This window comes from Nitrospira sp. ND1 (assembly GCF_900170025.1).
Taxonomy (GTDB): Bacteria; Nitrospirota; Nitrospiria; order Nitrospirales; family Nitrospiraceae; genus Nitrospira_A.
Window position 1 is genome coordinate 2,509,236 of sequence record NZ_FWEX01000006.1, and the last position, 54,945, is coordinate 2,564,180.

General features: G+C 59.3%; 60 protein-coding genes and 2 pseudogenes (2 of these 62 running past the window's edge). 40 read left to right on the top strand and 22 right to left on the bottom strand.

Annotation, left to right across the window (positions count from 1 at the left end):
- The 3 genes from NSND_RS16765 to NSND_RS16775 all read left to right on the top strand — a co-directional run.
- Window positions 1-247 carry the 3' end of a transporter gene (locus NSND_RS16765; protein WP_080880079.1) on the top strand. 788 nt of this gene lie to the left of the window's left edge, so only the last 247 of its 1,035 coding nucleotides appear in the window; its start codon lies beyond the left edge, outside the window; the stop codon is at window positions 245-247.
- Window positions 248-285: 38 nt separating this feature from the next.
- Window positions 286-504 carry an AbrB/MazE/SpoVT family DNA-binding domain-containing protein gene (locus tag NSND_RS16770; protein ID WP_080880080.1) on the top strand — a complete coding sequence of 73 codons (219 nt, stop codon included), beginning with the start codon at window positions 286-288 and terminating at the stop codon, window positions 502-504.
- Window positions 505-716: 212 nt separating this feature from the next.
- The gene (locus NSND_RS16775; RefSeq protein WP_159450846.1) at window positions 717-1,052 is read left to right on the top strand and encodes a type II toxin-antitoxin system VapC family toxin; all 336 of its coding nucleotides are present in this window, start codon (window positions 717-719) and stop codon (window positions 1,050-1,052) included.
- A gap of 199 nt (window positions 1,053-1,251) precedes the next feature.
- Here the strand turns inward: NSND_RS16775 and NSND_RS16780 are convergent, their stop codons facing one another.
- Complete coding sequence (locus NSND_RS16780) at window positions 1,252-1,962, bottom strand: phosphatase PAP2 family protein (RefSeq protein ID WP_080880082.1); 711 nt, start codon at window positions 1,960-1,962, stop codon at window positions 1,252-1,254.
- A gap of 332 nt (window positions 1,963-2,294) precedes the next feature.
- Here NSND_RS16780 and NSND_RS16785 point away from each other — a divergent pair, with 332 nt between their 5' ends.
- The 5 genes from NSND_RS16785 (at window position 2,295) to NSND_RS16805 (ending at window position 7,681) form a co-directional block, all read left to right on the top strand.
- Entirely contained in the window at window positions 2,295-3,188 is an 894-nt protein-coding gene (locus NSND_RS16785; RefSeq protein ID WP_080880083.1) for a tetratricopeptide repeat protein, read from the top strand.
- 675 nt (window positions 3,189-3,863) lie between these two features.
- A complete protein-coding gene (locus NSND_RS16790; protein ID WP_080880085.1) occupies window positions 3,864-4,721 on the top strand; it encodes a hypothetical protein in 858 nt (285 codons plus the stop codon).
- A gap of 47 nt (window positions 4,722-4,768) precedes the next feature.
- A complete protein-coding gene (locus NSND_RS16795) occupies window positions 4,769-6,205 on the top strand; it encodes an AAA family ATPase (protein ID WP_080880086.1) in 1,437 nt (478 codons plus the stop codon).
- Between the two features lie 35 nt (window positions 6,206-6,240).
- Entirely contained in the window at window positions 6,241-6,720 is a 480-nt protein-coding gene (locus NSND_RS16800) for a hypothetical protein (RefSeq protein WP_080880087.1), read from the top strand.
- Between the two features lie 664 nt (window positions 6,721-7,384).
- Window positions 7,385-7,681: a hypothetical protein gene (locus tag NSND_RS16805; RefSeq protein ID WP_080880088.1), complete on the top strand. Its 297-nt coding sequence runs from the start codon at window positions 7,385-7,387 to the stop codon at window positions 7,679-7,681.
- Between the two features lie 119 nt (window positions 7,682-7,800).
- On the opposite strand, the gene NSND_RS16810 is transcribed toward NSND_RS16805, so the two are convergent.
- From NSND_RS16810 to NSND_RS16825, 4 genes are all read right to left on the bottom strand, one after another.
- Entirely contained in the window at window positions 7,801-8,079 is a 279-nt protein-coding gene (locus tag NSND_RS16810) for a type II toxin-antitoxin system RelE family toxin (RefSeq protein ID WP_080880089.1), read from the bottom strand.
- A 7-nt stretch (window positions 8,080-8,086) separates the two neighbouring features.
- On the bottom strand, window positions 8,087-8,284 hold the full coding sequence (locus tag NSND_RS16815) for a hypothetical protein (protein WP_080880090.1): 198 nt from the start codon (window positions 8,282-8,284) through the stop codon (window positions 8,087-8,089).
- Window positions 8,285-8,356: 72 nt separating this feature from the next.
- Complete coding sequence (locus NSND_RS16820) at window positions 8,357-9,073, bottom strand: hypothetical protein (protein WP_080880091.1); 717 nt, start codon at window positions 9,071-9,073, stop codon at window positions 8,357-8,359.
- Between the two features lie 40 nt (window positions 9,074-9,113).
- Window positions 9,114-9,458 carry a hypothetical protein gene (locus tag NSND_RS16825; RefSeq protein WP_080880092.1) on the bottom strand — a complete coding sequence of 115 codons (345 nt, stop codon included), beginning with the start codon at window positions 9,456-9,458 and terminating at the stop codon, window positions 9,114-9,116.
- 418 nt (window positions 9,459-9,876) lie between these two features.
- Here NSND_RS16825 and NSND_RS16830 point away from each other — a divergent pair, with 418 nt between their 5' ends.
- Both NSND_RS16830 and NSND_RS16835 read left to right on the top strand, forming a co-directional pair.
- A complete protein-coding gene (locus NSND_RS16830) occupies window positions 9,877-10,632 on the top strand; it encodes a zinc metalloprotease (protein WP_080880093.1) in 756 nt (251 codons plus the stop codon).
- A 16-nt stretch (window positions 10,633-10,648) separates the two neighbouring features.
- Window positions 10,649-11,641: a hypothetical protein gene (locus tag NSND_RS16835; protein ID WP_080880094.1), complete on the top strand. Its 993-nt coding sequence runs from the start codon at window positions 10,649-10,651 to the stop codon at window positions 11,639-11,641.
- Between the two features lie 44 nt (window positions 11,642-11,685).
- Here NSND_RS16835 and hpnR read toward each other — a convergent pair whose 3' ends face one another.
- The gene (gene hpnR / locus NSND_RS16840; RefSeq protein ID WP_080880096.1) at window positions 11,686-13,230 is read right to left on the bottom strand and encodes a hopanoid C-3 methylase HpnR; all 1,545 of its coding nucleotides are present in this window, start codon (window positions 13,228-13,230) and stop codon (window positions 11,686-11,688) included.
- 196 nt (window positions 13,231-13,426) lie between these two features.
- On the opposite strand from hpnR, the gene NSND_RS16845 reads away from it, so the two are divergent.
- Together NSND_RS16845 and NSND_RS16850 are read left to right on the top strand one after the other, a co-directional pair.
- On the top strand, window positions 13,427-14,266 hold the full coding sequence (locus NSND_RS16845; protein WP_143833600.1) for a hypothetical protein: 840 nt from the start codon (window positions 13,427-13,429) through the stop codon (window positions 14,264-14,266).
- A complete protein-coding gene (locus NSND_RS16850) occupies window positions 14,263-15,234 on the top strand; it encodes a methyltransferase (RefSeq protein ID WP_080880098.1) in 972 nt (323 codons plus the stop codon). The genes NSND_RS16845 and NSND_RS16850 overlap by 4 nt, the downstream gene beginning before the upstream one ends.
- Here NSND_RS16850 and NSND_RS16855 read toward each other — a convergent pair.
- From NSND_RS16855 to NSND_RS16860, 3 genes are all read right to left on the bottom strand, one after another.
- Window positions 15,224-16,438, bottom strand: a complete 1,215-nt coding sequence (locus NSND_RS16855; RefSeq protein ID WP_080880099.1) for a hypothetical protein — start codon at window positions 16,436-16,438, stop codon at window positions 15,224-15,226. The two genes, NSND_RS16850 and NSND_RS16855, sit on opposite strands and share 11 nt — an antisense overlap.
- 363 nt (window positions 16,439-16,801) lie before the next feature.
- Window positions 16,802-16,930 (bottom strand): hypothetical protein, encoded by a 129-nt coding sequence (locus NSND_RS21860; protein WP_255373889.1) that lies wholly within the window; start codon window positions 16,928-16,930, stop codon window positions 16,802-16,804.
- A gap of 270 nt (window positions 16,931-17,200) precedes the next feature.
- Window positions 17,201-18,115: an AEC family transporter gene (locus tag NSND_RS16860; RefSeq protein ID WP_080880100.1), complete on the bottom strand. Its 915-nt coding sequence runs from the start codon at window positions 18,113-18,115 to the stop codon at window positions 17,201-17,203.
- A 98-nt stretch (window positions 18,116-18,213) separates the two neighbouring features.
- Between NSND_RS16860 and NSND_RS16865 the strand changes: the two genes are divergently transcribed.
- The gene (locus NSND_RS16865; protein ID WP_080880915.1) at window positions 18,214-19,452 is read left to right on the top strand and encodes a TCR/Tet family MFS transporter; all 1,239 of its coding nucleotides are present in this window, start codon (window positions 18,214-18,216) and stop codon (window positions 19,450-19,452) included.
- A 4-nt stretch (window positions 19,453-19,456) separates the two neighbouring features.
- Here NSND_RS16865 and NSND_RS16870 read toward each other — a convergent pair whose 3' ends face one another.
- On the bottom strand, window positions 19,457-20,470 hold the full coding sequence (locus tag NSND_RS16870) for a tetratricopeptide repeat protein (RefSeq protein ID WP_080880101.1): 1,014 nt from the start codon (window positions 20,468-20,470) through the stop codon (window positions 19,457-19,459).
- Window positions 20,471-20,592: 122 nt separating this feature from the next.
- Between NSND_RS16870 and NSND_RS16875 the strand changes: the two genes are divergently transcribed.
- The 4 genes from NSND_RS16875 (at window position 20,593) to NSND_RS16890 (ending at window position 23,255) form a co-directional block, all read left to right on the top strand.
- Window positions 20,593-21,363, top strand: a complete 771-nt coding sequence (locus NSND_RS16875) for a CBS domain-containing protein (RefSeq protein ID WP_080880102.1) — start codon at window positions 20,593-20,595, stop codon at window positions 21,361-21,363.
- 160 nt (window positions 21,364-21,523) lie between these two features.
- Entirely contained in the window at window positions 21,524-21,883 is a 360-nt protein-coding gene (locus NSND_RS16880; RefSeq protein WP_080880103.1) for a hypothetical protein, read from the top strand.
- 323 nt (window positions 21,884-22,206) lie between these two features.
- On the top strand, window positions 22,207-22,782 hold the full coding sequence (locus tag NSND_RS16885; RefSeq protein ID WP_080880104.1) for an AAA family ATPase: 576 nt from the start codon (window positions 22,207-22,209) through the stop codon (window positions 22,780-22,782).
- A gap of 23 nt (window positions 22,783-22,805) precedes the next feature.
- A complete protein-coding gene (locus NSND_RS16890) occupies window positions 22,806-23,255 on the top strand; it encodes a DUF5069 domain-containing protein (RefSeq protein WP_080880105.1) in 450 nt (149 codons plus the stop codon).
- Window positions 23,256-23,292: 37 nt separating this feature from the next.
- On the opposite strand, the gene NSND_RS16895 is transcribed toward NSND_RS16890, so the two are convergent.
- On the bottom strand, window positions 23,293-23,598 hold the full coding sequence (locus tag NSND_RS16895) for a GIY-YIG nuclease family protein (RefSeq protein ID WP_235000287.1): 306 nt from the start codon (window positions 23,596-23,598) through the stop codon (window positions 23,293-23,295).
- Between the two features lie 431 nt (window positions 23,599-24,029).
- Here NSND_RS16895 and NSND_RS16905 point away from each other — a divergent pair, with 431 nt between their 5' ends.
- Together NSND_RS16905 and NSND_RS16910 are read left to right on the top strand one after the other, a co-directional pair.
- Window positions 24,030-24,362: a hypothetical protein gene (locus NSND_RS16905; RefSeq protein ID WP_080880108.1), complete on the top strand. Its 333-nt coding sequence runs from the start codon at window positions 24,030-24,032 to the stop codon at window positions 24,360-24,362.
- A 67-nt stretch (window positions 24,363-24,429) separates the two neighbouring features.
- On the top strand, window positions 24,430-24,933 hold the full coding sequence (locus NSND_RS16910) for a gluconokinase (protein ID WP_080880109.1): 504 nt from the start codon (window positions 24,430-24,432) through the stop codon (window positions 24,931-24,933).
- Window positions 24,934-25,017: 84 nt separating this feature from the next.
- Here NSND_RS16910 and NSND_RS16915 read toward each other — a convergent pair whose 3' ends face one another.
- Window positions 25,018-25,377: a nuclear transport factor 2 family protein gene (locus NSND_RS16915; protein WP_080880110.1), complete on the bottom strand. Its 360-nt coding sequence runs from the start codon at window positions 25,375-25,377 to the stop codon at window positions 25,018-25,020.
- 132 nt (window positions 25,378-25,509) lie between these two features.
- Between NSND_RS16915 and NSND_RS16920 the strand changes: the two genes are divergently transcribed.
- Both NSND_RS16920 and NSND_RS16925 read left to right on the top strand, forming a co-directional pair.
- Window positions 25,510-25,983: a DUF2127 domain-containing protein gene (locus NSND_RS16920; RefSeq protein ID WP_159450848.1), complete on the top strand. Its 474-nt coding sequence runs from the start codon at window positions 25,510-25,512 to the stop codon at window positions 25,981-25,983.
- Between the two features lie 112 nt (window positions 25,984-26,095).
- A complete protein-coding gene (locus NSND_RS16925) occupies window positions 26,096-26,488 on the top strand; it encodes a hypothetical protein (RefSeq protein ID WP_080880112.1) in 393 nt (130 codons plus the stop codon).
- Window positions 26,489-26,716: 228 nt separating this feature from the next.
- Here the strand turns inward: NSND_RS16925 and NSND_RS16930 are convergent, their stop codons facing one another.
- Window positions 26,717-27,532 carry a c-type cytochrome gene (locus NSND_RS16930; RefSeq protein WP_080880113.1) on the bottom strand — a complete coding sequence of 272 codons (816 nt, stop codon included), beginning with the start codon at window positions 27,530-27,532 and terminating at the stop codon, window positions 26,717-26,719.
- A gap of 165 nt (window positions 27,533-27,697) precedes the next feature.
- Here NSND_RS16930 and NSND_RS16935 point away from each other — a divergent pair, with 165 nt between their 5' ends.
- The 3 genes from NSND_RS16935 (at window position 27,698) to NSND_RS16945 (ending at window position 30,184) form a co-directional block, all read left to right on the top strand.
- On the top strand, window positions 27,698-28,429 hold the full coding sequence (locus NSND_RS16935) for a Crp/Fnr family transcriptional regulator (RefSeq protein WP_159450849.1): 732 nt from the start codon (window positions 27,698-27,700) through the stop codon (window positions 28,427-28,429).
- 133 nt (window positions 28,430-28,562) lie between these two features.
- Entirely contained in the window at window positions 28,563-29,216 is a 654-nt protein-coding gene (locus NSND_RS16940; RefSeq protein WP_080880115.1) for a hypothetical protein, read from the top strand.
- Between the two features lie 383 nt (window positions 29,217-29,599).
- Window positions 29,600-30,184, top strand: coding sequence for an outer membrane beta-barrel protein (locus tag NSND_RS16945; RefSeq protein WP_080880116.1), 585 nt, complete (start codon window positions 29,600-29,602; stop codon window positions 30,182-30,184).
- A gap of 311 nt (window positions 30,185-30,495) precedes the next feature.
- Here the strand turns inward: NSND_RS16945 and NSND_RS16950 are convergent, their stop codons facing one another.
- Window positions 30,496-30,897, bottom strand: coding sequence for a CBS domain-containing protein (locus NSND_RS16950; protein ID WP_235000288.1), 402 nt, complete (start codon window positions 30,895-30,897; stop codon window positions 30,496-30,498).
- Between the two features lie 556 nt (window positions 30,898-31,453).
- Between NSND_RS16950 and NSND_RS16960 the strand changes: the two genes are divergently transcribed.
- The 4 genes from NSND_RS16960 (at window position 31,454) to NSND_RS16975 (ending at window position 36,546) form a co-directional block, all read left to right on the top strand.
- The gene (locus NSND_RS16960; protein ID WP_080880119.1) at window positions 31,454-32,137 is read left to right on the top strand and encodes an inorganic pyrophosphatase; all 684 of its coding nucleotides are present in this window, start codon (window positions 31,454-31,456) and stop codon (window positions 32,135-32,137) included.
- A 29-nt stretch (window positions 32,138-32,166) separates the two neighbouring features.
- Complete coding sequence (locus NSND_RS16965; protein ID WP_080880120.1) at window positions 32,167-33,897, top strand: DEAD/DEAH box helicase; 1,731 nt, start codon at window positions 32,167-32,169, stop codon at window positions 33,895-33,897.
- Between the two features lie 449 nt (window positions 33,898-34,346).
- On the top strand, window positions 34,347-35,909 hold the full coding sequence (locus tag NSND_RS16970) for a DEAD/DEAH box helicase (protein WP_080880121.1): 1,563 nt from the start codon (window positions 34,347-34,349) through the stop codon (window positions 35,907-35,909).
- A gap of 82 nt (window positions 35,910-35,991) precedes the next feature.
- Window positions 35,992-36,546, top strand: coding sequence for an AAA family ATPase (locus tag NSND_RS16975; RefSeq protein ID WP_080880122.1), 555 nt, complete (start codon window positions 35,992-35,994; stop codon window positions 36,544-36,546).
- Between the two features lie 174 nt (window positions 36,547-36,720).
- Here the strand turns inward: NSND_RS16975 and NSND_RS21360 are convergent, their stop codons facing one another.
- The 4 genes and pseudogenes from NSND_RS21360 to NSND_RS16990 form a co-directional block, all read right to left on the bottom strand.
- Window positions 36,721-36,891 carry a hypothetical protein gene (locus tag NSND_RS21360; RefSeq protein WP_013250136.1) on the bottom strand — a complete coding sequence of 57 codons (171 nt, stop codon included), beginning with the start codon at window positions 36,889-36,891 and terminating at the stop codon, window positions 36,721-36,723.
- A gap of 482 nt (window positions 36,892-37,373) precedes the next feature.
- Window positions 37,374-39,002 carry a peptide chain release factor 3 gene (locus NSND_RS16980; protein ID WP_080880123.1) on the bottom strand — a complete coding sequence of 543 codons (1,629 nt, stop codon included), beginning with the start codon at window positions 39,000-39,002 and terminating at the stop codon, window positions 37,374-37,376.
- A gap of 380 nt (window positions 39,003-39,382) precedes the next feature.
- Window positions 39,383-40,804, bottom strand: a pseudogene (locus NSND_RS16985) (IS1182 family transposase).
- Window positions 40,805-41,107: 303 nt separating this feature from the next.
- Window positions 41,108-41,413, bottom strand: coding sequence for a hypothetical protein (locus NSND_RS16990; protein WP_080880124.1), 306 nt, complete (start codon window positions 41,411-41,413; stop codon window positions 41,108-41,110).
- Between the two features lie 316 nt (window positions 41,414-41,729).
- Between NSND_RS16990 and NSND_RS16995 the strand changes: the two genes are divergently transcribed.
- From NSND_RS16995 to NSND_RS17015, 6 genes are all read left to right on the top strand, one after another.
- Window positions 41,730-44,855 (top strand): DUF3427 domain-containing protein, encoded by a 3,126-nt coding sequence (locus tag NSND_RS16995; RefSeq protein ID WP_080880125.1) that lies wholly within the window; start codon window positions 41,730-41,732, stop codon window positions 44,853-44,855.
- 75 nt (window positions 44,856-44,930) lie between these two features.
- Window positions 44,931-45,155, top strand: coding sequence for a hypothetical protein (locus NSND_RS21065; protein WP_143833601.1), 225 nt, complete (start codon window positions 44,931-44,933; stop codon window positions 45,153-45,155).
- Window positions 45,156-45,227: 72 nt separating this feature from the next.
- A complete protein-coding gene (locus NSND_RS17000) occupies window positions 45,228-45,446 on the top strand; it encodes a VF530 family protein (RefSeq protein WP_080880126.1) in 219 nt (72 codons plus the stop codon).
- A gap of 80 nt (window positions 45,447-45,526) precedes the next feature.
- Window positions 45,527-46,069 (top strand): YaeQ family protein, encoded by a 543-nt coding sequence (locus tag NSND_RS17005; RefSeq protein ID WP_080880127.1) that lies wholly within the window; start codon window positions 45,527-45,529, stop codon window positions 46,067-46,069.
- 240 nt (window positions 46,070-46,309) lie between these two features.
- The gene (locus NSND_RS17010; RefSeq protein ID WP_080880128.1) at window positions 46,310-46,699 is read left to right on the top strand and encodes a translation initiation factor; all 390 of its coding nucleotides are present in this window, start codon (window positions 46,310-46,312) and stop codon (window positions 46,697-46,699) included.
- 6 nt (window positions 46,700-46,705) lie between these two features.
- Window positions 46,706-47,821, top strand: a complete 1,116-nt coding sequence (locus NSND_RS17015; protein ID WP_080880129.1) for a DNA alkylation repair protein — start codon at window positions 46,706-46,708, stop codon at window positions 47,819-47,821.
- A gap of 15 nt (window positions 47,822-47,836) precedes the next feature.
- Here the strand turns inward: NSND_RS17015 and NSND_RS17020 are convergent, their stop codons facing one another.
- Both NSND_RS17020 and NSND_RS17025 read right to left on the bottom strand, forming a co-directional pair.
- Window positions 47,837-48,445, bottom strand: a complete 609-nt coding sequence (locus tag NSND_RS17020; RefSeq protein WP_080880130.1) for a short chain dehydrogenase — start codon at window positions 48,443-48,445, stop codon at window positions 47,837-47,839.
- A gap of 66 nt (window positions 48,446-48,511) precedes the next feature.
- Complete coding sequence (locus NSND_RS17025; RefSeq protein ID WP_080880131.1) at window positions 48,512-48,826, bottom strand: hypothetical protein; 315 nt, start codon at window positions 48,824-48,826, stop codon at window positions 48,512-48,514.
- A gap of 598 nt (window positions 48,827-49,424) precedes the next feature.
- Between NSND_RS17025 and NSND_RS17030 the strand changes: the two genes are divergently transcribed.
- From NSND_RS17030 to NSND_RS22210, 4 genes and pseudogenes are all read left to right on the top strand, one after another.
- Window positions 49,425-50,369, top strand: a complete 945-nt coding sequence (locus NSND_RS17030; RefSeq protein WP_080880132.1) for an IS110 family RNA-guided transposase — start codon at window positions 49,425-49,427, stop codon at window positions 50,367-50,369.
- A 155-nt stretch (window positions 50,370-50,524) separates the two neighbouring features.
- Window positions 50,525-50,974 carry a hypothetical protein gene (locus tag NSND_RS17035; RefSeq protein ID WP_143833602.1) on the top strand — a complete coding sequence of 150 codons (450 nt, stop codon included), beginning with the start codon at window positions 50,525-50,527 and terminating at the stop codon, window positions 50,972-50,974.
- 56 nt (window positions 50,975-51,030) lie between these two features.
- Complete coding sequence (locus tag NSND_RS17040; RefSeq protein ID WP_080880134.1) at window positions 51,031-51,507, top strand: RHS repeat protein; 477 nt, start codon at window positions 51,031-51,033, stop codon at window positions 51,505-51,507.
- 12 nt (window positions 51,508-51,519) lie between these two features.
- Window positions 51,520-51,654, top strand: a pseudogene (locus NSND_RS22210) (RHS repeat domain-containing protein); the annotation flags it as partial.
- Between the two features lie 27 nt (window positions 51,655-51,681).
- Here NSND_RS22210 and NSND_RS17050 read toward each other — a convergent pair.
- Window positions 51,682-51,882, bottom strand: coding sequence for a hypothetical protein (locus NSND_RS17050; protein WP_080880135.1), 201 nt, complete (start codon window positions 51,880-51,882; stop codon window positions 51,682-51,684).
- A gap of 2 nt (window positions 51,883-51,884) precedes the next feature.
- The gene (locus tag NSND_RS17055) at window positions 51,885-52,166 is read right to left on the bottom strand and encodes a hypothetical protein (RefSeq protein WP_143833603.1); all 282 of its coding nucleotides are present in this window, start codon (window positions 52,164-52,166) and stop codon (window positions 51,885-51,887) included.
- Window positions 52,167-52,506: 340 nt separating this feature from the next.
- Between NSND_RS17055 and NSND_RS17060 the strand changes: the two genes are divergently transcribed.
- Window positions 52,507-53,343 (top strand): aldo/keto reductase family protein, encoded by an 837-nt coding sequence (locus NSND_RS17060; RefSeq protein ID WP_080880137.1) that lies wholly within the window; start codon window positions 52,507-52,509, stop codon window positions 53,341-53,343.
- Window positions 53,344-53,411: 68 nt separating this feature from the next.
- On the top strand, window positions 53,412-54,945 hold the 5' portion of the coding sequence (locus tag NSND_RS17065) for a Na+/H+ antiporter (RefSeq protein ID WP_080880138.1). The gene runs 83 nt beyond the window's last position; the window shows 1,534 of its 1,617 coding nt (coding positions 1-1,534); it begins with the start codon at window positions 53,412-53,414; its stop codon lies beyond the right edge, outside the window.

Below are 54,945 nucleotides of genomic sequence, written 5' to 3' on the forward strand. Positions count from 1 at the left end.
GGGGGGAGGCGGCGTGCCCTTCCTCGCATCGCACACCTGGCGGAACGCGCGCCCTCAGAATGGCGTCGCTCGAGGAGCGCAGGGGAACCAGCATGAGCATAGTTGCTGGTGGTTAGAGTTATACGGCAGGTTTGGAGAAAGTGTTCGGGATGCTGTGCGTGCAACGCGCGAAAGCAAGGTCCTCTGCTACTCGCGACCTATTTGTCGGTGGATGCTTACTCTTGAGCGCTTTACTTCCTTATGCTAACGTAAAGCAGAATGTAGGAAGCAACGGAGGGAGGCACCATGGCGGTCCAAAAACTCAGCAGCAAAAATCAGATCGTCCTCCCGAAGGAGGCGAGGCAGGCGATGGGCGTCCGAGGCGGTGATGAATTGCTGATCGTCGTCAAGGATGATCTGACGTTGGTCATGCCGAAACCCAAACGGTATGCGCAGACTCTGCGAGGGCTTGCTAAGGGCACCTATCCGTCAGGCTATCTCAAGCGAGAGCGACGGTCGTGGTAGCGGGCTCCACACAAGGGTTCCCCCTCGAACGCCAACGCATCGGACTCGATACCAACGTATTCATTTATTTCTTGGAAGACCATCCTAGGGAACCTCTGATTAATTCCCGATTTTGATCAGTCGGTGTCCAAAACACAGGGGATTTAACTCGTCGCTGTCTAAGATTTCGAATTAATCAGACCTTCCCTAGGTATGGGGCATGGTGTGCCTCGTTGTTCGATTTGATCGAGCGTGGGCTCAATCCAGCTGTCACATCAACCGTGACCCTCCTGGAGTTGCTGGTCCAGCCGTACCGTGACCAGAAAGATGAGTTGGCTCAACGCATTTTTGCTCTTGCCGGCACGTATCCAAGGCTGGAATGGGTTTCGGTCACAATGAATGTGGCGGACCGTGCAGCCGAACTCCGTGCCCGGTATCGTCTCAGCACACCGGATGCGATACAGCTGGCCACGGCCATCTTGCACAAGGCCGTGCGCTTCTACGGGAATGATCGCGGTTTGCGAAAGGTGAAAGAGATTGAGTGTGTCCTTATAGATGAGTTGATCTGACTTCGTAGACTCCTACCCCGTTGCCCCGTTCCGCCCAAGCCTTTCCATCTGGCCCTGCGATTTTCAACGTAGTGTGAGGCTGCCCTATCGGCAATCGGAAGCCGCTCCGATATGTGCTTCCGCAAGCCTCTCGCGGTAGGAAAAAGGTCTGAGGCATGCTGTCCAAGGTTGTGGCGCGAAGACCGCCTTTCGACCGGTGCTACCGTGCCAGGCTCAGTTTCGCCATGTGCCAGAGACTCTCCGCCAACCAGCGGCTGTCTTTGAACAGATGGGCCAGTTCGGACGTGAGGATGAAGAAAGCGGGGTAAAACAGGTGCGGGCTGGTTTTACTCCAGGCCAGGGCCGGTTCCACGAGCTTCACAAAGACAGCACGCCATTTCCAGATCACGGCCACGGCCGTCACACCGAGGCACGCGCCGGACAGAATGTCCGTCGGAAAGTGGAGACCGACATAAATTCTTGGGATGGATACAATCACCGCTGCGTGGAGAAAGGCGAAGGCGCCCACCAGCGGGGACACCAACCAGAGGCCGGCGGCAAGGGCAAAGAAGAGTGAGGCATGGTCGCTGGGAAAGGAACTCCACCCGGCCAGGAAATCGGCCGGCATGGTGTAGGGCAGGGTGAAATCCAATCCGGCGGTGTGCACCGGACGTGCGCGGTAGGGGAGGACGAGCTGAAGTGCGCGGGCGACCGCCATCGCCGCGAAGGCCGCGAGGATCGTCAGGAGGACGGCTTGTCGATGGTCCTCACGATGGGGGACGCGAAACCAGGCCCACCAGATGAGCGGCAGCGAGAGATACCCCTTCAGCGCATCGCTGTCGCTGATCGTCATGATCAGGCTGTCGATGGCCCAGGACCGTTGGGCAAACTGGTTGAAGAAACCTAAGACGGTCGTGTCGAATCCGTTCATGTGCGCGTCATCTGCAGGGTGGAGTTCTTGTCGCGTGAGTCAGAGGTCATGAGGCTCGGCTCATGCCGGGGCGCAGGTGCGCGGCAGCGGCAAGATAGCGGAGGTCAGGTCCGTTGTAAATGCTTATAAGCCAGACCGGTGAAAATCGAAAAATGTTTTCGTCATTCGAGCGCTCGACGTGAGACTCGCGTCCGCACAGGCCAGGGCCGATGTACCCTGGTCAAAGGCCCTCCGTGAGGGATTGAATCTGCTCGTCGCAGTGGATCGATCACCGCCTTCTTGACGGCCATTCGGCCCTAGGCAGATAATGCGCCCGTCGCCAGGAGGCAGGCATGGGACGGGCCGGCCGGATCGTACGCGGAATCATGGTGCTTGGCAGTGTGCTGCTGCTCGCTTCCTGCGGCGATTCCTTCAATGACGCCTATTGTGAAGCCAACAACCACCGCAATCAGCAAACCGTCGAACACCTCACCAACGTCCTCGAGCAAAAGCGCAATCAGCCCGGACTCTATCTCGCGCGTGCCCGCTGCCACTACTTTCTCGGCGCCTATGCGCAAGCCCTGCAGGACGCGTCGGAGGTCATTCGCCGTCTGCCCAATAAAGCCGATGCCTATCTCCTTCGCGCCAAGGCAGGGAAGATGCTCGGCCAGATTCCACAGGCGCTGCAAGACTACAGCGCTGCCATTAAATTCCAGCCGACCGCCGAAGCCCATTATGGCCGTGGATTGACCTACGTGCGGGAATATCAGGGGAAGGATCGCGAAGCCCTGGAGGATTTCACCGCCGCCATTCGCCTCGATCCCAAACACGTCGGCGCCCACGCATTCCGCGCTCAAATCTACAGCCGCCACGAACAGTTTCAGCACGCACTTGCGGATTCGGAGCAGGTGCTCAAGCTCGATCCCACCACCCCCAATGCCTACTGCAATGTCGGCTTTGCGCACTATGCGCTGGGGCATGACGCCGAGGGCCGCAAGTTTCTCACCACCTGCTACCAGAAAGATGCCGATCCCCAGACGCGCGGCTATTACGAAACCGAAGTGAACAAGGTGCTGTATGCGCGGAAACCGAAGCGGAATTCCGGCGGGAGCTACGTTGCCGAAGGGCGGGAGGTGACGCCCTACGACCGGGAAATGGAACGGCAGCACAATGTGTACGAGAGTTTGCGGAATTCAGGCTTCAATGATCGGGCCGAGGCTTGCCGGACGGATGGGTCGAAATGCTAGGAGAGGGGCGGCCTGAGTAAGCCCCCTTGCTCGCGCAACGCGCGGCCTGAGAAGGCCCTCGTTGGACGACGCGCAGTGGGGGCTCACTCAGGCCGCCCCTTGAGGGAGTGAGGGGGAAGTGGAAGGAGCATTAGACACGGCCGGCTCACCGTCTCGCCGGCGTGCGCAGACGTGACGCTCCTTATTCGTCGCGTCGTGCACCTCGCAGACCGCGCACAATACACGGAATCCTTACCCACGCGTGGAGGTAAAGCCACCTCACGTTTTTGTTCTCCGCGGTTCGACTTATCCTGACTCAAGGCGATCTTGTTGTCATTTCCCTCCGTACCGATTTTTCTCCGCCAAGCATTCATATCAATCCCTCCGCTACACGGCAATCATGCGTGTTGACCTATTACGAACAGAGTGCTAGATGGAAACTGCGTCTCACGTGGGTCGCCCTAAAAATGCACGTATTTATGGTTAGGAAAGTTTTGACAACATGAGTGAGCACGGGTATTCTCCCTGCCTGAATGTGAGCCATGTACGATTTTGTCAGCCTGATTCGCGCATGCATCAAAGTTTTTGAATGTGAATTCAATCTCGGTATCATTCCAGCTGCACATGGTGGATTGAGGAGTTGCTCGAAGGCGAAATTTATACTACTCGTCTATGTTCAATTGAGGAGGCAGCCCCATGGACTTGAATAGTAATCAAGAGGCCGTTGTAGGTCGGTCGTTCTGCAATCCTGTCCCCATGGACATTGTGCAGTCTTGGCTCAAGGGCGAATACCTTGTGGGGCAATCAGAGGCTGCCGGGTATGACTATATTGGCTGGTCGCTAATGGTGAGAGGTCATTATGGCTATGTTGTTACTAGTGATCCGACAACCAATGAACTGAAGGAAGAAATTGTAAGTCGGTTTGAGCAGGGTTTTATGGTGAAACAGGGCACGAAGAAGCTGGCCATTAGTCATGGAGGAATTGCCTTCATTGATATTCAGGATGGGGAGCTTCATTACCAGGGTGTTCGCCTGTTCAGCAACTGCGTAATGTACAACAAATCATCAGAAGCTGATGCCCCCTTGTTTTGGAAGTCCATGTTTTCAAAGCTAACGAGAATAAATAAGGATGGCGATCCCCATTTGTATTTCGGCCAGGTCTTATACGAGCCACAAGCAGATGAAGCCTATAGGACAGTGATCGAGGCACTCGCGAAAAAATTTGAACCAGGAAACGCGAAAGATTGCTTGGTCCATGGATTCTTAACGCAGCATCGCGCATTTGAACCAGTTTGCTCGTCTGCCGTCTCCGAGGATCAGATGCTTAAGTTTCGCGAGTCCGCTAGCAAATATCTCTCAGAAGAATATGAGGAGAATTTAACGGTCGTCGTAAGTGGCGCAAAAGCCGAAGATGCAGACGATGTCAGCGGACTAGTCCACATCAAGCTGGAGAAGTGGATGTTGCAGAATCTGGAGGGGGAGCTTCAGACGGTCACGCTCAAGGACGACTGGCTTCCTAAAAACAAGGGCGAGATATGGTGGTTCCCCCTGTGAATCCCCGTCGATGAAGAGGGATGCATTAGGCCTGGAGGGACAGTAGCATGACCATGACCTTTGACTATCTGAAGAGCCTACATGAACTACCGCTGCATGACACGAAAACATTACAGTGTGCTCTTCCTCCAAAAATATATAGCCCCGCTCTTGCTGATGTTGCGTCCTGTCATCCTGTTTATAGCAGCCAATTAAAGGGTGCAAAATCCCTGCTTCGAAGCTATTTCGATGACAAAATAAGAGGCCAGTCGCCGCTCAATTGCCTCTTGCTTGGGCCTCCTGGAGCAGGAAAAACATTTATTGCCGAGGCGATAGGAAAGTCTCATGACCGCAACCAAGTTATCGAGGAGATTAATTTGTCCCTTGATAGCGATGCTCAAGTCATTTTGGCAAAGATTGGTGCAGCGAGGAAACGTCCCCGGGTGGTTTTTCTTGATGAGTTTGATGTCACCGTCGATGGATCTTCTGTCGTGCGTTATCTGTTGGATCCGATTACAAGGAAGGAGCATGCGAAGACGGTCTTTATTTTCTCTGGCAGCTATCTGAAGAATCGAAGCATTCTTAATACTCTCTGTCGCAATACAGCTGACTTCGATCTTTTGCGGTTTCTCTTCGATGTGTTCATGTCGGAGAGTAATCGGGATGCCGCAACATTCGTTAGGCAGCTGCATCAAATGTCAGCCCTATACCGTGAATCTAAGCAAGCCCTATCACCGAATAGTGATCTCCTAAACTACCTCAGACAATTACATAAGATTCGTGACTTTCTCTCCCGGATTAATGGGTTTGTGATCCAAATCCCAGATATTGCATCACCGCTGGCCATTACTGATCCCATGCTCGCTCTGCGGCCTCATGAGAAAGGTAAACGATCGGAGGTTTTTCTCTGGAAGGGCAAGGTGCTGCCAGAGGATGTTCGCGAGTTTGCGGTAAAGCTGGGCAACAACGCATGCAAGTATCAGAGCCCAATCGAACCGCTTCTAGATTACAAGAATATGATTCTCACCGAACGTCTGGGCCTCGTGCTCAGCCTTCTCCCCAAGCCAGAGTGGAAGGATAGTGAAAAGGGAAGAGACGAACCAGAGTTGCCCCGCTTCATTAGTCATAGACTGCTGAATTACCTTGTGATGGTGCCGGTTGAACACAATGTTCGGAGTTTAAAGTTTATGATCGAACATTGCTTGGAGTTTAATAGGGTCGAGAAAAACTCCATTGTGAAGGTAGGGCAGGAAGAGGAGCAGTTCCCAAATGGAGAAGAGTTTCTTTTACGCAAAGACCTTCGACTCTTGTTCGAGATGCACGTGAACAAGGAGCCGTTCTTCGACTCTCCCACAGGCCTTTGGAGGCTATTAGGTGCAACCCAGAATCATGACATATTTAAAAGAACCGGAGCGGAGCTTCTCCGAGTTCCGTACGACAAAGAGTGGAAAGACGAAATGAAGAGGCGTACGGCAAGAAATGGGAATAAGTCAAACGTCCCGTAAGTGCCTGAGTAGGCGTTTTGTAAAGGGAATTTTCTATGGCCAACAGGGACCTGATCTGGAAGTCTCTATTGAGCGCGGAGCTGAATGCTGGCTATTACAAGGAGTCGAGTGACAGATATGTTCTTCAGGATAACCTGGCGCGATATTTTGGGATAGTCTTAGGTGTGAGTACTTTTGCGAGCCTCCCGTTTTGGGCTTTGGCCCCATTCGTGTGGCAGGGGCTACTTGTCGTCAACTCGTTATTCTCGCTAGCGACGTATGTGTTTAAAGTAAGCGAGAAGGCAAGAACAGCAGGAGAGCTCTCAACTAAATGGAAGATTCTTTCGCAACACTACGATCTGTTATGGGCTCAGATCGACGAGGAGGGGTGTCCGACCGATTACATGAATAAGTACGAAAACCTGCTGAGAGAAGAGGACGAGTTGATCAAGGTAGGCTATGCGTTGCCAAACGACGATGCACTCAGAGCTAAATATACTGACGCAGTTTGGTCTTTGCGAGGTATTAGAAATTAGATTATTGGAGGTGCTAAGTGGGGAAGGATTTTGTTGATAAGATTGAGCCGACTAGGCCATGGCCTCCGGCACCATTGCCTGGAGAAACTCAAAAAAAACAGGACAAGGGGCAGCGAAATGATCAGGATAAAACGCCGATCGGTGATCGGCAAGCTCAGCGATTGCCAATTAAGTCGTGAAACTGATTTGTGGTTTTTCCCCCGCTGAATCAACGTGCAACGCCAGGTCAGGCAGCGGCGGTTAGTCTCACTGCGCTGCACTATAGCGTGCGACGTCATTGCAATTGGTGCTGTGCCGCATTCTACGGCTCTTCCGAATGCCAAACGTGGCGTACATGAAATGTCTTACCTTTTGGAGCCTCCTGTTTATTATGCCAAATCTCCCCGAGCCCATTGATGCCGGCCACTTTCCAATAGAGTGTTTTCTTGGGCTGGTATCGTTCGGCTTGTGGCTTCGCCCCGAGGCCTGCATGTTTCATGACACTATTTTAAGAAAGGAGCAGAGGCCTCCATCGAGGAGACTCTTCGGCTCAGTACCGCTGTCTATGCTGCTGCACTATTCGAAATAATCCGAATCAGCGTATCCGGCTTCGGCGTCAAAGACAGTCCCAATTGACAGCCCTCAGTGGATATCGGTACTCTCAAAAAAAGTGGGAGGGTTTGTGATGGCACTTCTTCTCGCGTTCTACCTCATCTTTTCCACAGTCATTCCCGCATCAGCGCTAGAGGATTCTCCGGCCACCGCCGCCTTGGTCATCAAGGCCGATGTCTTGTATTGGGAAGAGGGCGAACTGGTCGTGAAGGAATTCTCCGGTCACGAAGAACGCCTGAAAGTGACGCCTGAGACCAAAATCGAGGGCGTGGTGGGCGGTCGCTTGAAGACCGGCGACAAGATCGTGGCACAGATTACCGACGACCGTAAGGCGCTCTCCATCAAGTTGCAGGTTCCGGACGGCCGGTAGGGGCCTCTGGCCAGGCTCACGCTCACTCAGTGCCGACCGTGAGCCGCACCTGCATCTATATTCAGGCAACCATTTCGGCTTTGCACCGTCACAATTCGGAGCTTCATCCGCTCTTACCGTTACTTGAACATGTCGTAGTCGTAAATCGAGTGGTGATGGCCGATGTACCGGAGCTGCACCTGGTTCGGGCCGAGGAATTTAAAGATGATGCGATAGGATCGATCGACACGAAAGCTCCACACTTCGTGATGTTTGGGGCGGAGCTTCTCTGTATGGAGCGATGGGTAAAACGGATTCTCCCGGAAGAGATCCGTTTTGGAAGCGGCCTTTCGTTGAATTGGTTTGGGAAGCTTGGAGAAAAGGGCGTCGAAGGTTGCGGTAGTGGAAAGCTCGAGCATGATCGAACTACGCGATCAACTCTCGTAGCGACTTTCGTTTCGTGATTCGCCCCGCTTTGTGGTCCTTTTCAGAGGTGTCCAGCGCATCGAGGAATTCTCGGCGATAGAGGCCGATCGAATCACAAAAAGACTCAAAATTTTCTTTTGAGATTTTGAACTGAAAACTGTCTTTGGTTCGTTTCACCACTTTTGCTGCAAGCGCCATGATGTCCCTCGTTATGCGCTAATTTTACCGCCTTCAGAGGCGAGAGACAATCTGAAACACCGTGGCTCTCGCTTAATCGAGGATTGAGAAGGCGCCGATGAAATACGGCCCGTTCGCCGCCTGCGCGCCTCTGATCCGCACTTCGGTCACATCGAACACCCATCCGCCGACCAACCAGGGATTGGGGGCCAGGTTCGACCAGTACCACCAGCTGCCGTTTGATTTCCTGAACCAGAATTGAATCGGCTCGGTGCCGGTGACTCTGATGATCGGCATGTCGAACACCCTGGGCTGATGCGTCACCCGATCCTCCATCCAGATCTTGATCCAGTGATCCTTCCCATGCGTGCCGAGGGTTCTCGGTTCATGAATCCAATCGGCGGCGACGCAGTCGTCGCCGACGTTCCGTCCAAAGCCTGCGCCGGGCCCGTCGCCGGGATCGACAAAACAGGGGGTTAGCAGACTCGGACTGTCGAAGACCAGGTGGATGTGGCCATAGGTCATGTCGTCCACGTTGATGTAATTGCCGAAGCAGCGATGGCGGTAGGTCCAGCAGGCCTGATGGGTGGCATTACACGGTTGCAACTCGCCTGAATTGTCGATGCCGGTAGGGTATCCGAAGTTCCCTCTTGCCTGCCCGTAGATATAGGTCAGCGCAAACGTATTATCGAAGTCGACCACGCAGTCACCCAGCCAATCGTGGGCTTCGGCCGGTGTGGATGTCGGTAAGAGTCCGCCCAGGATGACGGTTGTGAAGAGCAGCAGTGTGCAGAGTGGTATCCGCTTCATGGTCCTTTCCTTTCTCGCTCAGGTCGGGCTCCGTTCGCGGTCACTTTCCGGTCGTGTCTCGTAACCGCTGAAACGCCTGATCACGCTCGGCTTCCGGCAGAAGCAGTGCCGCATGGTGATACCGATCCACCAAACGCTGCTTCTGCCGAAAGTTTGTGGCTTGGGTAATCTGTGTGAGCAAGCCGTTCAAATCGACTCGCTCTGGGGGATTCTGCTGGTGCAGCGACGATTCCGCCAACATGGTGCGCACTTCTTCATCGCTCGCTTGCCGTGGTCCTTGCACGGTTTGTCCGGCTTCGCCGAGCGGCCCTCCCGGCACGAACTGGTGAGGAGGAGGCGGGACACATCCATAGAGAAGCAGCATCAGCAGAGTGATCCGGCGCATCGTTCCCTCCTTGTCTTCTGCTGTCGATCCTGGAAGCGTGGCCAGAAAGCTCGCTCCGCAGGAGGTCTGGTCACGACTTCACATCACGCAAACTCTGCGCCATCGAACTCAGACAGAGCCTCTGCGCGTAATAACAATCGCTTGGAAGCGGTGTCTGGAACTGCTGGTATTTGTGGGTGGCAGAGGAGGTATCGCATCGGATACAGATCCGTATCCCATCCGATACCACTACGTAGGGTTGTTCACGATGACGTGAACTAAGAACAGGAAAAGATCCCGTCGATTGAAGGAGCCGGTAGGGGCATTCGGTCCGGAGCGGCCGGCACGGATTGACAGGCAGTCCTGAAATACGTAGCCTAGGAGACCATTCTCCCCTGCCCTCCGAACCACGGCAGTCGCTGTTCGTCAGGAGGTCGTCATGCTCGCTTCGCCGCTTCGTGTCCTGGTCTCGATGGCGATTCCGGTTTTCGCAGGCTTGCTGGTCTCCTGCGTGTCCTTGGAATTCGACCGTATGACAGGAACGGCATTCCCCACTTCCCAGACGGTCAATGGCCAGACCGTGACGTTGAGCTCGATCTTCGACGAGGCAGGCATCAAGTTGACGGTCGAGCAGGATGACACGGGGATTCAGCCGCTCAACATCGCCCAGGACGAGTGCATCAGCGATGCCGAACTCTCGACGTTGGAGAACGGCCATCGTCACCTCTCGCTGTTTCCCACGGCCGCCTGTCCCTTTGATTTCTGCAATACCTATCACCTCTACGGTGCGGTGGTGAATCACTACGGCGAGGTGCTCGATGTCTGTATTCCTGAATTCATCCTGGGCAAAATGTGGCAGGGACATACCAGGTCGGCCTTCGCCATTTTCTATCGCATGAACACCATCCAGACCGACGGGGCTGCCTACTTCCGCACGACGGCCCATGAGATCGGCCATGCCTTCAATCTCCACCACAGTGACGGTGACGGCACCTCGATCATGACGCAATCAGACGACCTGACGGGCGATCCGGTGTACCGCTTTTCCGAGCAAAGCCGGGAGCATCTGGCCAACCATCCGGGGCAGTGCAAATTCCCCGGCGCCATCGGAGCTGCGCCATTCACGTGGGTCGCCAACGACCATGCGGCCTGGGCGCATCCTCTGGAAGAATTAACGATCACCGATTGTCAGTGAGGCTGAAGGGCGGCTTATGCACCTCGATCCTATCGCGCGCCGGTCCAGGAAGGTGTTTCTCGTCTGCGTGGTCGCGCTCCTGTTCCCGGCGGTGCGGGCAAACGACGGCTTGGCCCAGGAACCGCCCGGCTCCACCACGCTCCAGCTCACGCTAGACATTGGACAATCCGCGCTGAGTCTCGGAGAGCCGGTCTATGCCACCGTCCGCCTCGTCAATGTGGGGACGATGCCGGTGGAGGTGTTCAAACTGCTCGACCCGCAAACCGGCGCGATCCAGATTGAAGTGTCGAGCTCGAATAGGCCACGGTTCGTGTTCCTGCCGTTGTTTTACGCGGATGCCGTGCACAACAGGATCGCTCTCGCTCCGGGCGAGGCAGTCGTGGCGATCTTTCCTGTCTTTTATGGCGCGCTGGGATGGACGTTCGATCGACCTGGGACCTATCGCGTGACGGCCGAATACCGTCCTCAGGGCGCGTCTCAACAGGATCGGATACGCTCACACGCGGTCAGCGTGACGGTGACCGACGAGCACGGCGCCGGGGCCTCCTTACTGACCGGCTCGTCCGCGGGCGAGGAAGCGGCAAAATTTCTGTTATGGCAGCGGGGCGACCAATTGCAGGCGGGACAGGCGCTGTTGACCGGGCTGCTGACCCAACATCCCGAGTCGCCGCTGGCCGATTATGCGCTGCTGGCGTTCGGGAGAAATCTGAGCCGGAGTTTCCGCAATTATGCCGTTGGGAAGATCCGTGAAGCGGACTGCGGGTCGGCGTTGACCTATTTTCAGAGAATCCGATCAGACCGGCTGCCGGTCTTCTTGCAGATCCAACAACGCCTGGATGAAGCCCGCTGTTTTATCAAGTTGTCCCAGCCGGCTAAGGCGCTCGATTCGATGGAGCGGGCCGAACAGTTACGCGACGGTCGTCCTGAATACACGCTCCTCTTTCAACAAGCGATACGGTTGGAACCGACGCTGGGCCTTCACTCTGCCATCAACACACCGCACCGCTAAATCTGCTCTGTGAACCTCGATGACGGTCTTTTCCCTGTCGACCATTATGCGCTCGCTCCGGTTCTCGTCGCTTCGACGAATTGTTCGGTGGAATCGTCCAAGGCCCGGCCTTTGCGACCCTGGGCACGATGGATGTACAGCAGGCCGGCGCTGATGTCTTGTTTCTGTGCAGGCGGGAGCGGCATCTGGTACGCGACGGCCCGGGCATGATCGGCCAGTTGAAGCTTCGGATCGTACACGCGATTGAACTTCCACAGCATCTTCACGAAATTTGTCTGGCCGCGCAGCAGATGTCCGGCCGCGATACGCGCCGTCGATTTTAAGGCGTTCCATCCCAGGTGCTTCTGATTCAGGATCTGCTGCGTCTTGACCAATTCCGCATAAAATTCCGGCAGCGGTAAGGTGGTCGGAAGGACGGCATGTTGGATGTCGTAGAGGCGGTAATCCCGAGTCGTCACATGCCGGGCTTCGGTATGCCACGATTCGGTTCCGGGATAGGGCGTGTTCACGCTGATGTTCACGATCTCGGGGATCTCCAGGCACCACTGCCGGACGATCTCGAAGCGCCGTCGATCCCAAGCGGGATCGGCGATCAGGTTGATGGCGACCGTTATACCGAGCGAGCGGGCGAATTCGAGCGCTTCGAGGTTCTTGCTGATCGTGGTGCGTTTGCGATGGTGCGCCAGCCCTTCTTCATCCATCGCCTCGATGCCGATGAACATGTAGGCGAGGCCCAGCCGCTTCCACAGCTGAAACACCTCTTTGTTGCGGAGTAGCACGTCGCCTCTCGTCTCCAGGTAATACTGCTTCTTGATTCCTCGTCGAGACACGGCCTCTCCGATCGCCATGCCCTGTTTGGCTTGAATAAAGGCGACATCATCGACAATGAATACGCCGGGCTCTCGAATGGACGCCAGATCGTCCACGATCTTGTCGGGGCTGGCAGCGCGATAACTCCGTCCGTAAAAGGTCCAGGCGCTGCAGAAGGAGCAGTCCCAGGGACACCCCCTGGTGAATTCGATGGAGGCGCAGGGATCGAGCACGCCGATGAAATATTTGCGCCGGTGCCGCAGCAGGTCGCGCGCCGGATGAACCTCGTTCAGGCTGGTGATCATACGGGCGGGCGGCCCTTCAGCATAGCGCGTGACGGTGCCGGGGACCTCTGCGAGAGCCGACCGGTCTTCTTCGATGGCCGTTAACAGCGGCCCGATGGCGCTCTCGCCTTCGCCCTTGAGGACACAGTCGATCGCGCCGTCCGCATGCTCAAGCATGGCTTGGGCCACGAACGATGCACTGTGCCCGCCGACGAAGACCGCACTGCGCGGGAGTTGTTGTTTCGTGAGCCTCGCGAGATCGACGATTTCGGGCACGTTGGCCAGATAGTTACAGGAAAAGCCGATCGCATCGGGACGACGCTCCTGCAGCAGCGTGACGAACGACGCGTGCGACTCCACTTGCAGATCGATGAGCGTGACGTCGTGCCCGGCCCGGCGCGCGGCGGCTGCGACGAGCTCAAGCCCCAGCGGTTCCAGGCGCAGATAAATTTTCGTATACATCAATGGGCTTGGATGGACGAGCAGCACGTTCATACCTTACCTCCCTCGATGGTGGTGTGGTGGCTGACTATAGGATGTCTGTGACATGTTGAGGACTAGGGAGAGTCCTCGTTCTCCCGTGGTCCGCCCAGGGGGAGGACAGAAGTCCGGGCTAGGAACCGGCCCGGCTTCGGAGTATTCTCACCCGGATATGTCTGCTCAACGCCTCAATAGGATGTCGGTCCGGTCCGTGACCGGCTGGTGGGCGGTTGCCTGTCTCGTCTTCGCTCTGTCGGGCCTGCCCGTTTCCGTTGACGCCGCCGTCACGACGTTCATTGCGGAAGACTATGCCTTCACCGGTCCGGAGCAGCTCGACTCCGGCCGGCAAACGGTGCGATTGATCAATCGCGGCCGGGATGTGCACCAGGTTCAATTTTTGGCGCTGCCACCGGGAAAAACCGTGGCCGATGTCGAACGGGCATTGGCGTCCCGGTCGCCAAGCTTGCCGAATTGGCTGCGGCGTCATGGGGGAGTGAATAGTGTCGCTCCCGGCGATGAGGCGTCCGTCAGCATTCAGCTTGAGCCCGGAGACTATCTGTTACTCTGCGGCATTCCGGACGTCGCGGGTCGTCCCCATGCCATGCGCGGCATGGTGCGTGCGCTGCGAGTGGTGGAGGCCGCGCCTTCCGGCGAACCGGCGCCGCGGGCCGATGCGACGCTGCGTCTGAACGATTTTGCGTTTGCGTTGAGTGGCCCGCTGCAGGCGGGGTCTCGAACCGTGCATCTCGTGAATGATGGCCCGCAGGCTCATGAGGTGGTGCTGATTCGTCTCGCAGAGGGAGCGTCGGCGAAGGAGTTCATCGCGCGGTACAGGCCTGGAGGACTGCCCAATTCCGCTGGGCGGGAAGCCGGCGGCCTCACCGGTCTCGATCCGGGACGAGAGGGTTATGTTCATCTCGAACTGGAGCCGGGGCGATACGGTCTGCTCTGTTTTCTTGCTGACCCGGTGACCGGAGCCCCTCACTTCTCCCGCGGCATGTGGATGGACATTGAGGTGAAGCAGGCGCTACCCGCCGCGGAGGGTCCGTGACGTATCGGGACTTGATGCGGCTGGCGAACGGCTATGCGGAGTCGAAAGTGCTGCTCGTCGCCAATGAACTCGGCCTGTTCACGGCAATCGGCCAGGGCGGCAAGTGCGCCGACTCACTGGCCACCACCTGCGGCGCTTCGCGCGAGGGCATGGACCTCCTGCTGCAGGCGCTCGCAGGGCTTGGACTGGTGCGTCTGAAAGCGGGGCGTTATTGGAATACGACGTTTGGGCTGAACTATCTGGATGGCCGAAGCCCGACGGCGGTGACCAATCTGCTCTGGCTGCTGAACCACCATTGGTCGGATTGGACGGGGATGGCGCGCGCCATCCGCCGGGGTCGTCCCGGCTGGGTACCGGTCACAAAGACCGCGGCGTTCCGGCGACGGTTTGCCCTAGCGATGCACGAGCGTAGTTATGTGCTGGCGCCGCTCACGCTCGACAGGATCCGGCTGCCGCGTGGAGCTAGGCGCCTGTTGGATGTAGGCGGCGGGTCCGGGGCCTACAGCATTGCTCTGGCGCAACGTCATCCCGATGTTCATGTGCTGCTGGTCGATCAGGCCGTGTCGGTCGCGCGACGGCAGATCAAAGAGGCTGGGCTGGCGGACCGTATCGCGGTGCGGCAGGGGAACGTGTTGACTGCCCCGCTCGACTCGGGATTCGATCTGGTATTGATCTCCAATCTGCTGCATGATTTCAGCGAGGCGGAAAATCGAGGTCTGTTGAGACGGGCGCATGGCGCGCTACGACCCGGGGGAAAGATTGTGATCGTGGAGTATTTTCTCAACGCTGCCGGCACCCTCCCTGCCGAGGCGGCGGTATTTTCGTTGCTGATGTACGCGTTCACGCCGACCGGGCGGAGTTATGCTTGGAACGACGTCGAGGCCTGGCTGAGGGGTACCGGATTCGGACGGTTTCGTCGGCAGTTGGTGACCGACAGTATCGGCACGCTGGAGGCCGTCAGGCTGTGACTTCCGTTGGTGCCGGGGCGACGGCACTCAGCCCTGCATGATACCTCTGGAGGTGCCGCCGGACCGGGATGAGCAATCGTGGCGGGATGTGAGGGCAGACTTCGCGATCGAATGACACTGCCCGTTGATATCGCTTCACTCCCAGTGCCGCTTCAGCCATTGCCCAGTAGAGATTCTCAACCCACCCTGACCGGATCACGGTGTCCAGATATTTGTACAGGACTTGAGGCGATCGTACGGCGCCTCGATAGGCATCTTTGATTTCGTTCAACAGCCGCTCTTCCTTCGCCGTCCGCTGATACAGGCCTTCCACCACATGGTTGAGCGAGAGGAAGTCTTGCAGATCGAAGCGGGCATCGACAGGTTGTGTCTGCTCACGGTAGAGGTCCCAATCTGTCGTGAAGTGGAGCCGCTCCAGCAGGGGCAGCAGGTCCTGCAACGTGATTTCCTCTGCCGTTTCGCAGGAGCGGGAGAGGCGGACCTTGATGAAGGTCCGCCGATCGTACGTGTGCTCGGGCAAATAGTGTGTGCCGGAGAGTTCCGCCAATCGACCCGTCTGGTCGCGTTTCGGGAATTGCCATTGCCATTGGTCCGGGAAGTGAACCCCGGCCGCCTGTAATTCCGCCCTATAGCAGGGAAGCAGGTGCTGGAAGAAGGGGCCGCCTGCGTCGTCCAGCGGCGTTCCCGGCAGACTGCCCACTGCCAGAGTGAGTCTGGCGAAGGGCATGCGGGTATAGCCATCGTCGTCCACGACAAAGTTGAATCCGCCCCACGGTCCGATGTCCAGCAGGGTTTCATGGCCCTGTTCCGCCAGCCAGGTTTCGGTGTCGAATGCCAGACGCCGCCAGAGTTGGATCAAGGTGCCGATGTGTACGTGGCGATTGCGGAACAGCGGGACAGAGTCGGGATGATAGCCGTTCGTGCTGCGAAGGCGAGTCTGGAGTTTGAGGGTTTCCCACTCGACCGCTTGAGCCAAGGTTCCCTTGTGGACGGACAGTCCGGAGAGATCGCGCCGGCAATCCGCGGCGATTCCGGACCAAAGGTCCGCTCCGGGCCTGGCCGAGGCCGCCTGTTGCGTGACGTGATCGATCAGGTTGGAGATCCCCGACGGGGCATGAGCCGCTGCCAGATTTTGAAGGGAAGTTCGGAAGCGGCTGATGGCCCGGCCGGAGCGGCGCGTCCAAGCGGCGCTGAACGCGCTCATGTCGGAGGCCCTGCTCGTACAGGCATCACACATCACAAGGACTGAGCTCCCGTTGCTCCGCCAGGATGTGCGAGGCCCTTCCTGCAGCGGGGAATCATGTGCCCGCCCTTTCATACGGTACTCGGGCTATGAGGCGGAACTCGTAAACCCCGAAGGTCTGGGCAAGAAGATTACGAGGGGACTGAGAATCGTGAGGATTTGGGAAGGTAGAAGGTTGCGATCACCAGACAAGCGCCGGCTCTGAATGCGGCGAATCCCGGTCAGCGAATGGGGATGAGCGGTGCGTGAAGCGATGCCCGAGAGGGTAGGCGGTGGGCGCCTCGACTGAACCAGCTTGTGCCTGGCGGCGGTGGAAGTGCGGCGTTAGCGCCGTCTCCGCACTCGCACGGGCTGCCGCCGCTGGATCCAGTCCCAGATGAGGGTGCCGATGACCAGCGCGGGAAGCGCCAACAGCCAGACATACCAGCTTGTCCAGAGCGCGGGGTCGTGCATGATCGTTCCTCCAGTGTGTCTGGCAGGGAATAGAGCAAGCACCATACCGTCGTGCATTGTTCCGAGGGATTGCGCCGCAAACCGTGAAACCTCCGGCGATTCGCATAGATGCAAGGTTATGGCGGCGATGTTTCCTGTCGCAAAGCGCGCCAGGCAAATTTTGCCGTCGCATAAACCTCACAATACGTGACGCCATTCCCACAGGTGCCGGATGGAGACAATCTGAGGAGGTCTACGGAGCCGATACATCCGAGCACGGAGTCAGCTCGTTTACCCTAACAGCAGCCAGATGAGTTGCGGCAGCCAGGGCAGCAACGCCACGCCGACGCAGATCGAGAGGGCGACAATCGAGGTGACGAGGTCTTCGTCCAATCCCGTGTCGGTTGCGAAAATGACCGCCGTCACGGCGGACGGCATGGCGGAGACAAGGATGACGATCGCCCGTTCCATGCCTGCAAGGTCGAGCCCATAGGCAACCGCAAACCCGAGTAGCAATCCGCCGACCATCCGCATGCCCACCCCAAGCAATGCCAAGGCCCAGGTTCGACGTACGGCCGAGAAACTGATCGACAGGCCCAGCACCAGACTCGCCAGGGGTGTCGTGGTGAGGTGGATGGGGGTGAGTGCATCGTGGAGCCAGCCGGGAAGATGGAGTCCAAGCAGGGTGAGCAGCAGGCTGAGGCAGAGGGCCCAGAGCGGCGGAGACGACACAAACCGCCGCATGGCTGATCGGGCGGTGGTGCCCTTCGCCCCGTGCCAGACCGCCAGCCCATAAATCACCGTGAGTGTCAGCGTCGTCTGCCCCAGGTCGAACAGGATCGCCTGCGCCAGTCCCTTGTCACCGAGGGTTGCGAGGACGACGGGATAGGCGAAATAGACGGAGTTGATACAGCCGGTGCCGAGGAGAAATCCCCCTCGTGTGGCGCGGGGTAGATGCAGCAGGCGGGCGACCGGCCAGGAGCAGAACAGCATCGAGAGGGTCACCAGGCAGGCGGCCAACGGTAACTTCCAGGCTGTGGGGGCAAAGACCACTCGATCCAGTGACACCAATATCGTGGCCGGCAGGCTGATCGAAAAGACGACAAAGGCCAGACGTTCCGCATGGATTCTCCCGAGCAGGCCGGATGACCGGAGCAGCGCACCGAGCAGGAAGATGGCGATGAAGGCTTGGAGGGTGGCGGGCATCGACGGGAGGGTAGCAGAAAACCCGTTCGAAGAGGAGGTGCGTCGTCCGACTGATCCCCGCGTCTTTTTCTATGCGCCTGAACGGCGGGCCTGCTACCATGGCCCATCCCATGACGCACCCGGAGAGCTCAACACAACCGCGGCAAGCGGCGGTCTTCTTTATCCTTGTCACGGTCGTGCTCGACATGTTGTCGTTCGGGATCATCATTCCCGTCCTGCCGAAACTGGTCGAAGAGTTTCTCGGCGGCGATACCGCGCAGGCCGCGGAAATCTACGGGCTGATGGGCACGTCCTGGGCCTTGATGCAGTTCGTCTGTTCGCCGATTCAAGGCGCGCTGTCCGATCGCTTCGGGCGGCGTCCGGTCGTGCTTCTCTCCAACCTAGGGCTCGGTCTCGATTTCATTCTCATGGCGCTGGCGCCCAGTCTCGCCTGGCTCTTTGCAGGCCGGGTGATCTCCGGCATCGCCTCATCGAGTTTCAGCACGGCCGGTGCCTACATCGCCGATGTGACGCCGCCGGACAAACGCGCGGCTGCATTCGGCATGATGGGGGCCTCGTTCGGTCTCGGGTTTGTGTTGGGTCCTGCCGTGGGTGGGCTGCTGGGCGCCGTCGATCCCCGCTGGCCCTTTTGGGGCGCGGCGGCGACGAGTCTGCTCAACGCCTGTTACGGGTTCTTTGTGCTCCCGGAATCGCTCCCGATGGAGAAGCGGGCGCCGTTCCGCTGGAAACGGGCCAATCCGGCCGGCGCGTTGATGCTGTTGCGCTCACATCATGAGCTGTTCGGTCTGGCGACGGCGAACTTTCTGATGAACCTGGCCCACGGGGTGTTGCCCAGTGTAGCGGTGCTGTACCTGGGGTATCGGTATGGCTGGGGGCCATCGGCCGTGGGGTTCACGCTCGCAGCGGTCGGGGTCTGCGCCATGGTTGTGCAGGGCACGCTGGTGAGGCCGATCACGGCGCGGCTGGGAGAGCGGCGCACGTTGATCACCGGGCTGCTGTGCGGGGCCACCGGTTTCGCCATCTATGGACTCGCGCCTACACCGCTCATCTATTGCTTAGGCATTCCAGTGATGGCGTTTTGGGGACTCGCCGGTCCGTCCGCGCAAATGTTTATGACGCGCCGCGTGAGTGCGTCCGAGCAGGGACAATTACAAGGCGCCATTGCCAGCTTGACCGGCATCGCCGGCTTGATCGGCCCCACGCTCTTCACGCAGACCTTCGCCGCGTTCATCGGCCCGCAGGCCGACTGGCACCTGCCGGGGGCGCCCTATCTGTTATCCACGACGCTGTTGCTGATCGGGGCAGGTATCGCCTGGCGGGCGACCAGAGCCGTCTGACGGGCTATCGGTTCCCGTGCACGGACAACTCGCGGTTGCGGTAGATTGCCAGCGCATGGGTGTCCGCATCCTGAGACTCCGTGGCTTGCCCCAGTTGCCCATAGAGATCGGCCAGGAGCGACCAGGCTTCCGCCTCGGCGGCGGTGTCGTGGACCGCTTGCGCAATCTGCAGGGCGCGTTTCCCTTGGGCGACGCGATCCTTCAGGGAGGCCTGGTCTCCATCCAGCCGCGCGAGCCGCAGTTGCATCATGCCTTCGAACGGCAGGTGATGTTCCGCTTCCGCCAGGCTGAGGGCGTCGAGATAGGCGCTGTGCGCGTCACTGGTGTGGCCGAGCAGCCAATGGGCATCTCCGAGCGCGACCGTGGCGGTGAACTGTTGGTCCACGTGCCGTCTCGTACGGGCCTCTTCCGAGGCCTGCTGCAAGGTGGTCAGCCCCGCGCTGTTCTCTCCCTGTGCGATCTGTAGCAACCCCAACTGCACCATCGTGTCGTTCCATCCCCGGGCATTTCTCACGCGCGTGAAGAGGGCGGCGGCCTGGGTGAGGGCGTCGCGCGATTCGTCCGATAGCCCCAACTGCGCCGAGACTCGACCGATTGCGAGCAGCGACTCGGCATGGGCGGATCGATCCGACGCCTTGGCGAACAGCGCCACCGCTTCCTTGAGTGAGGTGTGGGCCTGCTGCAGGTGACCCTGGCGTTCATCGATCCGCGCAATCTTCACCAGCGTGGTGGCGATGCCTTGGGGCTGTCTCTTCTCCCGGAATTTCGACAAGGCCAGGTTGTAATACGTCAGCGACTCCGGGAAATGTTCCTGCTGATCATGGATTGTCCCGATGCGAAGCAGTTCATGGCCTGACAGGGTATTGGGAGATGCGGCCGGTGCGGCCGGTTCTGCGGAGAACGCCTGGTCCGCACATTGGCCGGACAGGCCCCAGAGCAGGAGAAGCGAGCAGCTGATCACGATGTGGCGAATCAGGCCTGGTTTCGAACGGTGATGGAGTGCTGACCGGTGATGCATGGCCTAAACATGCACGTGCCGGTTGCCAAGGTCAAGTCGGTGCGGTTGCATGGGCCCGGCGCTTGCCTCGCCTGTTCCGGAGGGGTAAGATCGGTCATCCCGCCATACAGAGAGGAGGTGCCATGTCTACGACACGCGCGACTCCCAAACGAGCCCGGATCTCCCTCGACCGCAGCATCGAGCGTTTACGCAAGCAGTTGGCCGATCTGGCCGCCTATCTTGGCAGGGGCCTTCCCACCCGCAGCCTGGAAGAGTTCGATCAGGACACCGAAAACCTCATTGCCGAATTGCTCGGGGATACCTCCGAGCTGCTTGAGGCGTATGAATATGCCGAGTTCGGCGAAGCGGCCGGCTTGGTGAATCTGACAGATGAAGCACCGGAAAGCGCCGGTGTGGAGAGTCAGCGACAGCGCCTCTTGCAACGCAGTCGGGTGCTGGAAAGTTGCATTGCCGAACTCGAAGCCCGACGCGCTGCCGAACCGAAACAGTCACAAGCCAGCCGGCAGACCCTCATCGGTCCTCAGGTCGCCGAGCATATGTCGTCCGAGATCCGTAGCCTGTCCCAGGATGCCAGCCTCAAGGACGCTGGTCAGGCCATGGAGAAATGGAAACTGGGCTCGCTGTTGCTGACCGACAAGCAGGCCTATGTCGGGTTCATCACCGATTCAGACCTCGCCCGCGCAGTGGTCGCCAGGGGGGTGGATCCTGCGACGGGGGTCAACGTGTATATGCGAAGGCCGGTGGTGTCGATCGCCGGCGACCGTCCGATCATCGAGGCGGTGCGCATGATGAAGGATCAGGCCACGCGGCATCTGGCGGTCACGCAGGATGGCTCGATTATCGGCGTGATTTCTGTGTCCAACATTCTGCGGTACTACTCGGGCGTGGTGTAGCCGGACAGTGTGACCATCACGGGATGGTCAAAAAGGCTGTCAGCAAGGCCGCAGCGAGTGAGGGGCCGAGGCGTACCCTCAAGGGTACGTTGAGGGTCCGAGCGATGCGAGAACGCAGCTGGCGGGCTTTTTCAACATCCCAGGCAAAAGGAGGCGGGATATGGGCCCGACGAAAGCAATCGTTCAAGGACAGTCGCTCCACGAAGCCGTGAGCGGCAAACTGATACGGGACGGATTTACGAGCCAGCAGGCGATGGAAGATTACGTGCGGCAGCACTATATCGTCATGCCGGTACGCGACAATGCCGGACAGCCCTGGCAGTTGGACGGGAAACCGGTCTACTGTCTGCACGGTGTGCAATACGAAACGGTCGATGACCAGAAGGTGCATCTTTCCCGATGCCCGGATTGCGGCGGCATGGGGATCAGGGCGGATGAACTCACGGTCGATTCCGACTGTATTCGCTGCACCGCCTGTGGCCATGAGTTTGATGCGCGGTTGGAGATGATGGAGACATAGGAGAGGGGCCTGCCTGCTCAGTGTCTTTTGCTCGCGCAACGCGCGGCCTTAGAAGGCCCTCGTTGGACGCGCGCAGTGAGACACCGAGCAGGCAGGCCCCAGACAGAAAAGAGAGGGCTATCAGCGATACGCTCTTATTCCCCGCGAGATACGTTTCACGTCTTACGTGTGACGCTTCACGCTCGACGCTTCGCGATTGATCTGCCTTCCGGAGGAGTAAGAAGAAATTCAGCGACAGGAATGAGAACCGGTTATACTCAGCGCCTGCTCCTCATAAGAGGAGGCCACGTGGGTCATACTAGAATCGGAAAGGGACGAAGGACATGGCAGGTGCAACGGTGACTCGGCCACGCAAGAAGGCTCCGCAGCAGAACAAGAAGGCGCCTGCGAGAAAACCCAAGAAGGCTCGTGTGCAGGAGCCGTCCGGTGCGGTGATCGTGCTGTCCGGAGCCACGCCGCTTCGCCGGCAGAAGGCCGCGGAGGTATTGGCCGAAGAACTGCAATTGGACCTGGCCAGCGTGGATTTGTCGGCGGTGGTGAGCAAACACGCCGGCGAAACTGAAAAAAATGTCAATCGCGTGTTCGACATGGCAAACCGCCATGGGTCGATTCTTTTTTTCGATGAGGCCGACGCGCTCTTTGGCAAGCGCACCCAGGTGCATGGCGCGCACGATCGGTACGTAAATGCCGAGGTATCCCATCTGATTCAGTGCATCGAAGACCACCAGGGCCTTGTCATCCTGACGAGTAACGGAAAGAGCCGCATTGAAGAAGCCTTCTCGCCCGAGAAGCCGGTGATTGTGCTGGGCGGAGCCTCAAAGAAAAAGACCGCAACCAAGCCAAAGCCGGCGGCTAAGTCCGCACCCATGCCCAAGAAGAAGGTGGCAAAGAAGGCGTGAGCAGGGGCACGGTGTCTGCAGGGATGGTACTCCCATTGCGATCACCGCGTGAGGGGCTTGGGGGTTACGTCATCCTCCCTCGGCTTATCGATAAGGTGCGGCTCCATGCGTTGGGCGCGTTGCCATCGGACTATGTGCGGAATTTATTGAAGCCAGGGCTTACCCTTGATGGCAGGTTCCTGAAATTCACCGGACTCGCTGCCGACGCGCTGCAAGGCGCAATATTGTCATCGCCAACAGACGAACTCGTCTTGGCGTGGGTCGATCAACATGCGGCAAACCATTCAGATGCCGAGAAACAGGCATGGTCAGAGAAGGCGGCTGCTTTTCGTCCGGATCCTCGCGTGGCTAAATTTTTGATGGCGAGCCTCCCTGCTCTCGCAGCCAGCTTGGATATCACTGCTTATACCCTCTTTGATTTGATTGATATGGACGAAGGGCGCCTACCGATTCCGCCGAATCCGGCGACCTGAAGTGGGCGGACCGGTCAGAGTTGGCCGCCTCGCTTCATCACGGTAGGGATGCAATGAGGGCCATTTTCGTGGCCCGATCCAGTGACTTGATGGCGGCTTCGCGTTGTAAGGCGGCTCCCTTGCTGTCGAGTGATTCGATATACCGGACCGTGAACGGTCCGCGGCGTTTCGTGTATTTTGCCCCCTTCCCGGTCGCATGCGCCTTCATGCGCCGTTCCAAATCATTCGTGATCCCGGTGTAGAGACTGCCGTCGATACACTCCAGGATGTAGACAATCCAGATCATGTGGTGTGACGCCGGGGTCTCCGTGCCCAGGGAAGGTCCTTCGCCTGGCTGGCTCATGATAGCGAAAAAGATCCGGCGTGGCGACTATTTGGGGAAAGCGTGGGGGAAGTCGAGCACCAGTCTTGAAAGGATGGCCGCCAAGACGAGGGCTGAGGCCAGTGCCACGATCAGGAACTTGCGGTCTTTGCGCACCGAATCGTGGAATCGATATCTGCTGGATCTGTGTAGAGACTGACTTGCCACGCGGCCGTACCTCTGGAGTCTATGAAATGGCCCGTGCACTATGCCTGGCTGATGCATAGGCTGGAATAGGGGTTTTCCTGAAAGGCTCTGGAATTATTACTGTCTCGAAGTTATTCGGTCCTGTTCACTGTTCTGCATACTCGTCCGATGAGTCCCCGGTATCGAGCTGAGTTCCTGCCGATGTGGCCCTGATTGACAGCTCAGTCGGCGGCCACGTAGCGTACCCATTCATGTCTGAGGCAACGATGATCGATCGAGAACTCGCCGCCGCTGAAGTTGCGTGGACACAAGGCAATGCAGGCAAGGCGCGGGTCTGCGCGCGGCGGGCTGTGGCGCTGGCCGCCGCAGCCTGGTGGGCGCGCTCTGGCCGCTCACTCCGGCACGGTGATGCCCTGGAGCATTTGCGCCGGATTCAGCAGCAGGAGGCCTTCCCATCGCCTGTCCAACAGGCGGCGGAGCGATTGACCACCGCCGTAACCAAGCGGCATGACGCGCCCTTTACGAGTGATCCGATCGGGGACGCCCGGTTGATTGTGGGCTACCTTGCCGCGGCTACAACGGACCGGCGGCTTGCTTGACGGTTGGCCCCGGCGGGTGGAACAGCGCCTATCTCGTCCAGCCGCAGGTCGAACGAAGTGGAGGGTTGTGGTCATTCTGGTCATGGGCGTATCGGGAGCGGGGAAGACGACGATCGGCCGTCGCTTGGCGGACGAATTGGGCTGGCAGTTTTCCGACGGCGATGACTTCCATCCGGCAGCGAATCTCGAGAAGATGCGGAATGGCCATGCGCTGACGGATGTTGATCGTCAGCCCTGGCTGGAGCGGATGCATGCTGCGATCGTCGATCGGATCAGTCGGAACCAGCCGGCGGTGCTTGCCTGTTCCGTCTTGAAGGCGAGTTACCGCGCGATCGTGGAGGAGGGCTGTCGCGCACATTTGCGACTGGTCTACCTGAAAGGTAGCTTCGATTTATTCCATCAACGCCTGATCCACCGCCGGGATCATTTCATGCCCCGGGAATTGTTGGCCAGTCAGTTTGCCGTCCTTGAAGAGCCGGCCGATGCCCTGGTGATCGACGCGGCTCTCCCGCCGAACGAGATCATCCGGCAGATCCGTCTCGGTATTCCGGTTGACGCGGCGAAACACTGAGGACGGATCAGGCTGCGAGGCCGGAAATCATGTGTCCCGTTCCGACAACGCGATCGTGGCGTTTCCTTTTCCATCCAGTCCCGATTATTCCTTGACGTAGTGGACGCGCACCGTGTGAATCTGACCCTCTCCATTGATGATCATCATCTCCGCAGCCAGCAATCCCGTGACGCTCCGATAATACAGTAACAGACTGTCAACGCCGATCAGGGTGCGGATCAGCTCGAAGTGCAGGTCCGGGTAGGCTTGGAGCCCCTTCCGAAAATAGGCGCTCAATGCTTCTCGGCCGCAGATGGTGCCGGACGCTTCCCCGGATAGCGCGGATACAAACGGACTGGTAAACTCCACATCCGGCGCATAGTGTCTCAGGATGGCGTCCGGATCGTGCCGGTTCCAGGCGTCGATCCAGGCCTGGGCCAGGCGGGTGGCCTGCTGTTCGTTCATGACGGTCAGACCTTTCGTCAATGGGTGATGGGCCTAGCCTAGGCGCGGCCGGTTCGATGATCAAGAGTCTGTTGAGGTTCGCATAACGATGATGCAGAACGATCCGATTGAGCCAGGATGGCCGGGCAAGACATGATGCCATTCATGACGCCGCCCTCGCCCCGAGGCGGCTTGGCGTTGATCGCAGTATTCAAACTGCTCAAGGGCGTGGTGCTGTTGCTGGTCGGCGCCGCTCTGCTCCGATTGGTAGATCCTGAGATCGCCACGTTCCTGGCTCCGGCTATGGATCTCTTGCATCTCCACGGCCATTCCCGCCTGGTCCACTCCCTTCTGCTCACGGTCTCCGCCTTGTCATCCCACAGCGTCTTTTTGATGGCCTATGCCAGCCTGCTCTACTCCGTCTTTTTGCTCATCGAAGGCTGCGGCCTGTGGCTCGAAGCGTCGTGGGCCGGATACATGGCCGTCATCTCCACCAGTGTATTTCTGCCCGTCGAATTCTACGACGTGCTGAGGCAGATCTCGGTCGTGCATGTGACCATGCTCCTTTTCAATGTCGCCATCGTGGGGTATCTGGTCGCGCAACTGGAGCGACGGTCGTTGCGGTAAGACCGAAGCCTCGTTCCAGGTTGATGCGAGCCCCGGTGACCGTCCAGGGGAATGCCTAGCTGCCGACCTGCTCGAAGGGAGGTACAAAAGAATCAAACCGGGAGGAGACGTCATGACTGAAGTCAATTCCATGTATCGTGCGCAGACGCGGAGTGATGACCTGAAGGCCCAGATCGAAAAGCTCGAAGGCCTCGCCCACCATACGGCCGTGAACCCCACGTTCGAGCGGTTCGATGCGGAAACGGAAGACATCCTCATGAAAATATATGGCGAGAACCATAAGTACGTGGAATCGTATAAGTACGCCACGGTGGGGGAAGCCGAAGCGCTGGTGAATCTGCCCGAATCAGCCCAGGAACCGCAGACGCGAGATATTCCGAAGAAGGGGCTGCAGCAACGCCGGCAGGTGTTGCAGAGCATTCTGACCGATCTGCAGGGACTCGAAGTGCAAGAAGCCGAATTGCTCACCGGAGAAGATCGCGAAGATCCTCCCGGTCCCAGCTGATCTCACCGTGCATCGCAGCTGTCCAGGCATGGAGGTGGTGGCCGCCGTTCCGTTTATATCCAATGCGGTCGCTGCCTCCGCGAGCCGGTCTCTACCCTATCTTCTCGTGGGCGCTTCTCTTCTGGTATTCCATCTTCATATCCCGCGATTCGCGCGAGTTAAATTGACGAGGGAATAGCCAGGCCCAGTCCCGTCCCCTCTACATCGGCGCGATGCAAGGAAGGGGAACTACCGGCCTGTTTCACGAAGGGTGGCGAGGTACGCGACGAGGTCGCGGATATCTTCGTCCCGGAGGAGTGTCTTTGGATACATGGCTGTGCCAGGGTGGCCGCGCTTGATTGAGCGGTAGCGGTCCTCGTCGTTCTGCGATTTCAGCGTGGCGGAATCCCGGAGGTTCGCGGGCGGCGCCGGAAGCGCGTCAAGCCGTTTGATCAGGTCGGCAGACATCGGCGGTCTTCGATTCAAATGTCCTTCGATTCCATGGCAGATCGCGCATCCACCGAGTTCATGATAGAGCTGCCGTCCGCTTTTGGCATCACCCCGCAGCGAGGTATCGGGTTCGGGTAGGCCGGCGGGTGGCGGCACCGTGCCGCGAATTGAGGCCAGGTAGGGGAGCAGCGCAAGAATCTCTTCGTCGGAGAGGGCTTCCTTCGAGAGCGGGTACATGGCGGTGCGGAGATGCCCGTGCCGGATGACCTCGAACCGTTGTTTGTCGGTGGTGAGGGTGAGCGTGGCCGCCTGTCGCAGGTCGGGTGGCGCAGGCGAGAGATGTTCGACATTGTCGCGGATGTTCTTGCTCAGTTGCGGGGGCAACCGGTCTCTGTAGCCGTCGATGCCATGGCAGGTGGAGCAGAGGCCTTTGCCGTTGAAGATGGCCCGGCCTTGCTCAGCATCCGCCGGTCCGTTGCCCGGCTTGGTCTGTGACGGCGATCCTGCCCAGAGAAGTGAAGCGGCAATCAATGAGGTCGCGAGGCAGACGATCCCGATGAGGGCAATTCCGGGGCGGCCCCTTCGAGTCGGGCGCTGATGGGAGGATGTCGGCATGGTCAGTGTCTCGGTAGCCTGCCTGTCGGACCTGTTTCACTCCATCATAATCGAGGAAGGAGGTGCAGTGCCATGCCTGATTATGGAGCAGAGTCATGCTGCCCCCTGCGGGGGTCTGGTCACGCGCTTCAGGATGCCGGTACAATGCGCAGCAGTGAGGGACACATGATGTACACGGCGATGAATATGACAGACCACCGTCAATGCGTAGCCCTGTCTGGCTGTTTTCGCGGCAAGCTGTGCGACCAGCTCATGCACAGACCCGGCCGTTCTGTGGGCAAGGGGGAACTCGTCTACGGCCTCGGCGATTCCGCGCAGAGCGTCTTCTTTCTTCGGCGGGGATTCGTCAAGTTGACCTCTCTGACCGAGGATGGCCGTGAATTAATTTTGCGCCTGCATCAAGCCGGGGAAGTGTTCGGCGAGCTCTGCCATTGTACCGGGGAACGCCGCGAACAGGCCGTGGCGATGGAAGACAGCGAGATCGTCGAACTGAACTTCGATGAATTTGTGGCTCATCTGCAGAACAATCGTCCAGCCTTCCTGCTGTTTCTCTCCAACGTCGCGCAGCAGCTGTCGGCGGCCTACGATCAGATTCAGACCCTCTCGTTCAGCAGCACCATGGAGCGCCTGGTGCGGACGCTGGGCCGGTTGGCCGATGAATTCGGCGAGCCGGACGGCGAATGGGTGCGGCTCACGCATTATTTCCGGCAGGACGATCTGGCGCAGATGATCGGCGCGCGCCGGGAAGTGGTCTCGACCCTCTTGAACCAGTTGCGCGACCGGGGCCTGATCAATTACGCGCGGAAAGACGGGCTGCTGCTGCATCGTGCCGGGCTCGAGGGATTTCTGGGTACCGCCGAAAAGTCTCCTGCCAATCTCAGCGATTCCGGCTTCTAAGACCACGTTTCTCCCCGCAATGTTATCCCGCTAACTTACAGAACTGCTCCCGTTCTCTATCCTTGCCGCTCGATGCTACCGCCGGTGTCGGTTGATCCGGCGCGCCATTACTATTTTCTAAAGGAGAGTTGCCATGCAGAAGCTGGTTCGAGTGTTGCCTGTGTTGATGTTGACTCTATCCCCGATTGCCTGTGCCCATTCGGCTGATTCGCCTGCAACAGCGGTGTCCCCGTCGGCGACGGCGTACCCGGCCAAGGTGGCGGAGACTAAGGCCGTGCTTCGGGATCTCTGGCTGGGCCATATCCTCTCGATTCGCAATGTCGCTGTCGCGACGATGGATAAGAATGCGTCTGCGCGGAGCGCGGCCGAAGCGGGTGTGGTTGCCAATGCCGAGCAGATTGCGCGGTCCATCGAGCCGTTTTACGGCAAGGCCGCGTCCGATAAACTCTTTACCTTGTTGGCCGGTCACTACGGCGCCATTCGCGATCATCTGGATGCGACAGTGGCAGGGGCGGCGAGCCGGCAGGAGGCGGCCGTGAAGGCCCTCACCGCGAATGCGGCAGAGATTTCGACGTTTCTCAGCGGCGCCAACCCGAATTTGCCGAAGGATACGTTGATGGGACTGCTCATGGCCCATGCCGCGCATCACCTGACGCAGTTTCAGCAGTTGAAAGACGGAGACTACATACATGAGGCGGAGACCTGGACGGGTATGAAGCAACACATCTACGTGGTGTCCGATGCGCTGGCGCAGGCGTTAGCGGCGCAATTCCCTGCGAAGTTCTAGGAGGACTATTCGCGCATTGACTGTGTCTCGTTTCTGATTATTTTCGGAGGCCGGATTCAGGCAGCCAGGAGCGGAGACCCCGCCACCTGGCTGCCCTCCTCGACGTGACTTCCTCACGCCGGTCGATCTCGTTCGGCCCTCTCCCTTCCGGCCCTCCGCTTCTGCTCGCTCAGGGCGGGAGATCGTTCCGGTACAACTGCTCAATACTACGTACTAGTGGTTTTCTCTGCGCCTCCTATTTGAGCGGTCATTCCGTCTCAGTTTGCGACAACAATTGGAACCATTCTGTTTCGCCGGAACCGCACGCTTTTTCTTGAAAACGCAACGGCCACTTGCCTAGAGTGCATCGCTTGAAGATGGTTTCATTATCATAGGAGGACGGTATGCGCAGGAATCGTGAGCAGTATGTGTTCGGTGGGGCCATGGTGCTGGCCCTGGTGATCAGTCTTGCCCCTGCTTTCTCTCAGGCTGCCGAGTGGGTGCACGAGGGGATGGCCGAAGAAGGGAAGTTCACGGCAGGTTTTCGTGTAGGGCCGAGCTTCACCACGCAAAGTGCCGGTGTGTCGACGGCCGGTCCGGCGCTGAACTTTCAAGGCATGTACGGACTGAACAAATGGTTCCGTCTCGGGATGATGCTGGAGTGGGAAAGTCACGGGATCGATGGGCCTCGAAGCGGCTCCGTCGATACCATTACGCTGCTTCCGGTGAACCTGGAGTATCGCCCGGGGCATTTCGGTAATTTCATCCCGTACTTCACCACCGGTCTGGGGGTGAACATCAATACGAAGGATGTGAAAGATACGTTCGCCTGGCGGATCGGCGGCGGTATCGACTATGCCTTGACCAATCTGGTTCAGGGCGCGCCGAAGGGCCTGATGTTGAATATGGAAGCGGCCTGGAAGCGTAACCATCCCGACAGTGACGGGTCCACCATGGGCCTGCTCTTCGGTGTACGCCATACCTTCTAATCCCGACTTCAAACGTTCCAACGAGCCCCCGAACGGGAATGGCGCCATACCTGGGCAGTCAGTAGCGGTTCTGCCGTTGCTGGCTGCTCCTTCAGCCCCTTATTTGAGCGCTCACCTCTGCCAGGCCTGCAGGCCTCCGATGACCGTGCCCACTCTCTGCTGAAATTGCTGCTGATCATCTGAGGGGCGCGAGAAGAGCTCCGGAGGGTTGTGCCTTGTTCTGCGTGAACGGGAGGGCTGAGCGGTGAGCCATTCAAGCGGTCATTGTGGGTGGTCGCGTGGAACGTGGCATGACTGGAATCTCCTCGCGATCAGCCGCCGGCGGGCGTATGCCGAAGATATTCGTGGAGGAGATCCCGCCAGGTGATGATGCCTTCGAGAAGTCCCGCCGTTGTGACAACGGGGAGGCAGGACACGCGATGCTCAAGCAGCAGTTGTGCCGCTGCCTCCACGGTCGTGTCGGCTGCGACCGTGATCAGCTTCCGGCTCATGATTTGATGGGCGCGTTTGTTGAGCGTCGCCCGGTCGCGATCGGTTTCGGACAGTGTCCCGATGTGTGGACTCACAGCCTTTAGCAGGTCGCGATCTGAAATGATGCCGAGTAGCGTAGGGCCCTGGACGACCAGCAGGTGGTGAAAATGATGTTCATTGAAGAGCTCTCGCGCTCGAGCGAGGGAATCGTCCATGGTGACGGTGACGGCTCGTGTCGACATGATGGCACGAACTGTCGGCTGTGCGATGGTGTCGGAGGGGACGACCGGGGGAGGCATTTTCGCGGAATCATTAAGACCTGATTGGGACATGGACGGTCCTCATGGGCAGGAATTGGAACGCGCGTGTCGTTCTGCCTTCCCGCTCTGCTTCCCTTATCGGCGGGCGGGAGACCATTCTTGAGAGTTTGGCGCGACTTGCGCGCGGGGCTGGAAGGCCGGATCGAATGGCCGATTGCGAATGGATGTTGTGCGGGACGGTCTCGCCCGGGCGTCCAGTTTCTCGTTCGGCTGAGGTGTTTCTGCTCGTCATGTGTATCCGCAGGGCGGGAGTTCCTGATGGTTCGGCTTGATGGCGAAGTCGGTCTGTCGTCGGCGCGGGAGCCGACCACAGACTCCCTGCTGTTTCATTCGGCCCCGATGTGTTATAAGCTGTCTGTTTCTCTCGCCGATCAATCATGGTTCAGTGCAGTGGTTCGTAGAATCAATCCAGACCTTCGGGGATCGCACGATCGTCAGACCGTCAGTTCCGGGGGCTTCACAGGGGGAATGAATTAGGATGAGCAAGAAGGAAATCGATGCAGCGCGGCGACTGATGAGCCTGATGTTCAAGGCGCATCCGTGGCACGGAGTGTCCATGGGCGACCATGCGCCTGACTTGGTGACGGCCTATATCGAAATTGTGCCGACCGATACGGTCAAATATGAGGTGGACAAGGCCAGCGGGTTTCTCAAGGTCGACCGTCCGCAGCGATTTTCCAACTACTGCCCGTCCTATTACGGGCTGATTCCGCAAACCTATTGCGGCGAGCGGGTAGCGGAACTGTTCGGCGCGCGGGCGGGCCGGCCGGACATGATCGGAGACGGCGATCCGCTCGATATCTGCGTGTTGACCGAGAAGACGATTCCGCACAGCGATATTCTGTTGACGGCTCGGCCCATCGGCGGATTCAGCATGGCAGACGGCGGCGAGGCAGACGACAAGATCATCGCGGTCATGCGGGACGACGCCGTCTACGGGTCGTTTACCGATCTCAAAGAATGTCCGGCGGCACTCCTGGATCGGCTCCACCATTATTTTCTGACCTACAAGCACGCGCCGGGATCGACGCAGCACAAGGTCGAGATCACGAGCATCTACGGCCGCGATGAGGCCATGAAAGTCATTCACGCCAGTCACGACGACTACAAACAGAAATTCCCCGAGTTAGAATTCATGTGGCCCGCCAGCATGAACAGCTAGTACTACCAAGAAAGGTTTATCCCCCCCTGATGAAACACACCACGACGCATTCGCAGACAGAGCCGACGGCCAAGGGATTCTCTCCCGGTTTTGCCGCGCTCGGATTAGAAGCCTCGCTGTTGACCACCCTGGAAGCCTTGGGCTACGAAGAGCCCACCCCGATTCAGCGCGAAGCCATCCCTCCGCTTCTGGAGGGACGCGACCTGCTGGGGCAGGCCGCCACGGGAACCGGAAAGACAGCGGCGTTTGCGTTGCCGCTCCTGCAGCGGATCGCCCATGGGCCACGGCAGCGGCCCACGGCATTGGTGCTGGTACCGACCAGGGAACTCGCCGTGCAGGTGAGTGAGGCGGTGCAGCGGTACGGGAAGGAGCTGCGGATCGGGGTGCTCGCCCTGTACGGCGGTCAGGCGATGGGACCGCAACTGCAGGCGCTCCGGCGCGGGGTTGAAGTCATCGTGGCGACGCCGGGCCGGGCCTTGGATCACCTCCGCCGCAAGACCTTGAAGCTGGCCGATCTCCAAGTGGTGGTGCTCGATGAGGCGGACGAAATGCTCGACATGGGCTTCGCCGACGACCTCGATGCCATTCTCGAACAAACTCCGGCCAGCAAGCAGACCGCGTTGTTCTCGGCGACAATGCCGCCGCGGATTGCGTCCATCGCCCGCCGGCATTTGAAGAATCCGGTGGATGTGACGATCGCCCGTGAGCCGGTGAAGGCAGGCGCCGCGCCGCGCGTGCAGCAGACCGCCTATGTGGTGGCGCGACAGCATAAGGTGTCCGCGCTGGCCCGCGTGTTGGATATTGCGACGCCCAAATCGGCACTCGTGTTTTGCCGGACGCGGTTGGAAGTGGATGAAGTGACGGCGGCGCTGAACGGTCGGGGTTATCGTGCCGAGGCCATTCATGGCGGCATGAGCCAGGTGCAGCGGGATCGCGTGATGCAGGCGTTTCGCTCAGGACAAACCGAACTCCTCGTGGCGACCGACGTGGCCGCGCGCGGGTTGGATATTCCATCCGTCTCCCACGTGATTAATTACGACCTGCCCTCGTCGTTGGAAGTCTATGTCCATCGGATCGGGCGAACGGGCCGGGCGGGGCGCGAAGGCGCGGCGATGACTATCATCGAGCCGCGTGAACAGCGGTTGTTGCGCGCGGTCGAACAGCATACCAAAGCGAAAATTACGGTCGCTGCTGTGCCATCCCTGGGTGATCTGTTGGCCAAACGGCTGGAGCGGACCAAGGCCTCCATTCAAGAAACCTTGGAGGCCGGCGAGCTCGAAGATTTTCGTCGTGTCGTGGAAGCGCTGTCGGCGTCGGCAGAGCCGGCGGATATCGCGGCGGCGGCCATCAAGCTGGTCTACCGGTCCCATGGCGGTGAACGGGCGGAAGAAGAAATCCCGGCAGTCTCGACCAGGGCGCCGGAGCCCTACCGGCCGTCGCGTTCTTCGTACGGTTCGGCTCCTCAGCCCGGGGATCGCGCGCGTGCGCCCCGCGGTGGTCCGAGTCGCGGTGGTCGGGCAGCCGGAACCGTGCGGGTCTATGTCGGGGCGGGGCGGGCGGCAGGTATCAGGCCTGGCGATCTCGTCGGTGCCATCGCCAATGAAGCGGGCGTGCCGTCGCGTATGATCGGGGCGATCGAAGTCGAGGAACGATTTTCCCTGGTGGATGTGCAGGAAGAGGCGGCCCGGCAGATTATCGAGGCCCTGGGGCGGACGCGCATCAAGGGGCAAAAAGTCGCCGTGAGATTGTTCAGAGATTGAGCAACGAGGCGGGCCGGCCGTTGACGGACGTCACGGCCGGCTCACCGCGTGATCCTCCGGAGTGTGTCTTCCGTCAACCGTTCCCACCGTCGAGTCCGGCCGGTCTATCCCCCCGCGCAGGCTGAGCCATCACCACCGTTTCGGCCCGGCATCTTCCTTCTTGGCCCTTGTTGCCTGACCGGTTTTGCGATACCATCCCGCACAGACATGATGCGTCTCACCCATACCGTGCCGGCCGCCTCGCGATCGTGAGGGTGTGCCGGCAGAGTGTGCGTCACACCTCATTATCAGATCAGTTCCAGGCAGACAGTCTCTGTGGTGCCTCGCACCGGCGAGCCATTACGGAACGGGACTGGCGGCGTCTGACATTTGGTGGCGATCCAGGGGGATGGCGCTGGGGTGAGACTGAGTTCCAATGAGTCACGGCGACGGAGAGGATCTGTGTTGAGATGGCGGTGACGCTCGCACCATGGAAAGCCGTGCTGCGGGACTGGCAGGCGAGGGCGGTCGCCGATGTGTTGGCGCAGCCGCGCGAGGACTACCTCGTCACCGCGACGCCTGCGGCCGGGAAAACACGCTTCGCGCTCCGGATCGCCCATCAGTATCTCGCCGATCGGGCCGCAAGTCGTGTCCTGGTGATCTGCCCGACGAATCATCTTCGAACGCAGTGGGCTTCCGCGGCGGGGCAGGTCGGCATTCAGCTCGATCCGGCGCTCTCGAATGAGCAGGCCTGCGAGGCGCGTGACTATCACGGCGCGGTTGTGACCTATCAGCAAGTCTGTCTGGCGCCGGAAGTGTTCCGGCGCGCCTGCCGCAGTCGCAAAACTCTCGTCATCCTCGATGAGTTGCACCATGCCGGTGACGGTAAGGATTGGGGCAAAGCGCTGCGCGAATCCTTCGGCGAAGCGGTCTTTCGTCTGGCGCTGTCCGGCACTCCCTTCCGCTCGGATAATAACCCGATTCCCTTCGTGCGATATGAGCAGGGCGAAAGCCAGGCGGATTTCACCTATGGGTATTCGCATTCGATTCGTGACGGGGTCTGTCGCCCGATTCTGTTCCCGAGTTACGAAGGCGAACTGACCTGGTTGTCGGACGGGCGTGAGCATCGGGCCACCTTCGAAGACGGGTTAACCTTCGAACGCCAGCGGGAACGGCTCAAGACCGCGTTGCTTCAGGAGACATGGCTGGGCCCGGTCTTGAGCGACGCCCATGCCGAGTTGCAGCGGTTGCGCAAGCAGGAACAGGCGGATGCGGGCGGGTTGATCGTGACCATGAATCAGGACCATGCGCGGCAGGTGGCGGACCTGGTTCTGAAGCTCACGGGCACACGCGCGCTCGTAGCGGTGTCCGACGATCCATCCGCCTCGAAGACCATCGAAACCTTTGCGCATCACAAGCAGCAACAGTGGCTGGTGGCGGTGAATATGGTGAGCGAAGGCGTCGATATTCCTCGCCTGCGGGTCGGTGTGTATGCGACCAACGTGTTGACCGAGATGTATTTCCGCCAGGTCGTCGGGCGGTTTGTGCGGATGCAGGATAAGGTGCCGAAACCGCAACGGGCCTGGCTCTATCTGCCGAAGGATGCCACGCTGGTGCATTATGCCAAGCGCATCAAGGTCGAGCGCGATCACGTCCTCGAAGAGATCATGCCGGCGGTGCAACGGACACTCTTCGGCACGGCGGCCACCTCGCTCAAGGAGTACATTCCCCTCAACGGCGTGGCCAGGCTCGATGCCTTGATCGGTGCGGACGAGGGTGATTCGGCGGGTGACGGCAAGGGGCAGCCGGAACCGGCGGTCGCGTTGCATGACCAGAAAAACACCTTGCGGGACAAACATCGCTCTCTGGTCGGGGCGGTGGCGCGGAAGTGCGGGATGGATCATCGGCAGCTGAATGCGGAGTTGATCAAGCGGACAGGCGGCCGGGTCGATCAGGCGACCATCCCGCAACTGGAGCGACGGATCGCCCTGCTGGAAAAGTGGCGTGATTCCGGCTTCGACAAGAAGCGCTGAGCGGCTGAAGTGTGGTAATGATGGCAGGCTCCATCGGCGGATGTGCGATTTCGTTGAATATTGATGTGAGAGGAAGGCAACCATGGCTGGGAAACAAGTGGCGCGCCGGACGAGTGCGGTCGCCAAGAAGATCACGAAGCAGGCGGTGAAAAAATCAGGAACGAAAAAAGCGGCGCCTGCGCGCCGCGCAAAGACGCCTCGCGCCAAGCGGCCGTCCGTGGCGGTGGTGGTGCTGTCCGGTTCCACTCCGCTTCGCCGGAACAAGGCGGCGGAGTTGGTGGCGGAAGAACTGCAATTGGATCTGGCAAAGGTGAACCTGGCTTCGGTGGTCAGCCGTCAGGTCGGTGAGACGGAGAAGAACATCAACAGGGTGTTCGATGAGGCGGAACGGAGCGGATCGATTCTCTTCTTCGACGGCGCGGATGCGCTGTTCGGCACGGGCCGGGCGGGCAAGGCGGGCACCAGTCACTCGACCGCTGCCGGGGCGGCCCATCTGCTACAACGCATCGAGGATCATAACGGCCTGGTCATTCTCACGACCAACGGGAAAAGCCGGATCGATCAAGCCTTGTCGCGGCAAGCGAAGGTGTCCGTGATGGTGGGCATCAAGAAGAAGCCAAAGAAGAAGACGGCCTGACGAGTCGTTCTCTCAATGGTTGTTCGAGAAGCGATGTCACGAGCACAGGATGCTCAAAAAGGCTGCTCAGCAAGGCCGCAGCGAGCGAGGGGCCGAGGCGTACCCTCGGGGTACGTTGAGGGTCCGAGCGATGCGAGAACGCGGCTGACAGACTTTTTCAGCATCCTGTGAGGATTATTCCGTTTCTTCGCTGGCCTCCAGACACTTCGTGCACTGTTCCAGATCGGGCACGCCATGGGCGCTGCAGAAGTGCCGATGGCAGAGGCCGCAGAGCATAAAGGTCATCTTGATGCGGTCTTCCGCTTCGCAGTAGTAACAGTTTTTTGCGGTTCTTGCCTTCGGCATGGTCCTTCTCCTCGAAACATGTGTCGGTTCAATTACCAGTCATTGAGTGAGTGCACGAGTCGCATTCCGTCGGCGTCAGTGCGCTTCGCCGTTTCATGCCGATGATCGGGCATGAGGGCGGCAGGACCTGAAACCATGACAGGGGGCGGGCAAGGCACCTAGGCCGAGTTAGCCTGAGGCGCTAAGGGCAGCTAGAGGTGTGATCGTGCTCGCGTTCACCATTCCACAGGGTCGGCCGGCACTCCCGTGGACTGATGCTCCTTATAACACATTTTGCCGATCGTCGGCTTGGCCCTGACCGGGCGGCCGCCGGCGGCGTTCTGCACATCTGTGAATCGTGAAGCGTATCTCGTCAGGGACGCCCACTCTCGATTTCCGGCCATGTGCGATGAACTCTATGCCATACGCTCTTTTCTGCGGACGAGAGACGAACGACGTTTCACGAACGACGGACTAGGAGGACGGCCTTTTTGCGCATCCTGCTATTGTGCCGAGGTCTGCTCGACTTCTTCCCTCAACAGAAACTTGATCGACGGGTTCGATTTGATGCAATAGGCCAGCAGGTGTTCGGTGGTGAACAACATGACGCCGCGGCCTTGCTGGTCGACGAGCCGGATGGTGTCGGACGGCCAGTAGACGGCCGAAATCGTGGCGGGATCACCGACGATCCAGCGGGCCAGCGCATGGGGCAGGCGCTCCACGGATGTCTTTACCCCATACTCATTCTCCAGGCGAGACATCACGACGTCGAACTGCAATTCACCCACCGCGGCCAGCACCGGTTCGCGGCGCACGTGGTCCGGTGAATAAAAGATCTGCATGACCCCTTCTTCTTCCAGCTGCTTGAGCCCCTTCTGAAACTGCTTGTGCTTCGAAATATCCTGTGTGCGCAACAGGCCGAAACATTCCGGCGCAAAGTGCGGAATCGGATCGAAGGTCAGCGCGGGATCGGAGGTCAGGGTATCGCCGATCGTGAACAGGCCGGGGTTTACCAACCCGACGACATCGCCGGGGTAGGCTTCGTCGATCGTTTCGCGGTCGCGGCCGAACAGGCGATGGGGGCGTGTCATCCGGATCTTGCGGCCCAGCCTGGCGTGATGGACCATCATGTCTTTTTCGAAGCGGCCGGAGCAGATGCGGAGGAAGGCCATGCGGTCGCGATGCTGCGGGTCCATGTTCGCCTGAATCTTGAACACGAAGCCGGAGAACGCTTCGTCGGTCGGTTGTATCAATCCCTGGGCCGTCTGGCGCGGTCCGGGAGGCGGCGCTAGTTTGGTAAAGGCATCCAGGAACGGCCCGACGCCGAAGTTGGTCAACGCGCTGCCGAAGAAGACCGGCGTCAGTTCACCCGCGAGGAACCGGTCGCGATCGAAGGATGTGCCTGCCCCCGTCAACAGTCCGATCTCTTCCTGCAGGGGCCCGTAGGCATCGCCGAGGGTTTCCGCCAGTTTCGGATTCGGAAAGGCCTCGACCGTCATCGGCGCGCGCCGTTGATTGTGTGCCGTACGCTGGAAGAACAGCACCTGGCGGTGTTGGAAATCGTACAGGCCTTGAAAGCCTGACCCTTCGCCGATCGGCCAATTGAAGGGCACCGCCGTCATCCCTAGGGTTCGCTCGATTTCATCCAGCAGGTCGAATGGATGGCGTCCCGGCTGGTCCATCTTGTTGATGAAGGTCAGGATCGGGATGCCACGCTTGCGGCAGACGGCGAAGAGTTTCTTGGTCTGCGGCTCGATACCTTTGGCGCCGTCCAGCACCATGACGGCGCTGTCCACGGCCATGAGTGTGCGATATGTGTCTTCGCTGAAGTCCTGGTGGCCTGGCGTGTCGAGCAGGTTGACCCGCGCGCCCTGATAGTCGAACTGCAGCATGGTGGAGGTAATCGAAATGCCGCGCGCCTGCTCCAATTCCATCCAGTCGGACTTGGCTTGACGCTGGCTGGAGCGCGCTTGCACCGCGCCGGCCAGGTGCACCGCGCCGGCATAGAGCAGCAGCTTTTCGGTCAAGGTGGTTTTTCCGGCGTCCGGATGGGAAATGATCGCAAACGTGCGCCGTCGCAGCACTTCGCGCCGCAATTCATCGGCCGCGGATTTCTCAACCGGCAGGGACATAGCTCTTCTCTTTGTGGTTAGGGGAAGCCAACGGGACAGGGGATCAGGGCATCGCCTGGCGTCGCTGGGTGATAACTCTTTCTTTTATCAGTCGGAGTGGGGTGGCGGCAAGGAGGGGGAGAGGGGCGTGCAGTCGGGCGCTCCTATGCTCGCGCAACGCGCGGCCTCAGAAGGCCCTCGTTGGACGCGCGCACTCAGGAGCACCCGACTGCACGCCCTGGGTGAGGGGTAGGAGGGGATTCAGTTGGACGGCGCGCAGTGGGAGATCAACCAGCCCCCATCCCTAGGAGCCTGTCTGACATTGATGGAAGAGAAGCCTGTTCTTCACCGGTGAGTCCGTTTGTGTTCGGCGGCACCTGGATCGGCACAGAGCCCTCCCGCTAGTGCCGTCCTCTCCGGGTCACCTTCCGACTGCCGCTCAGGGCCCGCAGCCCGTCCCCGGGGCGTCGGCATCGACAGCGCAGGGCGGTCCAGAGCTTGAGCACATTGTGTGTGGTACAGATCAGCGCCCATTCCCCGCGCACCTGCCGCATCCCGCGTAGCAAGAATTGTCGATAGCCGCGGCCCTGCTTAATCTGGCCAAAGACCGGCTCGATAATCGCTTTGCGCCGGGCATAGAGCCATCGACCGTGCGTCGTGCGGAGCGTGCGGCGCATCCGGTCAGCCACCGACAGACCCGCTGGCAGTCGGCCTCGGGGCGCGGCCGGCACCACCGGGCCGTGAAGCTGGCGATCAGGCGGGATAAGCGGTGTACAGCCCAGCGCCGTGAGGGCCGCGACATTCGCCTCGCTGAAATATCCCGTATCCATACTCACGGTCCGGGGGACCTGCGCCGTATTCGCCAGCACCTGGGTCAACATTGGTTGCGCTTGTTGTTTGTCATTGGCTTCATCGGTGACGTCGGCCGCGACAATGATCTGCGCCTGTGCATCGACGGCCGCTTGGCAGTTGTACCCTTGCACGACACTCCCCTTGGCATCCGACGCCGGCATGATCCGACTCTCCGGATCGGTGAAGTTGCGCTGGGCCTTCGGATGAGGCACCGAGCGGGGCGGCTGCGGGGGCCGTCCCCGGCGCGGTCCTTCTGTCTCGCGAACCGCGCGGGCCGCCTGCTTGAGGGTGGCCTCGGCCTGGGCCTCCTGCTACAACACCGCCTTGGCCGCCTGAATGGTTTCCAGCCGCTGCTCCCGACGTGCCAGCTCGGCGGGCAGTTCATCACCCCGCCGGTCCGGGCCATACGCCGCATCATCCCGCGCATCGGCAGCCTCCGCCTGCTTGAGCAGGGCCGCCACCTCCGCCTGCAGCCGCGCCTCTTCCGTCACCATCCGTCCGTAGCTCATCGCCTTGTGCTTCGACGCATTGGCCTTGACCTTCGTGCCATCCAGCGCAATGTGGCCCAGCTTGACCATGCCCGCCCGCTGGCAGAGCTGGAGCACCTGGACAAACAGATCCGCCAGCGCAGGCAGATGCTGCATCCGAAAATCACTGAGCGTCCGGAAGTCCGGCCGCTGATTCGCCGCCAGGACGCGAAACGCCACATCCTCCTCCAGCTTCCTGGCAATCTGCCGCGAGGCCGGAATCCCGACGGCGTACGCATACAGCAGCACCTTCACCAGCAGCTGGGGATGATACGGCGCCGTGCCGCGCGTCACCCCGCCATAGGTGGCGAGGATGGGCTGCAGGTTCAGTTCCTCCACCACATCGGCCAGGAAGTACGCCAAGTGATCCTCCGGCAACCAGTCACGCGGCGACGGCGGCAACAGCCACAGCTCATCGGGGTCATAGGAACGAAAGGTGCGCATCGTCATCGCAGGGCCTCCTCTGGTGTGGCTCGGTGTTCGTACCGGTACACGATTCGGAGGGGCTTGCCAAGAAATTTCTGGAGGGCAATGTCGGACAGGCTCCTAGGGAGAATTGGAAATTGAGAAAATGGGGAATGCGCGCGATCGGAATATGCTCGTCCCATGCGCGCAGTGAGAGCCGCCCCGACCCCTCCCCCCTTGGGTTGGTAGAGCGTTGGACGCGCGCAGTTTGGGGACCACCCAGGCTGTCCGACCTGGGAAGAGTAGAAGTGAGAAGGTCGGAAGGAAGTCAGAGATGGGCTGTTATTTGCCCAGTGGATTGGTCAGCGCGCCTTTCGCGCCTTCCTTGACCCCTTTGACGTCTTCTTTCACCTGACCCACGCCCTGCTTGGTCTTGTCGATGTCCAGCTTCTTGGCGTCTTCTTTCGTTTGGGTCGCATCGGTCTTGAGTTTGCCTGTGGCTTCCGTCAGCGACTTGCCCGTGCCTTTCATCGCCTCTTTGCCTTCGGCTACAAGGCCATCGGCGAGGGCTGATGGCAGAAACGACAAAACCGAGCTTGCCCCGAGACCGGCGGCGACTGCGATGGCGACGATCAATGATTTCTGCATGACAACCCTCCTTGGTTTGTGGAGATCATTCACGGCATGGGGGATTCGGGAAGTGTGCACATGGTCGGCATGTTTAAGCCAATGCCAGGCTTTCGTGCGGGCACTATAACAGGATAGCCGAAGTTTTGTTTCGCGACCTTATTTAGGCAGGTAAAGCATGGACCTGCCGTCTCCGGAAACATAGAATGCCACCGTTCATTCATCCGGCGATGGATCAATGGGCATTTTGAATAGGAAGCGCGATCAAATCTCTTGCAGAAACATTTTTGATCAGCTCATGGCGTATCCATAGTGTTCCGCAAGACTGCTATCAGCAATGCAATTACCCGATGGGCTCTACGACCAGCTAATTACTGAATCGGTGGCGCAGTTAATTGCTGGCCTTCCAGACTCGTCTGGGCACACCTGTTCAATACTACCTTTGGAAGAAGTATCAGAGCGAATCGCGGACGCTCTCGCCAGACAAGTGACGCGGTTGCTGGATGAACTCGGCGGGCAGGGGGCAGAGAAGGCAAAACGACAGCTCGATCTCGTGAACGCACTGCTGGTTCACCTTAGGCAGCAGGCCGCAGGAGGTGTGGACCCGCTGGTCGAGCCACCTCAGATACTCCGAGCCATTCATAGCATCGGAGCTGCACCGGAAGCTCCAGCGACCGGACTCGCTATCCCTTGGCTGTTTACTGCGGGCAAAGGTTACCCATCCCTTCTGACAGAGCTTCGCCGTGAGATCGCTTGCTGCGACCAAGTGGACATCTTGGTGAGCTTCATCACAGTGGCGGGAGTTCGAAAGTTGTTCGACATTCTCCAGACGGCTACAGCCGTGAGCGCTGTGGGCCAGCCCCGAACGCGACTCCGAATCCTCACGACCACATACACTGGTGCGACTGAGATGGAAGCGCTGGATTATTTCGCACGCTTGCCAGGCTGCGAAATCAAGGTTTCCCTCGATGGAAGACGGACACGTCTCCACGCAAAAGCATGGATATTTCATCGCAAAACGAGGTTTGGCTCGGCCTATGTCGGCAGTGCCAATCTATCAGGCTCGGCGCTGCTCGGAGGACTGGAGTGGACGGTCAAATTCACGGAGCAAGGGCAGGCTGGGCTATTTGCTCGCGCGAAGGCGCACTTCGAGACACTTTGGAACGACGGTGAATTCCAGCAATACGATGCGGCAAACCCGGAGCATCGCTCTGAACTCTCGCGCGCCCTTAAGCGGGAGGCGGGTGACCAGATTTGTGCCTCAACTACATTCTTCGACCTTCAGCCCAAGGACTATCAGAAGGACATGCTGGAGCAACTCACGCTGGAGAGGGAGCATGGTAGGTTTCGCAACCTCATTGTTGCCGCGACGGGCACAGGCAAGACAGTAGTTGCGGCGTTTGACTACCGTGCAGCATGCCAAGCTATGGGCGGACGTCCCCGGTTGTTATTCGTCGCCCATCGTCAAGAGATTCTGATGCAAGCTCGGCGAACTTATCGCGAGGTGCTGCGTGACCATTCCTTTGGTGAGATGTTGGGGGGTGGTTCTGAGCCGCAGAGCTACGACCACCTATTCGCCACCATCGACAGTGTGTGTGCACGCGACCTGGTCGCAAGATGCGGACCCGATTATTGGAACACAGTCGTGGTTGATGAATGTCACCGGTTGGCGGCGGACCGTTTCGATATGTTCGCGAAAGCGGTTTTCCCCAAGGTGATGCTCGGCCTAACTGCCACACCGGAACGTTCAGATGGGAAACCAATCTTTTCCTACTTCGACAATCGCCCCGATGGTTCGCCTGCCGTTGAGTTACGCCTCTGGCATGCGCTGGACCTCCAACTACTCAGCCCGTTCGAGTATTACGGCTGCGACGATGACACCGACTTTTCGGAAGTGCCTTGGGACAAACCTGGTGAGCGAGAAGTCATTGATAACCTCGTGACGGGGAATGACACCCGTGCGAGACTCATCGTTAACGAATGGCAGCGACTGACTGGCAACCCCAGACGGAGCAAGGCCCTTGTCTTCTGCGTGAGCGTGGCACATGCTGAATTCATGGCGCGCAAGTTTAACGAGGCCGGGCTGCCTTCGCTCTGTATCGTTGGCTCGACCGATGCAGATGCCCGCCGCCAAGGGCCAGAACGGTTAGCGCGTGGAGAACTCTGTGCACTCGTGACGTGCGACCTCTACAACGAGGGCGTAGACCTGCCTTCGGTTGACACACTGTTGTTGCTTCGCCCCACACAAAGCCCCGTGCTCTTTCAGCAGCAGATTGGACGTGGATTGCGTCTTCATGAGGGCAAGCAAAGCTGTCTTATCTTGGACTTTGTCGGCCGATACCGCGAAGAGTTTCGGTTCGACCGTTTGCTTTCGGCGATTACCGGACTATCGCGCGGCCAGTTGAGTGAATCAGTGGAGAAGGGATTTAGTTCGCTTTCACCTGGCTGCCTCATTCAGCTGCAACAATTCACTAAAGAGCAGATCCTTCGGAATCTGCGGACCGCCATGAACCAATCGTGGCGACGACTTCGCGGGGAGCTTCAGAGTTATGCTGCCCTCCGTGGACGGACGGCTGTCAATCTCGGGGATTTCCTGCGCGAGCAGACAGTACAGCTCCATGAAATTTATCGCAGCCATGGCCGTAGTGGCTGGACTGCCTTGCGGCGCGACGCGGAGCTAATAACCACACCTGAAGGTCCAGAGGACGAATATTTGGGCCGCCGCTTCTCGGAACTGTTGCACTGCAATGACCCCGAACAAACGGACCTTGTTGTTCGCATCAGCGAACCTACCGTGCAATATCATACCCTCAGTGACCGCGAGCGTTGTCGACTTCAAATGCTCGCATATCAGATCGACGGCCAGCATCACCAGGCAGGTACTGGCGAAGCCTTCCTCGCCAGACTCTCACAGGCGCCAGAAATCCACGCTGAACTTGGCGAACTGGGTGGGGTTCTTCGGGCGAAAGGCACTCTACGCTTCCGCCCGGTACCGGGGCTAACCGATGTGCCGTTGTGCCTTCACGCAAGCTACGGCATTCGTGAAATACTAACCGCAGTCGGTTGGCTGACCGCAGAAAAGAGAATTCCCTTCCAAGCGGGTGTACTTCCCCTGCAAAACCGGAAGGTGGAACTGCTGTTTGTTACTCTCGACAAGTCAGAGGGTTTCCACGATCGAATCGCCTACCGTGATTACGCCATCAGCAGTGAACGATTTCACTGGCAAAGCCAGAATTCAGCCGGGCCTGATACGCCAGCCGGTCGGCGTTATCTTGAGAGCCCCGGAAATGGCTGGTCATTCCAACTCTTCGTCCGTCGAAGCAAAGGGGATCCCTATCGGGCTTGTGGTCCGGTGATGATCGAGAAGGCAGAAGGAGAAAAACCGATGTCCATAGAATGGAAACTCGGGGTACTGCTTCCGGTCCATCTGTTTCAAGAATTCAGCATCCTCAGGGAGCAGTAATACGCACTTTGAATAGCTGGAGAGAGCGGAAGTGTTTTCTCCCAGATTGGCTTTTCTTAATAATGTGGAGGGTACATGCCAACTAATGGCGAAAGGGCAGAACGCGGCAGGGAGGTTCTTGCAATGTATGCGATGCGGTTTGGTGACCCTCATGATCCAAGAAGCAACTTGGTTGATGTGTTGACGGATCTTATGCATCTGGCAGCGAGAGAGGCTGAGTTAGGTCTGGAATTTGACAGTAGCTTAAAAATGGCACAATTTCACTTTGAGGCCGAAGCAGAGGAATGCCTGGATACTTGACGAGTTGAAATTAGGGACCCCTCTCCGCATAGAAATGCTGCTGAACCTTCTAAGATGGTCTGACATACGCCTATGACTACTTCCCATCCCCGCGATCCTTTACACGGTGTGACGCTGGAGACCATTGTGACGACCCTGGTTGAACGCCACGGGTGGCCTGAGTTAGCGCGTCGTCTTCCGGTACGTTGTTTCCTCAACAATCCGAGCGTCAAATCGAGCCTCACATTTCTCCGCAAGACGCCTTGGGCGCGCGAGCGGGTGGAGGGGATGTATATCGCGGAACTGCCCTGACCTTGAACTGTCCGCTTCCACCGGTCCAATAACCTGGTTTCTTCAATCTGAACGCTCCACAGAAGGACATCGCCGTCCACATGGCCCCGAACGCGACGATCTTCAAGGCCCTCCTCCACATCGCCGATGTGGAGCGCCACTATTACGAAGATCATACAGTGACCCTTGCGCAGCATCCGTCGGAAACCGACGAGCGGATGATGGTGCGTTTGCTGGCCTTTGCAATGCATGCACATGAGGCCTTGTCGTTCGGTCGCGGGCTCAGCACTGAAGATGAGCCCGCGCTCTGGCAAAAGGATTTGACCGGTCTCATCGAGTTGTGGATCGAGGTGGGCCTGCCGGATGAAAAGGCTCTCCGCCAGGCCTGCGGTCGCGCCAAACAGGTCTGCGTCTACAGCTATGGCGGTCGTGCTGCGGACCAATGGTGGAAAGAGAATCTGGCTGCGCTTGAGCGGTTGAAGAATCTCACCGTGATGAACCTCTCGCTGGAGGGAAGCCGGGCTCTGGCCGAGCTTGCGCAGCGCAACATGGAACTGCATTGCACCATTCAAGACGGGCAGCTGTTGATCGGCGACGGGACGAATGCCGTGCAGATTGAATTGATGACCCTGAAGGAAGCGTGAAAGGTGAAACGTAAAACGTGAAGCGTATCTCGTTGTGGACAAGAGCGTCTGGCGTATGGCGTGGGGGAATATGAGCCTATAGCGTCTGGCTGATGACGGGAGGATGAGATCTGCGGCCCTGGCTCCTCGCTCTCAGCAATCAACCATTCGCTCTTCGCTTCTGACTCCTGCTATGAGCTATACGCCATAGGCGCTTTTCTGCGAACGAGAGACGAACGACAAGTTCTGGAGCCTGATGACATGAACAAGAAACGTATTCCCACAGACGGTGAGCCGGTCCCGTGGAAGAGTCCGTTTGCGGCGTTGAAGAATGTGGAGCTGCCGCCGACTCCACCGCGAGACAAGACGGAACGCCCCGCCATGGCTTCCTCAAGCCAAGCGAAGAACCGTGGCCGGGTAGATATCATCCGGCAAACCGCGCATCGCGGCGGCAAGACGGTGACGGTCGTCACGGGATTTGCCGGTATCGGTCAGGAGGAGAAAGAGCAACTGGCGAAAGAAATGCAGAAGGCCTGCGGCGTCGGGGGCACGGTGAAGGAAGGGCGGATCGAAATCCAAGGCGATAGGCGCAATGACGTGGCGCGCATTCTGACGAAAGCCGGCTTCCGGCCGGTCTTTGCCGGCGGGTGAGATCTCATGGCTGAACCGCTCAAGAATAGTTTCGGGGCCGATGTTCCGCGCACCATCGCCAGGATGATTGCCGCCGTCTTTCCTCGATTCGACGAGCCGGCGTTCGTCCGGTCGGTGCTGGACGGGTATGACGCGCTCGAACTCATGCCGCGTGGCCGGAAGATCGCGCAGGAACTGCGCCGCTTCATGCCGGACGACTATGAGAAGGCGGTCGAGATTCTGTTGGCGTCGCTCGACCGGAAACCGGAGCGAACCGTTGCCCAGGGGATGGGTGGCTTTTTGTTTCTTCCGCACGTGTTTTTTGTGGCCGACTACGGACTCGACCACTTCGAAGCCTCCATGCGTGCACAATATGTGCTGACGCAGCGCTTCACGGCCGAATTCAGCATTCGCCGGTATCTGGAGCGGCACCAGGCGGCGACGCTGGCGCGCCTCGCTGAATGGACGACTGACCCCAGCGAGGATGTGCGTCGCCTGGTGTCGGAAGGCACGCGCCCCCGGCTGCCCTGGGCTTCCCGGTTACGCGCCTTTCAGGCCGATCCGCGTCCCGTGCTCGCCTTGCTGGAGCGACTGAAAGATGACCCGTCGCTCTATGTGCGTCGAAGTGTGGCGAATAGTCTAAACGACATCGGCAAGGACCATCCGGCCTTGCTTGTGGAGACATCCAAGCGGTGGATGCGGGACGCGACGGAAGAGCGTCGGTGGATCATCCGCCATGCGTTGCGGTCGGCGGTGAAGCGAGGTGATTCCGGCGCGCTCGGACTATTGGGATTCGGGGAGGCGCCACGTGTCTCGCTGGAGAGGGTGCGCATCACGCCGCGTCGCCCCGCGATCGGTTCCGCTGTGACATTGACCTTCGACATCGCCGGCCGCGCCGTTCGTGCGCAACGGCTCCTGGTGGATCTGCGCGTCCACTATGTGAAGGCACACGGCGCGACCGGTCCAAAAGTGTTCAAGTTGAAGGCGGTCGATCTGGCTCCGCGCGGCGTAGTGCCGTTCAGCAAACGCCTCTCGCTCGCGCAATTGACGACAAGAACGCATTATCCCGGGCGACACGCGGTTGAGGTGTTGATCAATGGCCAGGCGTATCCGCTGGGAACGTTCGAGCTCACGGATCGATAACAACCGCAGTCGTGTTTACCTGCCCGCGTGTTTCCTCGGATCGATCACCTGCCCCGTCATCGTGCCTTCCACACTGGCGAGATAACATTGCGCGACCGTCTCAGCCGGCAGGCCGATCGACGGGTCCATGCCTCTGGCAATCAGTGTTTCCGTCACCCAGGGAGGGCTGACGACATTCACGCGCAGGCTTCGCGGCAGGTCGATGGCGGCGGCGCGGACGAACCCTTCCAATCCGGCATTGGCCATGCTGATCGCGCAGCTGCCTTTCATGGGTTCCTGGCTGAGCACGCCGCTGGTGAGCGTGAATGATCCATGGTTGGTCACGAACGGTCTGCCGATCCGCACGAGATTCGCCTGGCCCATCAGTTTGTTCTTCAGGCCGATGAAATAGTCGTCGTAGGTCAGGTCGTCCAGACTCGCGAACTTGGCGATCCCGGCGGTGCTCACGACTGCGTCGCAGGTACCGATGGTTTTGAAGAGGCTGGTGATGGAGTCCGGCGAGGCCAGATCCACCTGATACGTTCCCCTCTTGTGTCCCACCGTCACCACATCGTGCCGCGTCGAGAGTAGCCTTACGACGGCGGATCCGATGGTACCCGTTCCTCCGATCACAATCACCCGCATCCCGAACCTCCCTTGTTCATGAATGACCGAGTGTAGTCATGGGGCTCTGTGCGGCGCAAGAGTCGTTTACTCGGGACTGTCGATGACGTATTGCGCTCTGGCCGAGGATTCTGTGGCCGGCTGAATGTGGCGGCAAGGGGGAATGTCCGCCTGTAGGCGTCGCAAGAGCACGGTGATTTTCATGTTGGACGGAACCTCGCAGAGCCACACGTGCATGCCCGATTCGAGATCGTCGAAGTGTCGCTGGACGGAAAACCCGGGTTTCTCCATGAAATAGGCGGAGAGAAATCCGTTGATGGCCTGCACGGTCCAGGGATGGTCTTTGATATATCGGTAGGTGAGTTGAAGTTCTACGACCTGATTGACTGGCTCTGCATCCATGTGGGCGGTGCTCCTCGCTGAAGGTGACGGCGCACTCTAACAAATTTAGGAGGATCTTTTCCTGGTATGTCACTGCTTGCCTGAAGCGGCCCGATCCATCGCGCGGATCGTTGCGGGCGTCAAGACCTTAGTGGTCACGGCCGTTCAGCCGTATTGGCAGAGACGTGGATCCGTGGTAGAGCTGGGGCGTTGAATACAATGGAGTACGAACCCAAAGGGAATCAGGTCTTGCGATCGCACATGCCGCAATTCCCGTCGGACTCTGTGAGTCAGTGGCCGGCTGGGTTCTGCGCATTCTAAGCGCTCGCCGCTGGTGTCCTGGTGTGTTCACGGGCACAATCGGTACAATGCGCCACAGCGTGATGCGGGGTAACCGGGGTGGTTCACGAGGGGACTGTGCGATGGCAAGACCTTGTATCTGTAAAGGAGGTCTTGCATCATGGCACGACGGGAGCGGGACAGATCGCAAAGATCCGGGTCTGGAAGTCGGAAGACCGTGGGTCAGCTCGGGTCGTCCCGTTCCTCCGGTCACCAACCCGAACAGTTGAGAGGGCCTCGAGCCCGCATTGTGCAAGGACGGGCGACACGGAGGTGCACCATGAGCGCAGCCATCTTTGTCGGCATGGATATCTCGCAAGCCTGTGTCGATGTAGCGGTCCACCCCGGGACCGCCTTCCAGATTTCGCATGACGAACGAGGAATTGCAGAGGCGGTGGAGCGACTTTACGCGGTGCAGCCCACGTTGATTGTGCTCGAAGCGACGGGTGGCCTCGAAGTGCCGCTGGCGGGAGCGCTCGCGGCCGCCGCCTTACCGGTCGTCGTGGTCAATCCTCGGCAGGTGCGGGACTTTGCCCGGGCCACCGGGCAGCTCGCCAAGACCGATCGGCTTGATGCCCAGATCCTTGCGCGGTTCGCCGAGGCCATTCGGCCTCCGGTTCGTCCCGTACCGGATGAACAGACCCAGGCCTTGGCGGCCCTTGTGGCGCGTCGTCGGCAGCTGATCGAGATGCTCACCGCCGAAAAGAATCGGCTGCGCCTGGCGGCCCGGCCCATCCAGCAACGAGTGCAGGCGCACATCACCTGGCTGGAGAAGGAACTCGCCGCCACCAATACCGATCTCACGGCGACGATGTGCGAGAGTCCCGTGTGGCGCGAGAAAGACGAGGTGTTGCGGAGTGTGCCGGGTGTGGGCCCAGTCCTCACCACCACGCTCTTCGCCAACCTCCCTGAGTTGAGTACCTTGACGCGCAAAGAAGTGGCCGCGTTAGCGGGCGTCGCGCCGTTCCCACGTGACAGTGGGACGCTCAAAGGGCGGCACGCGATTGGGGGCGGCCGCGCCCACGTGCGAGCGGCCCTCTACATGGCGGCCTTGGTGGCCACACGAAGGAACCCGGTGATTCGCACGTTCTATCAGCGCCTCTGTCAGGCCGGGAAAGCAAAGAAGCTGGCGCTCACGGCCTGCATGCGGAAACTGCTCACGATTCTCAATGCCATGATAAAAAACCGAACCCCGTGGCGTGAATCGGTCAGTCAGCCCGCTTGATTTTTAAGACAGTTGCTGGCCCCATCTCTCTCAAACTTCCGCATTGACGCTATCAAGAAGGCTTTCAAGAAGTTATGAGGCTTTCCTTCGTTGGTCTGCTCAGCGTTTTCCATGTGTTAGTCTCCGCGGCTATATATGCACAGGAGCCTAGTTCTTTGAGCCTGTCCGTCTTCCTCTCGAAGAAAGGGAGCGAACGGTATTCGATAGAAATTCAATTGAAAAACACCTCCGATCAAAAGGCGACCGTACAAAATTTGGATCTTCCATGGATTCCTCCCAATGAAATGATTTTTGTGAACAAGGCATACCGATTGGATAAGGCACACACGCCGTTGGCAAAGTTTGGGCCTATGGCGGACTATATGCATGTTCCACACGTATTGGACCCAGGTCAAACGATTCGCGGTGCAATCGATTTGAACGTGGTGTTCCCAACTCTCGCAGAAGAGATAAGGAGGTTTGGAGTTACTGTTGAGTGGGCCTGCAGATCAAAGACGGTGGCGTTTCAGTGCCAAGAAGGGAGCGGTGGACAATTTACCATTCCACCAAAAAGCAAACGCAAATCAACTGCCCCTCATTCCCCAACCTTTCCATCGATGAAGTGACAGCCACCTACCCCTGTGCTGGGCTTTGCGTTCATTGCCTTCTCGTGCTTTGGTCTATGGAATGGCTTCAGCAAATAGATCACTTCCAGAGGTGGCTTGATCGATCCTTTGGACGCATCCGAGACCCCAAAGGCAATCTCACGCAGATCGCCTATGATGCCAAGGGCAACCCGCTCACCATCACCGACGCGCTGAACCAGGTGACCACGTTCACCTACAACCCTCAGGGCCTGCTCCTCACCACCAAGGATGCCCTCAATCAGACCACCACGTTCACCTACGACGCGCTGGGCCGACTGCTGACCACGACCGATCCGCTGAACCGCACGACCACGCTGACCTACGATGCGGCGGGCAACGTCGCGACCAGCACCGACGCCCTGAACCGGACGACCACGTTCACCTATGATGCAAAAAACCGCCTGGTCGAGATACGAGATACGAACGACGGGCGGACGACCTACACCTATGACGGGAACGGCAATTTGCTCACGAGAATCACGCCCAAGAACGAGACCATCAGCTTCGCCTAGGACGCCGTAAACCAATTACTCAGCAAGACCCTGCCGGGCAGACAGGTCACGAGCTACCTCTATGATCTCTCCGGCAACGTGACCACCGTGACCGATCCGGATAGCGTACTGACCATGACTTATGACCTGGCGAAGGCCTGCGCATGAAGTGAGCCAGTTGGGTCCGGATGAGGGTTAGCGGGGTGGTTTAGGCAGGCGCCGGGACCGTTGGGCGCCGAGTGCGAATTCCAGCGCGGCTTCGAGGCGAATCACACGCGCGTTGAGGTCTTCGATATGCGATTGCTGTTTGGCTACCGTGGTGCTGAGTCGGTCCACTTTGTCGTTCAGTTTGATGGTGTTGGCAAAAGCATCCCATACGCGCTCGGTGAGCCCCATCGTTATCCTTTCTTGGAAGTCCTGGCGAGCGCCTGCATGCGCGCTTCCGACTCCGCCACCAAGGCGAGGGTTTTGTCGATCGAGCGAATGGTTTTCTTCGTCTCCAGGATGACTCGCTTGGCCATGTGATCCAACAGCGCTGGATCGTCGGCCGGAGCATAGCGTTCGCCGCCCTCTCGCAGGAGTTCCGCCATAGTGAGGTTGGCGGCTTTCGCCTTTTGCGCGAGCCGACGTTTCTGGCTGGGGCTCATGAGGACTGGAACTTGAATCATTGTAGATGCCATGTGAGCCTCCCTCGAGCGCGATATATAGATGCTATATATCATACAAACGGAAGGGCTGTCGATGAGATCGGGATGGTAGGAGTGCCGGTGGACTCAGGGTCGTGCCGGTGTTTCCGTCACACGAGCAGGGGCCTGACAAGTGCCTGCAGTCTCTCACCCAGCCCAGCACCACGGCGACCCTGTGGCCGAACGTGCCGGGTCGCGTGGCCGGACCATGGCAGCGCCGCCGATCCCGCGTGCGGCAGGACAGGCACGCTCCGACTGGCACGACCTTCGATCATTGGAACATTGAGACCGTCGTGAGGATCTGTGTAAGGTACGGCGTGGAGGACTTCACGTCATGCTGACTGCCTACAATCAGGTGCCGATTCCCTCGTTCATGTACGGAACCGCTTGGAAAAAAGAGGCCACGACTCAGTTGGTACTGAAGGCCGTGGCCGCCGGGTTCACGGCGATCGATACGGCCAATCAGTTGATCCACTATCAGGAAGCGCTGGTCGGGGAGGCGTTGCTGGATCTGGCGAAGCAGGGCACGCCGCGTGAGCGGTTGTTCGTGCAGACCAAGTTCACGCCGCTCAACGGCCAGGACCATCGCAGGCCCTACGATGCCCAAGCCGATCTCACCACCCAGGTGAAACAATCCTTCGACAGTTCCCTCGCCCATCTCCACACCGACTATCTCGATTCCTATGTCTTGCACGGCCCCTATGGGCGCCGCGGGTTGAGCGATGCCGACTGGGAGGTCTGGGCCGCCATCGAATCCCTGTACGGTGCGGGGAAGACGAAGATGATCGGCATCAGCAACGTTTCGGCGGATCAACTCACGCTGCTCTGTGCGCGGGCGGTTCATAAGCCGATGGTAGTACAGAATCGCTGTTATGCGGCGCTGGGCTGGGATCAGGACGTGCGGACCGTCTGCCGGACTCACGGTATCATCTACCAAGGGTTCTCGCTGCTGACGGCCAACCGTGAGCTGTTCGCCGATCCTGAGGTACGGGCCATGGCCGCCAAGTACGGCATGGGGCTGGCGCAACTGGTGTTCCGATTTGCCATGCAGACCGGCATGTTGCCGCTGACTGGTACGACCGATCCACAACACATGCAGGAGGATCTGCGCTCCGACCAATTCGCGATCGCGCCCGACGATCTCCAGCGACTGGAAATCATCGGGATGTAACCGGTTGCCTGTAGCCGCGGCGATTGGTCCGGCCCGCGCGATCGCCTCAGAAACGGTCTTGTGCATTGATGGAAAGCCTGCATCAACTCGAAGTGATCATCATGTTGCTTGCGGTGGTGCTCGCGCTGACGACCATCGCGCAGAAGATCCGTATCCCGTATCCGATCTTTCTGGTGTTGGGAGGTCTGGCGCTGGGTCTGGTGCCCGGCTTGCCCGCAGTGACACTCCATCCTGACCTCGTGTTCCTGGTCTTCCTGCCGCCGATCTTATGGGCCGCCGCCTATTTCACGTCCCTGCGCGAGTTTCGCCAGAATCTCCGGCCGATTTCGCTTCTGGCGGTCGGGTTGGTCCTGGCGACCTCCGCCGGGGTGGCGTTTGTGGCCCATGCGCTCTTGCCCGGTATCGGGTGGGCGGAGGCCATCGCGCTGGGTGCAATCGTCTCGCCGCCCGACGCCGTGTCTGCGACGGCCATTGGGAAACGGCTGAGAATCCCCCGCCGGATCGTCACGATCCTGGAGGGGGAAAGTCTGGTCAACGACGCCACGGCGCTGGTGTTGTATCGGGCGGCTGTGGGCGCCGCAATGAGCGGTTCATTTGCACTCGGCCATACGCTGTTCGAGTTCGTATTCGCCGCGCTGGTGGGAGTGGTCATCGGCATCGGGGTGGCCTGGCTCACGCGGTGGGCGCTCTGCGCGACGGACGACGGGTTTACGCAGATCGGCGTGACGTTGCTGGCGCCGTACATCGCCTGGGTGTGTGGGGAGTCGGTGCATGCCTCTGCGGTCCTGGCTTGTGTGGCGGGTGGGCTGTACCTTCGTCAGTCGTTCAGCGGCGCGGTGTCCCCGGCTACCAGATTGCAGGCGCGTGCGGTGTGGGATCTCCTGATCTTTATCTTGAATGGAGTCATTTTTATCCTGATCGGCCTGCAGTTGGGCGCGTTACGCGATTCGGTGCCGCCGGGCCAGTTCGGCCCGGTGCTCATTGCCGGGGCCTGGGTGAGCGCGACAGCTATCCTGGTTCGGCTTCTGTGGGTGCCGTTGGCCGCTCTCATCCCGCGATGGTTGAGCGCGAAATTACGTGCACGTGACCCCATGCCACCATGGTCGGGCCTGTTCCTCATTTCCTGGACCGGCATGCGCGGGATTGTGACTCTGGCTGCCGCATTGGCGTTGCCGGTGGCAACCAGCACCGGTGTGCCATTTCCATTTCGCGCTGAAATTATTCTGATCAGCTTCACCGTGATTCTTGCGACCCTGGTCCTGCAGGGCCTCTCGTTGCCGCCGATCATCAGGCTGTTGCACCTCAGAGAAGACGATGGGTTGGAACAGGAAGAAACGCTGGCACGGGAACATGCGGCGACGGCGGCCTTGAATCGGCTGGATCAAGTAGCCACGGAAAACTGGGTGTCGCTGGAGCAGGTGGAGCGGGTGCGCCTGCGGTATCTCCAACGGCTGGAGCGGCTCACCAAGGCCAGTCTGGCGGAGGAGACGACTTTGAGTTCGACCACCGAATCCGTCCAGCGCCTGCAATATGAAACGTTAACGGCTGAGCGCATGGCGCTGATCGATCTTCGAGATAACGGCACGATCAGCGACGAAGTCC

Bases quoted from the DNA above. Each gene is read 5' to 3' on its own strand.
- NSND_RS17030 (WP_080880132.1), top strand. From the start codon at position 49,425: ATGAGCGCAGCCATCTTTGTCGGCATGGATATCTCGCAAGCCTGTGTC.
- NSND_RS16895 (WP_235000287.1), bottom strand. From the start codon at position 23,598: ATGAGCCAGCCAGGCGAAGGACCTTCCCTGGGCACGGAGACCCCGGCG.
- NSND_RS16940 (WP_080880115.1), top strand. From the start codon at position 28,563: ATGCAGAAGCTGGTTCGAGTGTTGCCTGTGTTGATGTTGACTCTATCC.
- NSND_RS16825 (WP_080880092.1), bottom strand. From the start codon at position 9,458: ATGCGCCGGATCACTCTGCTGATGCTGCTTCTCTATGGATGTGTCCCG.
- NSND_RS17000 (WP_080880126.1), top strand. From the start codon at position 45,228: ATGACTACTTCCCATCCCCGCGATCCTTTACACGGTGTGACGCTGGAG.
- NSND_RS16950 (WP_235000288.1), bottom strand. From the start codon at position 30,897: ATGTCGACACGAGCCGTCACCGTCACCATGGACGATTCCCTCGCTCGA.
- NSND_RS16905 (WP_080880108.1), top strand. From the start codon at position 24,030: ATGATCGATCGAGAACTCGCCGCCGCTGAAGTTGCGTGGACACAAGGC.
- NSND_RS16795 (WP_080880086.1), top strand. From the start codon at position 4,769: ATGACCATGACCTTTGACTATCTGAAGAGCCTACATGAACTACCGCTG.
- NSND_RS16785 (WP_080880083.1), top strand. From the start codon at position 2,295: ATGGGACGGGCCGGCCGGATCGTACGCGGAATCATGGTGCTTGGCAGT.
- NSND_RS16870 (WP_080880101.1), bottom strand. From the start codon at position 20,470: ATGCATCACCGGTCAGCACTCCATCACCGTTCGAAACCAGGCCTGATT.
- NSND_RS16780 (WP_080880082.1), bottom strand. From the start codon at position 1,962: ATGAACGGATTCGACACGACCGTCTTAGGTTTCTTCAACCAGTTTGCC.
- NSND_RS16990 (WP_080880124.1), bottom strand. From the start codon at position 41,413: ATGCAGAAATCATTGATCGTCGCCATCGCAGTCGCCGCCGGTCTCGGG.
- NSND_RS16880 (WP_080880103.1), top strand. From the start codon at position 21,524: ATGGGCCCGACGAAAGCAATCGTTCAAGGACAGTCGCTCCACGAAGCC.
- NSND_RS17060 (WP_080880137.1), top strand. From the start codon at position 52,507: ATGCTGACTGCCTACAATCAGGTGCCGATTCCCTCGTTCATGTACGGA.
- NSND_RS16865 (WP_080880915.1), top strand. From the start codon at position 18,214: ATGGCCCATCCCATGACGCACCCGGAGAGCTCAACACAACCGCGGCAA.
- NSND_RS16885 (WP_080880104.1), top strand. From the start codon at position 22,207: ATGGCAGGTGCAACGGTGACTCGGCCACGCAAGAAGGCTCCGCAGCAG.
- NSND_RS16935 (WP_159450849.1), top strand. From the start codon at position 27,698: ATGATGTACACGGCGATGAATATGACAGACCACCGTCAATGCGTAGCC.
- NSND_RS16965 (WP_080880120.1), top strand. From the start codon at position 32,167: ATGAAACACACCACGACGCATTCGCAGACAGAGCCGACGGCCAAGGGA.
- NSND_RS16835 (WP_080880094.1), top strand. From the start codon at position 10,649: ATGCACCTCGATCCTATCGCGCGCCGGTCCAGGAAGGTGTTTCTCGTC.
- NSND_RS16890 (WP_080880105.1), top strand. From the start codon at position 22,806: ATGGTACTCCCATTGCGATCACCGCGTGAGGGGCTTGGGGGTTACGTC.
- NSND_RS16875 (WP_080880102.1), top strand. From the start codon at position 20,593: ATGTCTACGACACGCGCGACTCCCAAACGAGCCCGGATCTCCCTCGAC.
- NSND_RS16920 (WP_159450848.1), top strand. From the start codon at position 25,510: ATGATGCCATTCATGACGCCGCCCTCGCCCCGAGGCGGCTTGGCGTTG.
- NSND_RS16770 (WP_080880080.1), top strand. From the start codon at position 286: ATGGCGGTCCAAAAACTCAGCAGCAAAAATCAGATCGTCCTCCCGAAG.
- NSND_RS16800 (WP_080880087.1), top strand. From the start codon at position 6,241: ATGGCCAACAGGGACCTGATCTGGAAGTCTCTATTGAGCGCGGAGCTG.
- NSND_RS17050 (WP_080880135.1), bottom strand. From the start codon at position 51,882: ATGGGGCTCACCGAGCGCGTATGGGATGCTTTTGCCAACACCATCAAA.
- NSND_RS21065 (WP_143833601.1), top strand. From the start codon at position 44,931: ATGCCAACTAATGGCGAAAGGGCAGAACGCGGCAGGGAGGTTCTTGCA.
- NSND_RS16960 (WP_080880119.1), top strand. From the start codon at position 31,454: ATGAGCAAGAAGGAAATCGATGCAGCGCGGCGACTGATGAGCCTGATG.
- NSND_RS16820 (WP_080880091.1), bottom strand. From the start codon at position 9,073: ATGAAGCGGATACCACTCTGCACACTGCTGCTCTTCACAACCGTCATC.
- NSND_RS17010 (WP_080880128.1), top strand. From the start codon at position 46,310: ATGAACAAGAAACGTATTCCCACAGACGGTGAGCCGGTCCCGTGGAAG.
- NSND_RS17025 (WP_080880131.1), bottom strand. From the start codon at position 48,826: ATGGATGCAGAGCCAGTCAATCAGGTCGTAGAACTTCAACTCACCTAC.
- NSND_RS16805 (WP_080880088.1), top strand. From the start codon at position 7,385: ATGGCACTTCTTCTCGCGTTCTACCTCATCTTTTCCACAGTCATTCCC.
- NSND_RS16830 (WP_080880093.1), top strand. From the start codon at position 9,877: ATGCTCGCTTCGCCGCTTCGTGTCCTGGTCTCGATGGCGATTCCGGTT.
- NSND_RS16945 (WP_080880116.1), top strand. From the start codon at position 29,600: ATGCGCAGGAATCGTGAGCAGTATGTGTTCGGTGGGGCCATGGTGCTG.
- NSND_RS16930 (WP_080880113.1), bottom strand. From the start codon at position 27,532: ATGCCGACATCCTCCCATCAGCGCCCGACTCGAAGGGGCCGCCCCGGA.
- NSND_RS16970 (WP_080880121.1), top strand. From the start codon at position 34,347: ATGGCGGTGACGCTCGCACCATGGAAAGCCGTGCTGCGGGACTGGCAG.
- NSND_RS16925 (WP_080880112.1), top strand. From the start codon at position 26,096: ATGACTGAAGTCAATTCCATGTATCGTGCGCAGACGCGGAGTGATGAC.
- NSND_RS17040 (WP_080880134.1), top strand. From the start codon at position 51,031: ATGGAATGGCTTCAGCAAATAGATCACTTCCAGAGGTGGCTTGATCGA.
- NSND_RS16810 (WP_080880089.1), bottom strand. From the start codon at position 8,079: ATGCTCGAGCTTTCCACTACCGCAACCTTCGACGCCCTTTTCTCCAAG.
- NSND_RS17005 (WP_080880127.1), top strand. From the start codon at position 45,527: ATGGCCCCGAACGCGACGATCTTCAAGGCCCTCCTCCACATCGCCGAT.
- hpnR (WP_080880096.1), bottom strand. From the start codon at position 13,230: ATGAACGTGCTGCTCGTCCATCCAAGCCCATTGATGTATACGAAAATT.
- NSND_RS21860 (WP_255373889.1), bottom strand. From the start codon at position 16,930: ATGCACGACCCCGCGCTCTGGACAAGCTGGTATGTCTGGCTGTTGGCG.
- NSND_RS16815 (WP_080880090.1), bottom strand. From the start codon at position 8,284: ATGGCGCTTGCAGCAAAAGTGGTGAAACGAACCAAAGACAGTTTTCAG.
- NSND_RS16980 (WP_080880123.1), bottom strand. From the start codon at position 39,002: ATGTCCCTGCCGGTTGAGAAATCCGCGGCCGATGAATTGCGGCGCGAA.
- NSND_RS16975 (WP_080880122.1), top strand. From the start codon at position 35,992: ATGGCTGGGAAACAAGTGGCGCGCCGGACGAGTGCGGTCGCCAAGAAG.
- NSND_RS16915 (WP_080880110.1), bottom strand. From the start codon at position 25,377: ATGAACGAACAGCAGGCCACCCGCCTGGCCCAGGCCTGGATCGACGCC.
- NSND_RS17055 (WP_143833603.1), bottom strand. From the start codon at position 52,166: ATGGCATCTACAATGATTCAAGTTCCAGTCCTCATGAGCCCCAGCCAG.
- NSND_RS17015 (WP_080880129.1), top strand. From the start codon at position 46,706: ATGGCTGAACCGCTCAAGAATAGTTTCGGGGCCGATGTTCCGCGCACC.
- NSND_RS16855 (WP_080880099.1), bottom strand. From the start codon at position 16,438: ATGAGCGCGTTCAGCGCCGCTTGGACGCGCCGCTCCGGCCGGGCCATC.
- NSND_RS16790 (WP_080880085.1), top strand. From the start codon at position 3,864: ATGGACTTGAATAGTAATCAAGAGGCCGTTGTAGGTCGGTCGTTCTGC.
- NSND_RS16995 (WP_080880125.1), top strand. From the start codon at position 41,730: ATGCAATTACCCGATGGGCTCTACGACCAGCTAATTACTGAATCGGTG.
- NSND_RS21360 (WP_013250136.1), bottom strand. From the start codon at position 36,891: ATGCCGAAGGCAAGAACCGCAAAAAACTGTTACTACTGCGAAGCGGAA.
- NSND_RS17020 (WP_080880130.1), bottom strand. From the start codon at position 48,445: ATGCGGGTGATTGTGATCGGAGGAACGGGTACCATCGGATCCGCCGTC.
- NSND_RS16860 (WP_080880100.1), bottom strand. From the start codon at position 18,115: ATGCCCGCCACCCTCCAAGCCTTCATCGCCATCTTCCTGCTCGGTGCG.